The organism is Roseovarius pacificus (genome assembly GCF_900142665.1).
In the GTDB taxonomy this organism is placed as follows: domain Bacteria; phylum Pseudomonadota; class Alphaproteobacteria; order Rhodobacterales; family Rhodobacteraceae; genus Roseovarius; species Roseovarius pacificus.
This window is the reverse complement of record NZ_FRBR01000007.1, coordinates 110973-167373: the sequence shown is the minus strand read 5'-3', so window position 1 is coordinate 167373 and position 56401 is coordinate 110973. Positions and strand designations below refer to the sequence as shown.

General features: G+C 62.7%; 54 protein-coding genes (2 of these 54 only partly in view). 27 read left to right on the top strand and 27 right to left on the bottom strand.

Annotated elements, in window-relative coordinates; translation table 11 throughout:
• On the top strand, nt 1–557 hold the 3' portion of the coding sequence (locus BUB53_RS13370) for an endonuclease/exonuclease/phosphatase family protein (protein WP_084729130.1). It extends 163 nt beyond the left edge of the window; 557 of the gene's 720 nt are visible here — the last part of the coding sequence; the start codon falls outside the window, past its left edge; the stop codon is at nt 555–557.
• A 25-nt stretch (nt 558–582) separates the two neighbouring features.
• Here the strand turns inward: BUB53_RS13370 and BUB53_RS13365 are convergent, their stop codons facing one another.
• The gene (locus BUB53_RS13365) at nt 583–1851 is read right to left on the bottom strand and encodes a DEAD/DEAH box helicase (RefSeq protein ID WP_073035312.1); all 1269 of its coding nucleotides are present in this window, start codon (nt 1849–1851) and stop codon (nt 583–585) included.
• A 323-nt stretch (nt 1852–2174) separates the two neighbouring features.
• Between BUB53_RS13365 and BUB53_RS13360 the strand changes: the two genes are divergently transcribed.
• The 4 genes from BUB53_RS13360 (at nt 2175) to BUB53_RS22780 (ending at nt 5189) form a co-directional block, all read left to right on the top strand.
• Nucleotides 2175–2585 carry a Fur family transcriptional regulator gene (locus tag BUB53_RS13360; RefSeq protein WP_073035311.1) on the top strand — a complete coding sequence of 137 codons (411 nt, stop codon included), beginning with the start codon at nt 2175–2177 and terminating at the stop codon, nt 2583–2585.
• A 95-nt stretch (nt 2586–2680) separates the two neighbouring features.
• Nucleotides 2681–3556, top strand: a complete 876-nt coding sequence (locus tag BUB53_RS13355; protein ID WP_073035267.1) for a DMT family transporter — start codon at nt 2681–2683, stop codon at nt 3554–3556.
• 87 nt (nt 3557–3643) lie between these two features.
• Nucleotides 3644–4918 (top strand): phosphopyruvate hydratase, encoded by a 1275-nt coding sequence (eno, locus tag BUB53_RS13350; RefSeq protein ID WP_073035266.1) that lies wholly within the window; start codon nt 3644–3646, stop codon nt 4916–4918.
• 106 nt (nt 4919–5024) lie between these two features.
• The gene (locus tag BUB53_RS22780) at nt 5025–5189 is read left to right on the top strand and encodes a hypothetical protein (protein WP_159437831.1); all 165 of its coding nucleotides are present in this window, start codon (nt 5025–5027) and stop codon (nt 5187–5189) included.
• Nucleotides 5190–5211: 22 nt separating this feature from the next.
• On the opposite strand, the gene pgi is transcribed toward BUB53_RS22780, so the two are convergent.
• Genes pgi through zwf form a run of 3 tightly spaced genes read right to left on the bottom strand, consistent with a single transcriptional unit; the run spans nt 5212 to nt 8951 of the window.
• Complete coding sequence (gene pgi, locus BUB53_RS13345; protein WP_073035265.1) at nt 5212–6819, bottom strand: glucose-6-phosphate isomerase; 1608 nt, start codon at nt 6817–6819, stop codon at nt 5212–5214.
• Nucleotides 6820–6828: 9 nt separating this feature from the next.
• The gene (gene pgl, locus BUB53_RS13340) at nt 6829–7500 is read right to left on the bottom strand and encodes a 6-phosphogluconolactonase (protein ID WP_073035264.1); all 672 of its coding nucleotides are present in this window, start codon (nt 7498–7500) and stop codon (nt 6829–6831) included.
• A complete protein-coding gene (gene zwf, locus BUB53_RS13335; RefSeq protein WP_073035263.1) occupies nt 7497–8951 on the bottom strand; it encodes a glucose-6-phosphate dehydrogenase in 1455 nt (484 codons plus the stop codon). The genes pgl and zwf overlap by 4 nt, the downstream gene beginning before the upstream one ends.
• Before the next feature lie 193 nt (nt 8952–9144).
• Here zwf and BUB53_RS13330 point away from each other — a divergent pair, with 193 nt between their 5' ends.
• The gene (locus tag BUB53_RS13330) at nt 9145–10098 is read left to right on the top strand and encodes a radical SAM protein (RefSeq protein WP_073035262.1); all 954 of its coding nucleotides are present in this window, start codon (nt 9145–9147) and stop codon (nt 10096–10098) included.
• Between the two features lie 43 nt (nt 10099–10141).
• Entirely contained in the window at nt 10142–10831 is a 690-nt protein-coding gene (locus BUB53_RS13325) for a M48 family metallopeptidase (protein WP_073035261.1), read from the top strand.
• A 101-nt stretch (nt 10832–10932) separates the two neighbouring features.
• Here BUB53_RS13325 and BUB53_RS13320 read toward each other — a convergent pair whose 3' ends face one another.
• The 5 genes from BUB53_RS13320 to BUB53_RS13300 all read right to left on the bottom strand — a co-directional run bounded on the left by BUB53_RS13320 (nt 10933) and on the right by BUB53_RS13300 (nt 16548).
• Entirely contained in the window at nt 10933–11478 is a 546-nt protein-coding gene (locus BUB53_RS13320) for an RSP_2648 family PIN domain-containing protein (RefSeq protein ID WP_073035260.1), read from the bottom strand.
• Nucleotides 11478–12674, bottom strand: coding sequence for an RSP_2647 family RNA methyltransferase (locus tag BUB53_RS13315; RefSeq protein WP_073035259.1), 1197 nt, complete (start codon nt 12672–12674; stop codon nt 11478–11480). The genes BUB53_RS13320 and BUB53_RS13315 overlap by 1 nt, the downstream gene beginning before the upstream one ends.
• Before the next feature lie 37 nt (nt 12675–12711).
• On the bottom strand, nt 12712–13347 hold the full coding sequence (locus BUB53_RS13310; RefSeq protein ID WP_073035258.1) for a DUF6778 family protein: 636 nt from the start codon (nt 13345–13347) through the stop codon (nt 12712–12714).
• Nucleotides 13348–13487: 140 nt separating this feature from the next.
• Nucleotides 13488–13757: a hypothetical protein gene (locus BUB53_RS13305; RefSeq protein ID WP_073035257.1), complete on the bottom strand. Its 270-nt coding sequence runs from the start codon at nt 13755–13757 to the stop codon at nt 13488–13490.
• Nucleotide 13758: 1 nt separating this feature from the next.
• The gene (locus tag BUB53_RS13300; protein ID WP_073035310.1) at nt 13759–16548 is read right to left on the bottom strand and encodes a [protein-PII] uridylyltransferase family protein; all 2790 of its coding nucleotides are present in this window, start codon (nt 16546–16548) and stop codon (nt 13759–13761) included.
• Between the two features lie 84 nt (nt 16549–16632).
• On the opposite strand from BUB53_RS13300, the gene BUB53_RS13295 reads away from it, so the two are divergent.
• The 4 genes from BUB53_RS13295 to BUB53_RS13280 all read left to right on the top strand — a co-directional run bounded on the left by BUB53_RS13295 (nt 16633) and on the right by BUB53_RS13280 (nt 19233).
• Nucleotides 16633–17100: a YbaK/EbsC family protein gene (locus tag BUB53_RS13295; protein ID WP_073035256.1), complete on the top strand. Its 468-nt coding sequence runs from the start codon at nt 16633–16635 to the stop codon at nt 17098–17100.
• A 251-nt stretch (nt 17101–17351) separates the two neighbouring features.
• Nucleotides 17352–17795, top strand: a complete 444-nt coding sequence (locus BUB53_RS13290) for a DUF2852 domain-containing protein (RefSeq protein WP_073035309.1) — start codon at nt 17352–17354, stop codon at nt 17793–17795.
• 55 nt (nt 17796–17850) lie between these two features.
• Entirely contained in the window at nt 17851–18300 is a 450-nt protein-coding gene (locus BUB53_RS13285; RefSeq protein WP_073035255.1) for an RDD family protein, read from the top strand.
• A gap of 87 nt (nt 18301–18387) precedes the next feature.
• Nucleotides 18388–19233, top strand: a complete 846-nt coding sequence (locus BUB53_RS13280) for an arginyltransferase (protein WP_073035254.1) — start codon at nt 18388–18390, stop codon at nt 19231–19233.
• 316 nt (nt 19234–19549) lie between these two features.
• Here BUB53_RS13280 and BUB53_RS13275 read toward each other — a convergent pair whose 3' ends face one another.
• Nucleotides 19550–20329: an SDR family oxidoreductase gene (locus tag BUB53_RS13275; protein WP_073035253.1), complete on the bottom strand. Its 780-nt coding sequence runs from the start codon at nt 20327–20329 to the stop codon at nt 19550–19552.
• 151 nt (nt 20330–20480) lie between these two features.
• On the opposite strand from BUB53_RS13275, the gene BUB53_RS13270 reads away from it, so the two are divergent.
• Both BUB53_RS13270 and BUB53_RS13265 read left to right on the top strand, forming a co-directional pair.
• On the top strand, nt 20481–21494 hold the full coding sequence (locus BUB53_RS13270) for a Hint domain-containing protein (RefSeq protein ID WP_073035252.1): 1014 nt from the start codon (nt 20481–20483) through the stop codon (nt 21492–21494).
• 63 nt (nt 21495–21557) lie between these two features.
• Nucleotides 21558–23165, top strand: a complete 1608-nt coding sequence (locus BUB53_RS13265; protein WP_073035251.1) for a peptide chain release factor 3 — start codon at nt 21558–21560, stop codon at nt 23163–23165.
• A gap of 6 nt (nt 23166–23171) precedes the next feature.
• Here the strand turns inward: BUB53_RS13265 and BUB53_RS13260 are convergent, their stop codons facing one another.
• The 3 genes from BUB53_RS13260 to cysS form a co-directional block, all read right to left on the bottom strand.
• Complete coding sequence (locus tag BUB53_RS13260) at nt 23172–23948, bottom strand: squalene/phytoene synthase family protein (RefSeq protein WP_073035308.1); 777 nt, start codon at nt 23946–23948, stop codon at nt 23172–23174.
• Between the two features lie 9 nt (nt 23949–23957).
• On the bottom strand, nt 23958–25589 hold the full coding sequence (cimA, locus tag BUB53_RS13255; RefSeq protein ID WP_073035250.1) for a citramalate synthase: 1632 nt from the start codon (nt 25587–25589) through the stop codon (nt 23958–23960).
• Nucleotides 25590–25688: 99 nt separating this feature from the next.
• Nucleotides 25689–27077 (bottom strand): cysteine--tRNA ligase, encoded by a 1389-nt coding sequence (gene cysS, locus BUB53_RS13250; protein WP_073035249.1) that lies wholly within the window; start codon nt 27075–27077, stop codon nt 25689–25691.
• Between the two features lie 423 nt (nt 27078–27500).
• Here cysS and BUB53_RS13245 point away from each other — a divergent pair, with 423 nt between their 5' ends.
• Nucleotides 27501–29039 (top strand): trimethylamine methyltransferase family protein, encoded by a 1539-nt coding sequence (locus BUB53_RS13245; protein ID WP_073035248.1) that lies wholly within the window; start codon nt 27501–27503, stop codon nt 29037–29039.
• A 563-nt stretch (nt 29040–29602) separates the two neighbouring features.
• Nucleotides 29603–29884 (top strand): terminase gpA endonuclease subunit, encoded by a 282-nt coding sequence (locus BUB53_RS22495; RefSeq protein ID WP_073035247.1) that lies wholly within the window; start codon nt 29603–29605, stop codon nt 29882–29884.
• 2 nt (nt 29885–29886) lie between these two features.
• Here the strand turns inward: BUB53_RS22495 and BUB53_RS22490 are convergent, their stop codons facing one another.
• A complete protein-coding gene (locus BUB53_RS22490) occupies nt 29887–30567 on the bottom strand; it encodes a hypothetical protein (RefSeq protein WP_143163217.1) in 681 nt (226 codons plus the stop codon).
• Between the two features lie 343 nt (nt 30568–30910).
• Nucleotides 30911–32536 carry an acyl-CoA dehydrogenase family protein gene (locus BUB53_RS13235; RefSeq protein ID WP_073035246.1) on the bottom strand — a complete coding sequence of 542 codons (1626 nt, stop codon included), beginning with the start codon at nt 32534–32536 and terminating at the stop codon, nt 30911–30913.
• Between the two features lie 139 nt (nt 32537–32675).
• Here BUB53_RS13235 and BUB53_RS13230 point away from each other — a divergent pair, with 139 nt between their 5' ends.
• From BUB53_RS13230 to BUB53_RS13215, 4 genes are all read left to right on the top strand, one after another.
• A complete protein-coding gene (locus BUB53_RS13230) occupies nt 32676–32975 on the top strand; it encodes an FtsB family cell division protein (RefSeq protein ID WP_073035245.1) in 300 nt (99 codons plus the stop codon).
• A 142-nt stretch (nt 32976–33117) separates the two neighbouring features.
• Nucleotides 33118–34128: a pyruvate dehydrogenase (acetyl-transferring) E1 component subunit alpha gene (gene pdhA, locus BUB53_RS13225; protein WP_073035244.1), complete on the top strand. Its 1011-nt coding sequence runs from the start codon at nt 33118–33120 to the stop codon at nt 34126–34128.
• A gap of 15 nt (nt 34129–34143) precedes the next feature.
• Entirely contained in the window at nt 34144–35526 is a 1383-nt protein-coding gene (locus tag BUB53_RS13220; protein ID WP_073035243.1) for a pyruvate dehydrogenase complex E1 component subunit beta, read from the top strand.
• Between the two features lie 13 nt (nt 35527–35539).
• Nucleotides 35540–36853, top strand: coding sequence for a pyruvate dehydrogenase complex dihydrolipoamide acetyltransferase (locus tag BUB53_RS13215; RefSeq protein WP_073035242.1), 1314 nt, complete (start codon nt 35540–35542; stop codon nt 36851–36853).
• Nucleotides 36854–36946: 93 nt separating this feature from the next.
• On the opposite strand, the gene cysE is transcribed toward BUB53_RS13215, so the two are convergent.
• On the bottom strand, nt 36947–37762 hold the full coding sequence (gene cysE / locus BUB53_RS13210) for a serine O-acetyltransferase (protein WP_073035241.1): 816 nt from the start codon (nt 37760–37762) through the stop codon (nt 36947–36949).
• An 85-nt stretch (nt 37763–37847) separates the two neighbouring features.
• On the opposite strand from cysE, the gene BUB53_RS13205 reads away from it, so the two are divergent.
• Both BUB53_RS13205 and BUB53_RS13200 read left to right on the top strand, forming a co-directional pair.
• Nucleotides 37848–38186: a TraR/DksA family transcriptional regulator gene (locus tag BUB53_RS13205; RefSeq protein WP_073035240.1), complete on the top strand. Its 339-nt coding sequence runs from the start codon at nt 37848–37850 to the stop codon at nt 38184–38186.
• 119 nt (nt 38187–38305) lie between these two features.
• Nucleotides 38306–38854: a cytochrome b gene (locus BUB53_RS13200; protein WP_073035239.1), complete on the top strand. Its 549-nt coding sequence runs from the start codon at nt 38306–38308 to the stop codon at nt 38852–38854.
• 19 nt (nt 38855–38873) lie between these two features.
• On the opposite strand, the gene BUB53_RS13195 is transcribed toward BUB53_RS13200, so the two are convergent.
• Both BUB53_RS13195 and BUB53_RS13190 read right to left on the bottom strand, forming a co-directional pair.
• The gene (locus tag BUB53_RS13195) at nt 38874–41150 is read right to left on the bottom strand and encodes a phage tail protein (RefSeq protein ID WP_073035307.1); all 2277 of its coding nucleotides are present in this window, start codon (nt 41148–41150) and stop codon (nt 38874–38876) included.
• Between the two features lie 100 nt (nt 41151–41250).
• Nucleotides 41251–41592 carry a hypothetical protein gene (locus tag BUB53_RS13190; protein WP_073035238.1) on the bottom strand — a complete coding sequence of 114 codons (342 nt, stop codon included), beginning with the start codon at nt 41590–41592 and terminating at the stop codon, nt 41251–41253.
• Between the two features lie 597 nt (nt 41593–42189).
• Between BUB53_RS13190 and BUB53_RS13185 the strand changes: the two genes are divergently transcribed.
• Nucleotides 42190–42873, top strand: coding sequence for a nucleoside/nucleotide kinase family protein (locus BUB53_RS13185; protein ID WP_073035237.1), 684 nt, complete (start codon nt 42190–42192; stop codon nt 42871–42873).
• 266 nt (nt 42874–43139) lie between these two features.
• Here BUB53_RS13185 and BUB53_RS13180 read toward each other — a convergent pair whose 3' ends face one another.
• Complete coding sequence (locus BUB53_RS13180; protein WP_073035306.1) at nt 43140–44042, bottom strand: AEC family transporter; 903 nt, start codon at nt 44040–44042, stop codon at nt 43140–43142.
• A gap of 152 nt (nt 44043–44194) precedes the next feature.
• Nucleotides 44195–44680: a flavodoxin family protein gene (locus tag BUB53_RS13175; RefSeq protein ID WP_073035305.1), complete on the bottom strand. Its 486-nt coding sequence runs from the start codon at nt 44678–44680 to the stop codon at nt 44195–44197.
• Between the two features lie 93 nt (nt 44681–44773).
• On the opposite strand from BUB53_RS13175, the gene BUB53_RS13170 reads away from it, so the two are divergent.
• Both BUB53_RS13170 and BUB53_RS13165 read left to right on the top strand, forming a co-directional pair.
• Nucleotides 44774–46036 (top strand): SulP family inorganic anion transporter, encoded by a 1263-nt coding sequence (locus tag BUB53_RS13170; protein WP_073035236.1) that lies wholly within the window; start codon nt 44774–44776, stop codon nt 46034–46036.
• Between the two features lie 187 nt (nt 46037–46223).
• Complete coding sequence (locus BUB53_RS13165; RefSeq protein WP_073035235.1) at nt 46224–46616, top strand: VOC family protein; 393 nt, start codon at nt 46224–46226, stop codon at nt 46614–46616.
• A 396-nt stretch (nt 46617–47012) separates the two neighbouring features.
• On the opposite strand, the gene BUB53_RS22485 is transcribed toward BUB53_RS13165, so the two are convergent.
• Nucleotides 47013–47945, bottom strand: coding sequence for a hypothetical protein (locus tag BUB53_RS22485; RefSeq protein ID WP_159437828.1), 933 nt, complete (start codon nt 47943–47945; stop codon nt 47013–47015).
• A 397-nt stretch (nt 47946–48342) separates the two neighbouring features.
• Between BUB53_RS22485 and BUB53_RS22480 the strand changes: the two genes are divergently transcribed.
• On the top strand, nt 48343–48564 hold the full coding sequence (locus BUB53_RS22480; protein WP_159437826.1) for a hypothetical protein: 222 nt from the start codon (nt 48343–48345) through the stop codon (nt 48562–48564).
• A 56-nt stretch (nt 48565–48620) separates the two neighbouring features.
• The gene (locus BUB53_RS13160) at nt 48621–49118 is read left to right on the top strand and encodes an SMI1/KNR4 family protein (RefSeq protein WP_143163214.1); all 498 of its coding nucleotides are present in this window, start codon (nt 48621–48623) and stop codon (nt 49116–49118) included.
• Between the two features lie 337 nt (nt 49119–49455).
• On the opposite strand, the gene mltG is transcribed toward BUB53_RS13160, so the two are convergent.
• The 6 genes from mltG to fabD form a co-directional block, all read right to left on the bottom strand.
• Nucleotides 49456–50610, bottom strand: a complete 1155-nt coding sequence (mltG, locus tag BUB53_RS13155; protein ID WP_073035233.1) for an endolytic transglycosylase MltG — start codon at nt 50608–50610, stop codon at nt 49456–49458.
• Nucleotides 50610–51869 (bottom strand): beta-ketoacyl-ACP synthase II, encoded by a 1260-nt coding sequence (fabF, locus tag BUB53_RS13150; protein WP_073035232.1) that lies wholly within the window; start codon nt 51867–51869, stop codon nt 50610–50612. Before fabF ends, mltG begins: the two co-directional genes overlap by 1 nt.
• Before the next feature lie 129 nt (nt 51870–51998).
• Nucleotides 51999–52742 carry a 1-(5-phosphoribosyl)-5-[(5-phosphoribosylamino)methylideneamino] imidazole-4-carboxamide isomerase gene (locus tag BUB53_RS13145; protein WP_073035231.1) on the bottom strand — a complete coding sequence of 248 codons (744 nt, stop codon included), beginning with the start codon at nt 52740–52742 and terminating at the stop codon, nt 51999–52001.
• A gap of 207 nt (nt 52743–52949) precedes the next feature.
• Entirely contained in the window at nt 52950–53183 is a 234-nt protein-coding gene (locus BUB53_RS13140; RefSeq protein WP_036558652.1) for an acyl carrier protein, read from the bottom strand.
• 454 nt (nt 53184–53637) lie between these two features.
• Nucleotides 53638–54375, bottom strand: a complete 738-nt coding sequence (gene fabG / locus BUB53_RS13135; protein WP_073035230.1) for a 3-oxoacyl-[acyl-carrier-protein] reductase — start codon at nt 54373–54375, stop codon at nt 53638–53640.
• Between the two features lie 72 nt (nt 54376–54447).
• On the bottom strand, nt 54448–55389 hold the full coding sequence (gene fabD / locus BUB53_RS13130) for an ACP S-malonyltransferase (RefSeq protein ID WP_073035229.1): 942 nt from the start codon (nt 55387–55389) through the stop codon (nt 54448–54450).
• Between the two features lie 173 nt (nt 55390–55562).
• Here fabD and BUB53_RS13125 point away from each other — a divergent pair, with 173 nt between their 5' ends.
• A protein-coding gene (locus BUB53_RS13125; protein WP_073035228.1) for a cytochrome b/b6 domain-containing protein crosses the window boundary here: on the top strand, nt 55563–56401 show its 5' portion. The gene runs 394 nt beyond the window's last position; the window shows 839 of its 1233 coding nt (coding positions 1–839); its start codon is at nt 55563–55565; its stop codon lies off the right edge, out of view.

Sequence of the window (56401 nt, the reverse complement as noted above, 5' to 3'; positions counted from 1 at the left end):
CCCTCCCGCACGACATGATAGAAGAAGATGGCTGGAGCATTCTGCCCTTTGGTGCGCCGGGCGGATCGCTCGGCTGGCATGGTAACGCGATGCTGGTGCGCGGAGAGGCGCAGGTGCTTGAAACCGCTCACATGGAGCTGCCGGGGCTGGAGCCGCGCGGCGCAATCCGCGCTGATCTGAACACCTCCATCGGCCCATTGCGTGTCATCGGCGTGCATCTGGGGCTTGTTCGCCGATACCGGTTGCTGCAACTGGGTACGATCTGTCGCGCGTTACGGCAACTACCCGAAATGCCTACGGTTTTTGCCGGAGATTTCAACGAATGGGGCAAGGGCATGGCATTGGACGCCGCCATCAAGCGGGTCAGCTTCCTGCCCATGCACGCCTCGTTTCCCGCGCCGCGCCCTGTTGCTTCGCTGGATCGTATCGCGCTCAGCCCCGAACTGACGGCCACGGCAATGGGCGTGCATAGCCACCAGCCGGCGCATATCGCCTCGGACCACCTGCCCGTCTGGGCCGATCTTACGCGGTCCAGCGAAAAAGACCCGCGCCCCTGAAGGCGCGGGCCATGTATCTGACCAATCAGGCGGCTTTCTTGCGCGGCCCACTACGGTGGCGCCTGCGTGGCCCGCCTTGCGATTTGCCTGGCTGAGCGCCACCGCCTTTGCCCCGGCGCGGGCCGCCACGGCCCTTGGGTTTGGCATTGGGGTCTGGCAAATCGGCCCACGGACGCCCCGACGCCACGGGAATGGAAATCCCCATAACCTTCTGGATGTCTTTCAATTCGCCCATCTCGTCGGGCGCACAAAAGGCCACGGCGGCCCCGTCACGGCCCGCGCGCGCAGTCCGCCCGATCCGGTGGACATAGTTTTCGGCCACGTTCGGAAGGTCGAAATTGTAGACGTGTTTCACATCGGGGATATCCAGCCCCCGCGCGGCCACATCGGTGGCCACCAACACCCGGACCTCACCCGCGCGAAAGGCCTTGAGCGCGCGATCACGCTGGCCCTGGCTTTTGTTGCCATGAATGGCCGCCACGGCAAATCCCGCCGCCTCCAGCCGCTTGGCCAGCTTGTCCGAACCATGTTTGGTGCGCCCGAACACCAGCGCCAGTTCGTCGCGATGCCCGTCCAGAAGTTCGATCAGCAGGTTGGGCTTTTCCGACTTGGCGATGAAATGCACCGCCTGTGTGATCTTGTCGGCGGCCTTGCCCGGCGGGCTGACCTGCACGCGTTTGGGATGGGTCAGATAGCTGGCGGCGATTTCTTCCATCTGCTTGGGCATGGTGGCCGAAAACAGCATCGTCTGACGTTCGTCCGGCAACAGCCCCGCGATCTTGCGCAGCGCATGAATAAAGCCCAGGTCAAGCATCTGGTCGGCCTCGTCCAGCACCAGAAACTGCGTGGCGTCGAGGTTCAGCGCACGACGGTCCAGCAAATCCAGCAAACGCCCCGGCGTGGCCACCAGCACATCGGTACCGCGCTCAAGCCGTTTGATCTGGGCATTGATCGACGCGCCGCCGACAACCAGCCCCACTTTGATCGGCGTATCCTTGACCAGCGGCACCAGCGTGTCGCGAATCTGCCCCGCCAGTTCGCGCGTGGGGGCAAGGATCAGGCTGCGCACGGATTTCGGCGCGGGTTTGCCACGCACCTCCATCAGTTGCGCCAGCAAAGGCAGGCCAAAGGCCGCCGTCTTGCCCGTCCCCGTCTGCGCCAATCCCATGACGTCATCACCGTCCAACGCAAAGGGAATCGCGCGCTCCTGAATGGGGGTCGGTTCGGTAATGCCCATCTGCGCCAGCTTTTTCACCAGCGGGCCGGGCAGGCCCATTTCCTGAAACAGGTTCATATATATCCTTTCGGGCATGGCGTTGTGCACATGCCACAACCGCCCTTTCGAGGCGGACAAATCGTGGTGTCACCAAGGCCCATGCCCGGCCTCGTGCCGGACATCGCCCTGATGGTTCGGACCCACGCGTGATTTTGGGAACACTCCGCGATGTTTCATGGTGGGCATGCCCTGAGGCGGCCCGACTGCTCACGCGGCAGGAAACATCGGTTGACATGCACATGCGCCCGCTACAGCCCAAAGTCAAGCGCGGCGCGGAAAACGGCTGGATTCATTTTCGCGATGCAGCTATCCAACACCCCGATGACGACAAGGGGGCAGTCATGTCCGAAACCATTACCGAGCGTTGCGAGGCCAAGGGCCTGCGCATGACCGGCCAGCGCCGCATCATCGCCTCGGTTCTGGAAACCTCCGAGGACCACCCCGATGTCGAAGAGCTTTATGCCCGCGCCTCGGCCCGCGATCCGCGCATCTCGATCGCCACGGTCTATCGCACCGTCAAGCTGTTCGAAGAGGCCGGAATCCTTGAAAAGCTGGAATTCGGCGACGGACGGGCCCGCTATGAGGACGCTGAACGCGACCACCACGATCACCTGATCGATATGCACTCGGGCGAGGTGATCGAATTCGTCGACCCCGAGATCGAGGCGCTTCAGGAAAAGATCGCGGAAAAACTTGGCTATCGCCTCAAGGGGCATCGGCTGGAACTCTACGGCGTCCCGATCAAGAAATAACCTGACGTCCCTGATCACCTGCCTTCCCCGGCTTGCCAAGACGCAGCGGCAGGCATAGGCAGGCAATAACGCGAACGATCCCCCGAGGACAGACAATGGAAAACCTGCGCGGCAGTGCGCTGATGGTGCTGGCCATGGCTGGCTTTGCACTGGAAGACATGTTCGTCAAACGCCTGTCACAAGATCTGCCTGTGGGGCAGATCCTCGTTCTGTTGGGATTGGGCGGCGCGCTGATCTTTGGCGCCGCTGCCCTGGCGCGCGGTCATCGCCTGTTTTCCCGCGATCTGTTCTGCGCCCCGGTTATGCTGCGCAATCTGGGCGAGTTGATCGGCACCATTGGCTTTGTCACGGCCATCGCCCTGACACCTCTTTCCTCGGCCTCGGCCATCCTTCAGGCCACACCGCTTGCTGTCACGCTTGGGGCAGCGCTGTTTCTGGGCGAGGATGTCGGCTGGCGCAGGTGGAGCGCGATTCTGGTGGGCTTTGCCGGGGTTCTGATGGTGCTCCGCCCCGGTCTGGCCGGGTTCCAGCCCGCTTCGCTGTTCGCTGTGCAGGCGGTGATCGGGCTGGCCATGCGCGATCTGGCCACGCGTGCCGTGCCACGCCACGTCACCTCGATGCAGATTTCCAGCTATGGGTTCGCCACGGTTGTTCCCGCCGGCCTGCTGATGATGTGGCTGACGGGCGATGCCGCAACCCCAAGCGCCACCAACTGGCGCGACATGGCGTTTGCGCTGGTTCTGGGTGTTGCGGCCTATTATGCAATCGTCGCGGCGATGCGTATCGGCGAAGTGTCCTTTGTGACTCCGTTTCGCTATTCGCGGCTTGTGTTTGCCCTGATCATTGCCGTTACCCTGTTCGACGAACAGCCCGACGCTCTGACGCTGATCGGTGCAACGGTGATCATCGCCTCCGGCCTTTACACGCTCTTTCGCGAACGCCGGCTGCGCCGCCGCGCCCGACGTGCCTGACCCCGATCTGCGCCACGCAAGCACAGTTGTATTCCGCGCCAGAATTGGTATGGCAAGCGCAACCGTTTTCATCCTGAGGGACAGCTTATGAGCATCATCATCGACATTCACGCACGCGAAATCCTGGACAGCCGCGGCAACCCCACGGTCGAGGTCGACGTGATCCTCGAAGACGGCACCATGGGCCGGGCCGCCGTGCCCTCGGGCGCATCCACCGGCGCGCATGAGGCTGTCGAGAAACGTGACGGCGACAAGGGCCGCTACATGGGCAAGGGCGTCCTCGAGGCCGTGGCAGCCGTGAATGGCGAGATCGCCGAGGAACTGGTCGGCATGGACGCCACCGGGCAGGTCGAAATCGACATGGCGATGATCGAACTGGACGGCACCCCCAACAAGGGTCGCCTTGGCGCCAACGCCATCCTTGGCGTATCGCTGGCCGTGGCCAGGGCGGCTGCGGATTTCACCACACAGCCCCTGTTCCGCTATGTCGGCGGCACCTCGGCCCGCGTTCTGCCGGTGCCGATGATGAACATCATCAATGGCGGCGAACACGCCGACAACCCGATCGACATTCAGGAATTCATGATCATGCCCGTCAGCGCCGGCAATATCCGCGACGCGGTGCGCATGGGCTCGGAAGTGTTCCACACTCTGAAAAAGGAACTGACCGCCAAGGGGCTGTCCACCGGCCTTGGCGACGAAGGCGGTTTCGCTCCTGATCTCGCCTCGACGCGCGACGCGCTGGACCTCATCCTGGCCTCCATCGAAAAGGCCGGGTACAAGCCGGGCGAAGACATTTACCTGGCCCTCGACTGCGCGGCGACGGAATACTACAAAAATGGAAAGTATGAGCTTTCCGGCGAAGGAAAGAGCCTGACAAGCGCCGAGAATGTCGAATACCTGAAATCTCTCTGCGACGATTACCCGATCATCTCGATCGAGGACGGCATGTCGGAAGACGACTGGGACGGCTGGGTGGCCCTCACCGAAGCGCTTGGCGACAAGGTGCAACTGGTGGGCGATGACCTGTTCGTGACGAACCCCGCCCGTCTGGCCGATGGGATCGCGCGCGGCGCGGCGAACTCGATGCTGGTCAAGGTCAACCAGATCGGCAGCCTGACCGAAACGCTCAAGGCCGTGGACATGGCACATCGCGCGCGCATGACCAACGTGATGTCGCACCGCTCGGGCGAGACCGAGGACGCCACCATCGCCGATCTGGCCGTGGCCACCAACTGCGGGCAGATCAAGACCGGCAGCCTGGCCCGTTCGGACCGTCTGGCGAAATACAATCAGCTGATCCGCATCGAGGAAACCCTTGGCGACACCGCCGAATACGCGGGCCGTTCGATCCTCAAGTAATCGACCTTCCGCCCGCATCTTGATCCCGATCAACGCAGGATGCGGGCAGATTTACTAACTTGACTACATTCAGTGCCAATTCCGGCCAAATTGATACGAGGCAAGCATGTCAAAATTTATGAAACTCCTCGCGATTCTGCTCGCACCCGCCTTGATCGCGTCCTGCGCCAACGACGACACCTATCCCATCAGCGGCGAGGAATGCGCGCCCGGCGATCCTGTACAGGATATGGATGCCGCAGAACTGGATTGTGTGCCCCCAGCAGGGTAAGGCGCGACAGCCGACTCAGCAATCACTCCATGTGCTGGCGCACAAAGGCGACAAGGGCGCGGGTCGAACCATCCTTTCCCGCGCCATCGGAGTCACCGCTCAGGACCGGCTCCAGTTGGGTGGCCAGAACCTTGCCCAGTTCGACACCCCATTGATCGAACGAGTTGATCCCCAGGATCGCCCCTTCGACAAAAACCCGGTGCTCGTAAAGCGCGATGATCTGGCCCAGACGGCGAGGCGTCAGCCGGTCATAGATCAGCGTGGTCGAAGGCCGGTTCCCCGGAAACACCCGATGCGCGGCCTGCCGCTCCAACTCGTCGCCCTCGAATCCGGCCTTTGCCATCAAGTCACGCGCCTGATCCATCGAACGCCCGCACATCAGCGCCTCGGATTGCGCCAGGCAATTGGCCACCAACAGGCGGTGATGATGCGCCAGATGCGGCTCATGCCCCTTGGCGGCCACCATGAATTCGCAAGGCACCACCTGCGTGCCCTGATGGATCAACTGATAGAATGCATGTTGCCCGTTGGTTCCCGGCTCCCCCCAGACCACCGGACCGGACACACCATCCAGCGGCAGGCCATCCATCGTCACCCGCTTGCCGTTCGATTCCATCTCCAGCTGTTGAAAATAGGCAGGCAAACGCGCCAGACGCTGATCATAGGGCAAGACCGCCCGCGTGGGATAGCCGCACACCTGATGATGCCACAGCCCCGCCAAGGCCAGCAGAACCGGCAGGTTCCGGGCCAACGGAGCCTCGCGAAAATGCGCATCCATCGCCGCCGCACCGCCCAGGAAGGCACGGAAATCCTCCGCTCCGATGGCGATCATCAGTGGCAGGCCGATCGGCCCCCACATGGAATAGCGCCCGCCGACCCAATCCCCGAACCCAAACACGCGCTCGGGCGGGATGCCGAAGGCCGCCGTCTTGTCTTCGGCAGTCGAAACGGCCACGAACTGCGCCGCCGGATCGGAAACCGCTTCGGCCATCCAGGCACGGGCGGTTTCGGCATTGGTCATGGTCTCCACGGTCGTGAAAGACTTCGACGCCACGACGATCAGCGTCGTGGCCGGGTCCAGCCCCGCCAGCGTGTCGGCAATATCGGCCCCGTCCACATTCGATACGAAATGACAGCGCGGGCCGTCATGATAAGGCCTCAGGGCCAGCGTACCCATCTCGGGCCCCAGATGAGATCCGCCGATCCCGATATTCACCACATCGGTGATCGCCCCGCCCTGCCCTTTGACACGCCCACCGCGCACATCCTCTGCAAAGGCTTCCATCCGCCCCAGCGTATCGCGGACCTCGGGCATCACGTCATGCCCTTCGATCAGAACCGGGGCACCGTCGAGGTTGCGCAACGCGATATGCAACACCGCGCGCCCCTCGGTTTCGTTGATCTCCTGCCCTGCGAACATCGCATCGCGACGTGCCGCCACGCCTCGCGTTTCCGCCAGGTCGATCAGCGCGGCACGCACCTCATCGGTGATCAGCGTTTTCGAATAATCCAGCAAAATCCCGTCAAACCGGGCGGAAAATCCCTCCGCCCGCGTATCGTCCTGCGCGAACAGATCGACAATATCCTGCCCGGCCAATTCGGCGGCTATATCCTTGAGCCTCTCAAACATCCCTGCCTCTTAAGCCGTCCAATGCACCACCATGTCGTTCAGTACGGCCCGCACCGGAGCCTCGGCCCGCGTCATGCTTTGCGCCCGCTCCAACGCCGCACGCTTGGCACGACCGGTGATCAACAGGTGCTTGGCCATTGCATCGTTCAGAACATGCGCCGACAGGGTGATCCGCGGTTCGGGCTGGTCGGGCGTGCGCATACTGACCAGCACAGGCGCGCGATCCGATAACGCCAGGTCCAGATTATCTCCCTTGGGAAAAAGCGAAGCCGTATGCATATCCGACCCCATTCCCAGCAACAGCACGGAAATGGGCAGACGCGGCGCGATGGTGGCCTCCAGCTCGGCCAGCACCGCATCCGGGTCCGCCGCCTTGACACAAAGCGGCAGGTAACACGCCGCGGCGGCACGTCCCACCAACAGGCGCTCGCGAATCATCCGCGTGTTCGAGCGCACATGAACCTCGGGCACCCATCGCTCATCGCTCAACATCACATCAACCCGGCTCCAGTCGAGGTTGGCGTCGCACAACGCATCGAAAACCGGACCCGGACTGGTACCCCCCGGCACCACGAACAACACGCGGTCCTGTTGATTGAGCGCCGATTTCAACTCTCCGGCCAGAACGTTGGCCAGGTCGATGGCCAGCATTTCCTCGTCGGCATATTCAAGCAGTTTCATGCCCTGATCTCCCTCCAGCGACGACCATCGCGGTGCATCAGCATCAGCGCATCATCCGGTCCTGCACTTCCCGACGCATAAGGGATCGGTGCCTCGCCGCGTTCTTCCCAGCCCTCAATGATCGGATCGGTCCAGCTCCAGGCCTCTTCCACCTCGTCGCCGCGCATGAACAGCGTCTGATTCCCCCGGATCACATCCATGATCAGGCGTTCATACGCATCGGGAAAATCCGCGCTGTCCGGGCCAAGCGCCTCGGCAAAGGTCATATCCAGCGGCACGTCGATCAACCGCATGCCGCCCGGCCCCGGCTCCTTGATGGTCACGCCCAGTTCGATCCCCTCATTGGGTTGCAGTCGAATGGTCAGGATATTGCGGTGCCGCCCGGCCTGCACCCCGAAAATCGAATGCGGCGCATCCTTGAACACCACCGCGATCTCGCTGGCGCGGGCCTTCAGGCGTTTGCCGGTCCGCAGGTAGAACGGCGTTCCAGCCCACCGCCAATTGCTGATATGCGCCCGGATCGCCACGAAACTTTCGGTCGTGCTGTCCGGCGCCTCGACCTCGTCGCGATAACCGGGGGCGCCATCATCGGCCTGATACTGGCCGCGCACCACGCAATCCGGTTCCACCGGATCGAGCGCTCGGATCACCTTGAGTTTTTCATCGCGCACCGCGTCGGGATCGAACTTGGCCGGTGGCTCCATCGCGATGAGGCACAGCAATTGCATCAGGTGGTTCTGCATCATATCCCGCATCGCACCCGCTCGGTCGTAGTATTCGCCGCGTCCGCCGACACCGACGCTTTCGGCCACGGTGATCTGAATGTGATCCACGTACTGACTGTTCCAAAGCGGCTCGAACAGCATATTGCCGAACCGTACCGCCATCAGGTTCTGAACGGTTTCCTTCCCCAGGTAATGGTCGATCCGGTAAATCTGTCGCTCTTCGAAATGCTGCGCCAGAACCCGGTTCAGATCGCGCGCACTGGCCAAATCGCGGCCAAAGGGCTTTTCCACCACGATCCGGCTATCCGCATCGGACATACCATAGGTATGCAATCTCTGCGCCAGATCGCCGAACAGGCCGGGCCCGACCGAGAAATAATAGGCCCGTACCCGGTCTTTCTGCACCAATGCGGCCAGTTTGTCCCACCCCGCATCGCCCCTTGCGTCCAGAATGACATAGCTCACCCGTTCCAGAAAGGCACTCAGGTGATCGCGGTTCTGCGTGGCGTCGGGGTCGAACTCGGCAATCGCATCCGAGACAAAGGCACGATAGCCCGCCTCGTCCAGGTCGCTGCGGGCCGCGCCGATCACCCGTGAACTGCCCCCCATCTGGCCCGCGCAATAACGGCGAAACAATGCCGGCAGAATCTTGCGCCGCGCCAGATCACCGGTGCCGCCGAACACGATCAGATCGAAAGGTTCGACCGGGATGACTCGCGAAACCATCAAAACCCTCCTGCCGCCTGTCTCAGGCGAAATGTTAGCGTTAACAAACCCTCAGACCAAGCCGTCTAAACGCAGTTTGAAACAGAGTCTACCATGCCCCCCCGCGTTCACAATGGTGTCAGTCACGATATAGCGTCTTTCTTTCGCAACACCCGGCCGTTACCCAATTCGGACAAAGATAACGGAAGAGACGATGAAAGACGCCAGCCCGCTCGACGCCAACAGCGGCAAGTTTCAAAATCCCTCGACAACCGCCGACGGCCAGACGCGCGCCACCGTAGCCCTGTCCCGGCCCGAAACCCTGTGGTTCAACACCGGTACGCTGTGCAACATCACCTGCGCGAATTGCTATATCGAAAGTTCGCCCACAAATGACCGGCTGGTCTATATCACGGCTGACGAAGTGCGCGATTATCTCGACCAGATCGCGACGCGCGGCTGGCCCATCCAGGAGATCGGCTTTACCGGCGGCGAACCTTTCATGAATCCGCAGATGGTCGACATGGCGCGCGCCGCACTGGAGCGCGGCTATCGCGTACTGATCCTGACCAACGCCATGCGTCCGATGATGCGCAACACCGTCCGGCAGGGTCTGCTGGACCTGGCCCGACACTGGCGCGATCAATTGACCCTGCGCATCTCGGTCGATCACTGGTCGCAAGAGCTGCACGACAAGGAACGCGGCGAAGGCGCATTTGCAAAAACGCTCGAGGGCATGACGTGGCTGCGCGACAATAACCTGCGCATGACCGTCGCCGGGCGCACCGTCTGGGGCGAAACCGAGGCCGCCGCGCGCGACGGCTACGCCCGCTTTTACACCACCCACGCATTCGACATAGATGCATACGATCCCGGCCACACCGTTCTCTTCCCCGAGATGGACGAAGCCGTCGAAGTTCCGGAGATCACTACCGCATGCTGGGGTATCCTTGGAAAATCGCCCGACGATGTGATGTGCGCCTCCTCCCGCATGGTGGTCAAACGCCGTGGTGCCGCCCGTCCCACGGTTCTGGCCTGCACGCTCCTGCCCTATGCGCCTGAATTCGAACTTGGCGAAACACTGGAGCAGGCCGAGCGCGACGTGGCCCTCAACCACCCCCATTGCGCCAAGTTCTGTGTTCTTGGCGGGGCGAGTTGTTCGGCCTGATCCACTGCTTGCCCCGGCACGGCCACTGCCCCATATATCGTGAATGATCCGCTTCACGCCTATCCTGCTGGCCATTCTCTATGCCGTCGTCATGTACCGGTTTTCGGTCTGGCGCACCCGGCGCGAACTTGACGCCCGCTCGACCGAACTGGCCGATCCCCGGCTCAAGGGCATGACCGAACGGCTGGCCCGTGCGCTGGACCTGCCGCGTATCCGTGTGAATATCTACGAAATCGACCCGGTGAACGGCCTTGCCGCACCCGACGGACGGATTTTCATCACCCGTGGATTCTATCGCAAGTTCCAGCAAGGCGAGGTGACAGCCGAGGAACTGGCCAGCGTCATCGCCCACGAACTGGGCCATGTCGCCCTTGGCCATTCGCGCCGCCGGATGATCGATTTTTCCGGTCAGAACGCCCTTCGCACCGCGCTCGCCATGATCCTGTCGCGCTTTCTGCCGGGGATCGGCGTCTGGATCGCCAATGGTCTGACCTCGCTTCTGGCCGCCCGTCTGTCGCGTGGCGACGAATACGAGGCAGATGAATATGCCGCCGCTCTGCTGACAAAGGCCGGCATTGGCACCGGGGCGCAGAAATCGCTTTTCCGCAAGCTCGAAGCCCTTACACAAGCACGCGCAGGTGCCGCACCCGCATGGCTGATGAGCCACCCCAAAACCGAAGAACGCATCGCCGCCATCGAAAAACTCGAAACCAAATGGCGCGTGGAAGGCTGAAAGACGGCCTTCCGTCGTTCCGCAGATACGCCGGGCAAGTCATCGCTCGCGGCGACGAGGGCAGCACCCCCAAACACCATAAGACGTTATTTGTACCGCCCTTAACTGCCGCTCACCGCCTTCGCCAATCTCGGCAAGCGCGCCTTTTTCAGTAGCGCGCGCATTTCCCATGTCTTGCTAGACAACCGGTTCGCCTCGGCCAGAACATCGTCGGCCACGGCCTGCACCAGATCGGGTTGCGCCTGCCAGATACCGTGCAGAAATGTATCGGGATCGGCCCGGCTGATACCTTCTTCGGCCAGAACGTTGCGCGGAAAATCCCTGGCGTTCAGCGTCACGATCATATCCGCCGACCCGGCCACCGCCGCCGCCAGCACATGAATATCCGCCGGATCGGGCAACCACAGCCGCGCCTCCAGAGAGGGCGGATACTCCACCTCGGCTTCGGGCCACCGCATCGCCAGCAGCGCAGCTTCCGACTGCGCCTGAGCCATGCCATCGGGCCCCAGTTTCTCCACAGCCCGCAGCCATTCCCCAACGATCCGCGCCGACCAGAGCGGCGTATAGACGCCGCGCGCAGCCACCCCCAGCAGAACCTGCCGCATCACGGTGGGATAAATCACGCAGGTATCCAGAAGAACCTTCATCACAGGCGGAAAAACAGTGCCTTGAGGTATCCGCTCTCGGCCAGTTGCGGATGAAGCGGATGATCCGGCCCGGCAAATCCGGTATGGATCATCTGCGCGTCCCGCCCCGCTCGGCCGATACCGCGCACCGATGCGCCCCGGAACCTGGCCAGATCGGCCGCATGCGAACAGGAACACAGGCCCAGATATCCGCCTTCGGCCACCAATGGCGCGGCCATGCGCGCCACGCGTTCATAGGCACGCAACCCCGCCTCCAACGCCTTTTTCGATGGGGCAAAGGCTGGCGGGTCGCAAATGACCACATCGAACTGCGCGCCCTCCTCGGCCAATTGCCCCAGAACCTCGAACGCATCTCCCTTGCGCGTGGCAAATCGCGCCTCCACACCGGCTTGTCGCGCGCCCTGTATCGCCAGATCCAGCGCCGCCGCGGACCCATCCACGGCAAGCGCGCTGTCCGCGCCGCCCGCAAGCGCCGCCAGCGAAAAGCCCCCGACATGGGAAAAGACATCCAGCACCCGCGCCCCCTTGCTCAACCGCGCGGCAAAGGCATGGTTGGGCCGCTGATCGAAGAACAGCCCGGTTTTCTGCCCGCCCATCAGATCGGCCATGTAGATCGCACCGTTCATCGGCACCGCCAGCGGCGCGCCGGGGGCCTGCCCGACCAGAACGGTATTATCCGCATCCAGCCCCTCCAGCCCCCGCGCCCGGCCAGCGGCGTTTTTCAAAACGGTATTCACCCCTGTCACTTGGACCAACGCCTCGGCCATCGGGTCAAGCAGCAGTTCGGCCCACGCCGCATTCGGTTGGATCACGGCCGTATCTCCGAAACGGTCGATCACGACGCCGGGCAGCCCGTCCGCTTCGGCATGGACAAGACGATAGAACGGCGCCTCATACAGCCGTTCGCGCAAGGCCAGGGCATGTGCCAGACGATCACGCAACCAATCGCCATCAATGACCTTGCCGCAATCGCGCTCCAGCACCCGGCACATGATCCGAGAATTGGGATTGACCGCAACCAGAGCCAGCGGATTGCGCTCGGCGTCCTCCAGCAGCGCGATACTGCCGGGGACAATCTTCTTCGTGCGGCGGTCGGTGACCAGTTCATTGTCGTAAACCCATGGCGCTCCGTGCCGGATGGCGCGGGCCTGTGCCTTGGGTTTCAAGCGTATAACGGGATAAGGGGACGGTGTCATGCCGTCCCCTTAAGCGGTTTCGTGCCTGTCGAAAAGATCAGAGTTGGTTGATCGCGCCCATCATTCCCAGAAACGCGGCCTTATACCCGTTGGGATCGGTCAGCTCGGTCTTGATGACCTGCGCCAGATGATTGGTAATACGATACTTCTGCGTGATCCCCTGACGTTCGGCCTTGATCGCCTCGGCCCCGCCAAGCGCACGGAAGTCGGCCTTGACGAAATGCGGTTTTCCGTAGACCTGCCCGGTTTCCGAGTTGCGCATCTGCATCTTGAACTGCAACGCATGCACGCCGCCGATGGTATAGCGCGCCTTTTCGGTCAGGGCATGGAAACGGGTCACTTCGACCTCGAGGATCACCGGCACCAGACCGGGCTCCATCTCGCTTACACCGCGCTCAAGCCCGGCCTGAAAGATGGCCTTGACCTGTGCATGACGATCGCCCGGCGGATCTTCGCGCCACACGATATCGCCGCCCGGATAGTACCGGTTGGCTTCGGAAACCCGCAGGCTGTCGGGCACCGAGACCCGTACGGCCGTCACGTCGAACGACAGCGGTGCCGCCTGAATTTGGGGGGCCTCCAGCGGTGCGTTTCGGGTTGCGGTCTCGACCGAGGCGCAGCCCGATACGGCCAGCCCCATCAGTATGACGGCGATCAAACGAAATAGACTCATGACATCCTCCTGGGCAATTTTCGCCCTTGATTGGTTGATGTCACTCTGACGGGGGATTGAGGCGCAAATTCGTCAAATCCAGTACTTTACAATGGATTAACCATGTCTGAATCCGCACCCCATACCCGTCCCCGGAAAAGTCACTCGCGCTGACGCGATTTCCAACCGCCGCGGCGACGCGGACGCCCGACCGTCAGCAACCCATCCTGCAACACGCCCGTCATCGGATGCTCTTCGTTGCCGGCGCGATACCGCTCCAGCAACGTCGTGATCGCCCCGGTCTGATCCTGATCGCCGGGCAGCGACAACGCCCAGTCCAGAAAGATCGAACGACATTCCGGTGCGGTGATCCCATCAATGCGATAGGCCTCGCGGATCAATCCCTTGTGGTCCAGCGGATCGCGTTCCATGTCAGTCCTCCTGCGGCAGGCGCGTCAGCGCCGCATCAATCACCTTCGCCGCATTGCGCGTCGCCTGCTCCAGATCGTCCAACAAGGCCGTCAGCGTTTCATGCCCGGTTTCGCGCAGTACGAATTCCGCCCCGCCCTCGCCCAGACTGGCCGGATCGAGCGGCCTGTCGCTCAGCAACTTCGCGGCCTGCAACACCTGCCAGCAAAGCGTATAGGCCCGCAACAACGCCTCTCTGTCCGCGTCACTCAGCCAGCCGATTGCGACACCGGCCTGCAAACCGGCCCCGATGTCGCGCCCGGTCTCCCCTGCCATCAGGCTCCCGGCCTGCGCCAGCAGCTCGACCTCCTGCATGCGCCCCGGTCCCAGCTTGGTGTCCCACGGGCCTGCGGGCGTCTTGGCGTCGGCGATGCGCTTGCGCATCGACGCCACCTCCTCCAGCACCTTGTCCGGCGTACCCTTTTCGGTCAGCAGCGCGGCACGAAACGCCTCGACATCTCTGGCCAGATCTTCGGGGCCCGCAATCACCCGCGCCCGCGTCATCGCCAGATGCTCCCAGACCCAGGCTTCGTTTTGCTGATACTCCTGAAACGATTGCCACCCCGTCGCCACGGGCCCCTGATTGCCCGACGGGCGCAGGCGCATATCCACCTCGTACAGCCGCCCTTCCGACATGGGGGCCGTCAGCGCCGTGATCATCGCCTGTGTCAGCCGCGCATAATAGGGCCGTGTCGCCAGCGGGCGTCGCCCGTCCGAGCCTTCAGCCCCGTCGGCGTCGTAGATCACGATCAGGTCCAGATCGGACCCGGCATTCAACCGCTCCGCCCCGAGCGAACCCATGCCCACCACCACCGCGCCGCGCCCCGGTGGAGGCCCGTGCTTTTCCGCGAACTGCGCCACCACATGCGGCCAGATCGCCCCGATCACTGAGCCCGCCAGATCGGCATATTGCACACCCGTGGTATCCGCCCCGGTCAGTCCGCGCAGATGATGCACACCGATCCGGAAATGCCATTCCTTCATCCAGCGGCGCGCGGTGTCCAGCTTGCGCTCGTAATCGCCTTCCTGCTCCAGTCGCCGCGACAGATCTTCCTGCAACGCATCGCGCCCCGGCCACAGGGCAAAGAAATCCCCCGCGATCACCGCATCGAACACGCTGGCATTGCGCGACAGATGCGCCGCGAGCTTCGGTGACGTGCCCGCGATGTCCACCAACAGATCGACAAGCTGCGGATTGGCCTCGAACAGCGAAAACACCTGCACACCGGCGGGCAGCCCCGCCAGAAACCCGTCAAAGGCCAACAGGGCCTCGGACGGGTGGGCCGTTCTGGCCAGCCGCGACAGGATATCGGGTTTCAGCCGGTTGAAGATATCCACCGCCCGCCCCGAGCGCAGCGCCGGATAACTCGGCCAGCGACTGATGATTTCTTCGTCAAACAGCTCTTCGGCCTCCTCCGACACGGGCTCTGGCCCTTCGGGGGCGAAAAAGCCCTCGATCAGATCGTGCACCTCGGTCAGACGGTCCTTCAGTTCCGCCTTCAACGCGTCCGTCTCACGCCCCATGAAAGCTGCCAGCCGCTCGAATTCGGCGTCAGAGGTCGGCAAATCGTGGGTCTGGGCGTCGCGCAACATCTGCAAGCGGTGCTCGACTTCGCGATGAAACCGGTAGTGGCGGGTCAGAACCTGCGCGGCGTCCTCGGGAATCCAGCCCTTTTCGGCCAGCCGCGCCAACCCCTCAACCGTTCCGCGCACCCGCAGGTCAGGGTCACGCCCGCCCGCAATGATCTGCCGGGTCTGAGTGAAGAACTCGATCTCGCGAATACCGCCCCGGCCCAGCTTCATGTTGTGGCCGGGCAGCGACAATTGCCCGCCAAGGCCCTTATGCTCGCGAATGCGCAGGCGCATGTTATGGGCGTCTTCGATCGCCGCGAAATCCAGATGCTTGCGCCAGACGAAGGGGCGCAACGTATCCAGAAATTTCTGCCCGGCGGCCAGGTCGCCCGCGCAAGGCCGCGCCTTGATATAGGCGGCGCGTTCCCAGGTGCGGCCAAGGCTTTCGTAATAGGTTTCCGCCGCCGCCATCGCCATGCAAACTGGCGTCACGCTCGGATCGGGGCGCAGGCGCAGGTCTGTGCGAAACACATACCCCTCCGAGGTGCGGTCGTTCAGCATCGCCGCCATCTTGCGCGTCGCCCGCACGAACGAGGCTCGCGCCTCATGATAATCGCCCTCGTCGAACCGGGTTTCGTCGAACAGGCAGATCAGGTCGATATCCGAACTGTAGTTCAACTCCCCCGCGCCCATCTTGCCCATGGCAAGCGCCACCATGCCGCCTGCCGTGGCCAGATCGTCCCCGGTCTTTCCGGGCAGTTTGCCACGGCGGATTTCGGCGCCGACGCAGGCTTTCATCGCCAGATCACATGACAGATCGGCGTATTCGGTCAGGCGGCCCGTCACCTCTTCCAGCGGCCAGACTCCGGCCAGATCGGCCAGCCCGGTCAACAGCGCCACGCGCCGCTTGCCCTGCCGCAAGGCCGAGGGCAAGGAATCGGCAGCGACCTCGGGCAGGTCCGCCACCAGCGTATCCAATGCCACCTCCGGGTCACTCAGTGCCTCGGGCAGCCAGTCGCGTTCCTTCTCCATCAGGGTTTTCAGATAGGGGCTGCACCCGGCGGCCCCGTCGATCAGGTCGGCCAGGTCGCCCCCCAGATCGGGAAACAGGGCGCGGGCCTCCTGCCCCTGTTCAGGCTCAAAGGGGCGCGGCAGGCGGGTGATGCGTGACGAAAAATCCATGACCATACTGATACCCGTGCATCGGGTCTGGTCAATGGCCCGCAGGATTGGAATAGTGCGGCAAAAGCGAACGGGAAACAGGTCATGAGTAAAAGCCTCAAGCGCGTTCTGCGCGCCCTTCAGGATGCGGGTTGCGACAGCCAGCCAGTCGAAGTCGGACACGCCACCACCGCCCGCATGGCCGCCGATCTTGTCGGGTGCAGCGTCGATCAGATCGCGAAATCCATCATCTTTCGCGGCGACATGTCCGGCGAGGCGGTCCTGTTCATCACAGCCGGGGGCAATCAGGTTAACGCCGACCGCGCCGCCACCCTGGCGGGGGAACCTCTGGGCAAGGCCGACGCGGCGCTGATCCGGGCACAGACCGGCTTTGCCATCGGAGGGGTTTCTCCCGTCGGCCACCTGACTCCGCCGCGCGCCTTTCTCGATCCACGGCTGATGGAATTCGAAACCGTCTGGGCCGCCGCCGGCACCCCGCGGCATGTCTTTTCCATCGCCCCCGTGGACCTGCAAAGGATTTCCGGCGCACAAACCGGCGCGTTTACCGACTGACCCAGCCGCACGTCCTGTTAACCACGGAAATACCGGTTCCCGCACCGACGCGATACCGACATTTTACCGACGCGATACCGAACCCGGTTTTTACATATTAACCAATATCTTACCCGATGATTCCCGCTCCTCGCCCGGAGCAAATGTAAAAAACATTCACATCACCTCTTGTGCGAACGGAAGCAAACCCCAATCTACGGAATGTGAAAGATATTCACATCAACCGCACCGCGACACGAAAGGACACCCTGATGAGCACCGCCACCTCCCCCTCGCCCGCTTCCTCCGTCGGGTCGGGGTCCGGCCCGATGGGCTGGCTTGCACGCGCCGAAGCCTGGCTTGACGACAAGGGCAAAGCCGCCTGGATCGCCGCCATGGTTCTGGCCTTCATTTTCGTCTGGCCGGTTGGCCTGGCCCTTCTCGCCTACATGATTTGGAGTGGAAAAATGGGTTGTAAAAGCAACAGCTTGAAACGTGGCCGCTGCGCCTATACGGCCAGCCGCAGCACCGGAAACTCGGCCTTCGACTCCTATCGCGCCGACACGCTGCGCCGACTGGAACAGGAACAGGCCGATTTCGAAGCATTCCTGCAACGCCTGCGCGACGCCCGCGACAAGGCCGAGTTCGATCAGTTCATGTCGGACCGCGCCCGCGCCGCCAGCGATGACGACAACAACGCACCTAAAGAGGCCTGAGTCAAAACGGTCCGGGGTTTCCCGGACCGTTTACCTCCCCTATATCAGGACCACCATGACCGAGTATTCCTGGCATCTTCCCGATCCCGTCACCCAACCCGAATTCTATTCGGATGTCCCCGCCAAACGCCTGCTGGCCTGGGTGGTCGATACCGTTCTGATCGTTCTGATCTGCCTGTTGATCGTTCCCTTTACGGCCTTTACAGGGCTGTTTTTCTTTCCTTTTCTCCTGCTGGTCGTTGGCTTTGCCTATCGCGTCGTCACCATCGCGCGGGGCTCGGCCACATGGGGCATGCGCCTGGTTTCGCTCGAATTTCGCAAGCTCGACGGCCAGCGCTTCGATCTGTCGATGGCGTTGCTGCATACGCTTGGCCTGACCATCTCGTTCGGGTTTCCGATACTTCAGGTGATTTCCATCGTCCTGATGCTGACCACGGAACGCGGTCAGGGCCTGAGCGATCATGTGCTTGGCACCGTGGCCCTGAACCGGCGCGCGACAGCCTGAAACACGATTACATCCCTGTTTATTGGCACTTGGCCTGCGCGCCCAAGGTTGTTACCGTAAATCACAGAACCGAAAAAGCCTTGCCCGATGCGCCATACCCTGCCAATCGCACCCCAGTTCTATGTGACGGCCCCACAGCCCTGCCCGTATCTGCCGGGCCGGATGGAGCGCAAGCTGTTCACGGCCCTTCAGGGCGAAGGAGCGCAGCGCCTCAACGACAGCCTGTCGAAACAGGGTTTTCGCCGCTCGCAAAACGTTCTCTATCGCCCGGCTTGTGCAGAGTGTTCGGCCTGCCTGTCGGCCCGGATCAATGTCCATGATTTCCACCCCTCGCGCAGTCAGCGCAAAACGCTGAACCGCAACAGCACGCTTGAACGCCGCTCGACCTCGCCCTGGGCCACCGAAGAACAATACGCTCTTTTCCGCCGCTATCTGGAACACCGCCATGCAGATGGCGGCATGGCCGACATGGACACGTTCGAATTCGCCGCGATGGTCGAGGAAACGCCGATCCGCACCCGTGTCGTGGAATATGTGGACACCGAAACCGGAGAACTGGCCGCAGTCTGCCTGACCGACGTTCTGGATGACGGTGTCAGCATGGTCTATTCGTTCTATGATCCTGATCGCACCAGTGCCTCTCTCGGCACTTACATCATCCTTGATCATATTGAAATTGCGCGGGAAAACGGGCTGCCCCATGTGTATCTGGGATACTGGGTGCCCGGCAGTCCCAAGATGGGCTACAAGGCCGCATTTTCGGGGCTCGAGGTATATGTGAACGGCGCGTGGGAAAAGATGCGCGATCCCGATGGGTATGATGCACAACTGCACCCGCTGTCCAACGATCCGATCTCCGAGCAGGTGGCCAATATCTCCCTGCCCGACGGGCGCCCGCTTCCCGCCCACCGCAGCCGGCAGGGCGGGCGGTAGCCCCGCACATCTCTCCAGCTGAAAGAGCACTCCGCCCAACCAGAAGAACAAGCGCACAAGGCTGCGACGGGAACCGATATATTTGCGATTCAAGCGGCAGAAATGAGAATCCGGGTCCTTGCGCATCTTGAGCGATCGGTCGCTTCGGGCAATACGACCACAACCGGGCGATCAAGCTGACTGCATATAGATCTGCACCTCTCAGACGAAAACCCCTGACACGGTGAAGAGTTTCCTGATGGTATATCCTCCATCGTCATCCTTCCAATGCCATCAGGAAACTCTTCACCCGTCATTGCTGATCCGGCATTATCGCTCAAAGCGTCGCGTTCACTCCGCCGCCATCCAACAGGATGTTCTGCCCCACGATGAACCCGGCGAATTGACTGCAAAGGAAGGCGCAGGTCGCGCCGAATTCCTCCTTGGTGCCGTAACGGCCCGCAGGGATCGTTGCACAGCGCCTCGTCTTGGCCTCATCCACGGAAATTCCCTCTTTCTCGGCGACCCCCTGATCCAGCGAGTCCGCGCGGTCGGTGGCATGAATCCCCGGCAAAAGATTGTTGATGGTTACGCCTTTCCCCGCCACCTGCCGCGACGTGCCTGCAACATAACCGGTCAGCCCCGCCCGGGCCGAGTTCGACAGGCCCAATACCGGGATCGGCGCCTTGACTGACTGCGAGGTGATATTGACCACCCGGCCCCAGCCCCGTTCCATCATCCCCGGTACCAACGCCTTGATCAGGGCTATCGGCGCCAGCATGTTGGCATCGAGCGCCTTTATGAAATCGTCGCGGTTCCAATCCGTCCACATGCCCGGCGGCGGCCCGCCCGCATTGTTGACCAGGATATCCACCTCACCGGCGGCTTTCAGCAATTCCGCCTGTCCGTCTTCGGTGGTCACATCGCATGCCACCGTCGTCACTTTGACGCCGAACTCGTCCCGGATTGCCTGCGCCGCCGACTCCAGCGCCTCGGCCCCGCGGGCATTCATCACCAGATCGACACCGGCCCCGGCCAATGCCCGCGCACACCCCAGCCCAAGCCCCTTGGACGATGCACAAACCAGCGCGCTTTTACCTTTTATTCCCAGATCCATGTGATAGCTCCCTTATATGGTTGCGCCACGATATCACCCGCCTTCAGGGGGATACCAGCAAAAGACCGATTGATTGACCCGCACCCGCCAGAAATATAGGTTACGGCATCGCATACGCCACCGTAGACGACGTGCACTCAGTGATACACCAATGACCCAGACAGTCCCCAAACCAACCCAGTCGATTCCCGTCTTTCGGGCCGCCGATTTTACCGTGGTGAGCGGTGCCAATCTGGGCGATCCGGTTTCCTTCGCCGCCGAGCTGGATCTCGACGACACCTATGAACTTCGCAAAGCCGCACATCAGCACCGCCTGTCGGTGTTGGCCGACGAAGCAGGCGGATTCTGCGTGGCGCCGGATACCTCGCTTGGGCGGCCTGGCGCGACATTGCATCTGGATGCCTGTCTGACCGTCATGTCGGGCACCGGCCAAACCTCCGAGGTGCTGACCCTCGTCGAGGTCGACGATCATGGGAATGTGTCCGAGGTCTATATCCTGCCCATGGCTGAACTGGTGCCTCGCATGGGCTATGCCCTTGTCGGGATCGACCGCGACAACGCCCATCAGAAATTCGCCGAGGTGGCCTGTGTCTCGTTCTCGCGCGGAACGCATATCACGATGGCCTCGGGTGCGCAGCGCCGGATCGAGGATCTGAACATTGGCGACATGGTGCTGACCCGCGACGATGGCCCTCAACAGGTCCGCTGGATCGGCCAGTCCACCGTTCGCGCCGTGGGCGAATTTGCCCCCATCCGGATCAAAGCGGGCGCGCTGCACAACGAAAACGACCTGCTGGTCAGCCCGGATCACCGGCTGTTCATCTACCAGCGTTCAGATGCGCTTGGCGCGGGTCGGCACGAACTTTTGGTGCGGGCGCGCTATCTGGTGAATGGCGACACGGTGGTGCAGCAGGATGGCGGCTTCATCGACTATTTCCAACTTTTGTTCGATCACCATCAGATCATCTATGCCGAAGGCATTGCTGCCGAGACCCTGCTGGTCGACACCCGCACCCGCGCGGCCCTGCCGCAAGACCTGAGCGATGCCCTATCCGACCTTCTGTCGGTCCACGGAGAGCGCGCTCACAAGGATCTTGAAGTCAGCAAGGCGCTGTTGAATCACCCCGACGCCGCCAGCATCCTCAAACGCGCCTCGACGCGGTAACCGGACCGTGCAAACCGTCAGCCCGTATTGCGCACCCGTCTTGCGCCGTCTATATGCGCCCTCATGCTGGACCTGACCCAAAACCGCCCCGATCTGCCGCCTGAAATCGCACGGCGCCGCACCTTCGCGATCATCTCGCATCCGGATGCGGGCAAGACCACCTTGACCGAAAAGTTCCTGCTTTACGGTGGCGCCATTCAGATGGCCGGTCAGGTGCGCGCCAAGGGCGAAGCACGACGCACGCGCTCGGACTTCATGCAGATGGAAAAGGACCGCGGGATTTCTGTCTCGGCCTCGGCCATGTCCTTCGATTTCGGCAAATTCCGGTTCAACCTCGTGGACACGCCTGGCCACTCGGATTTCTCCGAAGACACCTATCGCACGCTGACCGCCGTCGATGCCGCAATCATGGTGATAGATGGGGCCAAGGGCGTGGAAAGCCAGACGCAGAAACTGTTCGAGGTCTGCCGCCTGCGCGACCTGCCGATCCTGACCTTCTGCAACAAGATGGACCGCGAAAGCCGCGATACCTTTGATATCATAGACGAAATTCAGGAAAATCTGGCAATCGACGTTACACCCGCCAGCTGGCCCATCGGCGTGGGCCGTGATTTCATCGGCTGCTACGACATGCTGAACGACCGGCTGGAACTGATGGACCGCGCCGACCGCAACAAGGTTGCCGAGTCAATCCAGATCGACGGTCTGGACGACCCGAAACTGGCCGAGCACGTTCCTGAACACCTTGTCGAACAGTTGCGCGAAGAGGTCGAAATGGCCCGCGAATTGCTGCCCAAGCTCGACCCTCAAGCGGTGCTCGAAGGCCACATGACCCCGATCTGGTTCGGGTCCGCAATCAACTCGTTCGGCGTCAAGGAACTGATGGACGGGATCGGCACCTATGGCCCCGAACCGCAGCCGCAATCCGCCGAACCGCGCCAGATCGCACCCGAAGAAACCAAGGTTTCCGGCTTTGTGTTCAAGGTGCAGGCCAATATGGACCCCAAGCACCGCGACCGCGTGGCGTTCGTGCGCATGGCCTCGGGGCATTTCAAGCGCGGTATGAAACTGACCCATGTGCGCACCAAGAAACCGATGGCAGTCTCGAACCCGGTTCTGTTTCTGGCGTCGGATCGCGAACTGGCAGAAGAGGCGTGGGCCGGCGATATCATCGGCATCCCCAACCATGGACAATTGCGCATCGGCGACACCCTGACCGAGGGCGAGGCCCTGCGCGTCAGCGGCATCCCCTCCTTCGCCCCGGAACTGCTGCAAAACTGCCGGGCGGGCGACCCGATGAAGGCCAAGCACCTGGAAAAGGCCCTGATGCAATTCGCCGAAGAAGGCGCCGCCAAGGTGTTCAAACCCGCCTTCGGCTCGGGCTTTATCGTCGGCGTCGTGGGCGCACTGCAGTTCGAGGTTCTGGGCAGCCGGATCGAACTGGAATACGGCCTGCCCGTCCGGTTCGAGCCCTCGCAATTTACTTCAGCTCGATGGGTCAACGGGCCGAGAGATGCGGTCGAGGCGTTCACCGCGGCCAATAAACAGCATATCGCCCATGACCATGACGGTGATGTGGTGTACCTGACACGGCTGCAATGGGATATCGACCGTGTCGAACGGGATTACCCGGACATCACCCTGACTGCCACCAAGGAAATGATGGCCTGACCGCCTCTACCAGCGACCGGTGATAGCGGTCCTCATCAAGCCCAGGCGGCAGCGAAACGGGGACAGTTCCAACGTGCCGTCCGCCACCCGTGCCGGATCACGCACAGCCATGCGCAGGATCGGCCCGACCTGCCACATCGGCAGGAATGCCGGGCGCGCGGCAGCAGGGATGTTCTTGCGACCCGCACGGGCCTGCGCAAGGCTGTTCAACCCTTCCTGCGCCAGATCGCGCACCGCATCCGCCGTCCCCTCAATCAGCGGCACCCGCCCTGCCTGCTCCAACACGGGCACCGCACGCAGCCAGTTGGCCACCCCAAGCGCATACCCCGCGTCTCGCACCACCGCATCCGGCACAGGCCCCAGGGCCCGCGCAGCCGCGAGCAACAGATTGCCCGAGGTTTTGGCAAGGTAATCCCGGAAATGCGCCATATCCCCAAAGGGATCGCGGTAGATGTCCCACCGCCGCACCTCGGTCAGCGCATCCAGCAATTCCGCTCCTTGCCCGTCCAGAACCCGCGCCAAAGGCGTGACCACCTCATGACGGCGCACCGGCCCGCCACTGCGGATTTCCTCCAACGCATCGCGCCACCATTGCAGGCGCATTTCGGCGATCATCGTTTCCTGCGTGACCCACGGCGCGCGCGACACCTCGATGTTGAAAGCATAGATCGGAAACAGAACCGCTCGGGCACACGGCGGCGCGGCCATGATCGCGGCGAACCTGTCGGGATCGCCACGTTCCACCAGTTGCGCACAGGCGATCAGATCAGCGTCGAACTCCACGCGCGCCACCTAGGCCACGGCCCCTTTCCGCCCGCAATCCCGCAGAAGTTTCCAGACGATCGCATCCAGCAGCGCCTCGAAACTGGCATCGACTATGTTGGCGCTAACCCCCACCGTGGACCAGCGCCGCCCCTGCCCGTCTTCGCTGTCGATGATGACACGGGTCACGGCCTCGGTTCCGCCCTGGGTGATGCGCACCTTGAAATCCACCAGCCGCATGTCGTCAATCGCCTGCTGATACGGCCCCAGATCCTTGGCCAATGCCTTGGCCAGCGCATTCACCGGGCCACGATCGTTGCCGTCCTCATCCATCGACTCGCTGACCGACAGCTTCTTTTCGCCATCGACCTTGACCACGACCACGGCCTCGGACAGCGAAACCATCCTGTCGTACTTGTTCTTGCGCCGCTCGACCGTCACCTTATAGCGCTTGACCTCGAAGAAATCCGGCAACTGCCCCAGTTCACGCCGGGCCAGCAATTCGAAACTGGCCTGCGCGCTGTCATAGGTATACCCGCGATCCTCACGTTGCTTGATCTCGTCCAGAATACGGGCCAGCGCCGGATTGCCCGATGGCACATCGATCCCCGCTTCGGCCAGTCGCCGCCGCAGGTTCGATTGCCCCGCCTGGTTGGACATCGGGATGATGCGCATATTCCCCACAAGCCCCGGATCTATATGCTCATAGGTCGACGGGTCCTTGAGGATCGCACTGGCATGCAGCCCGGCTTTGTGGGCGAAGGCCGACGCGCCCACGTATGAGGCCTGCTTGGTCGGCACGCGGTTCAGGATTTCGTCCAGCAACCGGCTGGCCTGCGTCAGACCCTGCAAGGCGTCCTGTGTGACCCCGGTCTCGAACCGGCTGGCATAGGGCTCCTTCAGTAACAAGGTCGGGATCAGTGCCGTCAGGTTGGCATTGCCACAACGCTCGCCCAAGCCGTTCAGAGTGCCCTGAATCTGGCGCGCCCCGGCCCGCACCGCCGCCAACGATCCGGCCACCGCGGTTTCCGTATCATTGTGACAGTGAATACCCAGCCTCTCGCCCGGAATACCCGCAGCGATCACCTCGGCGGTGATACGCCCGATCTCGTCGGGCAAGGTGCCGCCATTGGTATCGCACAACACGATCCAGCGCGCCCCGGCCTCATGCGCCGCCAGCAAGGCCTCCAGCGCATACTCGCGATTGGCCTTCCAGCCGTCAAAGAAATGCTCGGCGTCAAACAGCGCCTCGCGCCCCTGCCCGACCAGATGCGCGACGGATCGCGCGATGTTCTCGATGTTTTGGGCCAGAGTAATCCCAAGCGCGGTTTCGACATGGAAATCATGGGTCTTGCCCACAAGACATACCGCGCCCGTTCCGGCATTCATCACCGCCGCCAGCACATCGTCGTTTTCGGCCGAGCGGCCTGCGCGCTTGGTCATGCCAAAGGCGGTCATTGTCGCACGGGTCTGCGGAGCATCGGCGAAAAACGCGCTGTCGGTGGGGTTCGCACCGGGCCAGCCGCCCTCGATATAATCCACACCAAGGGCATCGAGCGTCCTGGCGATCTGCTGTTTTTCATGGGCTGAGAACGACACGCCCTGCGTCTGCTGCCCGTCGCGCAAGGTTGTGTCGTAGAGATAAAGACGCTCCTTACCCATCTTGCCCCCCTGCTTTCTTCTGTTCGCGAATATCCCGGCGAGTGTGAGGGGTTGGTCCCTCCTTCCAACGGCGCAACCTGGCTGAACGGGTTCTCAACATCACTCCAGCCCTTCCAGTTTGGCCGGATCAAACCCCGCACCGGGGATCAGTTCCACCCCGTCCTTGCTCATGCGCACCTCGACGCCAGCGTCGATCAGCAAAGTTTTGAGGCGGTCCACCTCCGTGAAATCCTTGGTTTGCATGGCGGTTTCACGCGCCTCGGAAAGCAGTGTTTCCAGCCCCGAGAGATCAACCTCGGGTGCGGCGGCCCAAGCACCCTGAGCCTCGCTTAGAAGCCCCATGATTTCCGCAGACGCCTTGAGTGTTGCGGCATCCCCGGAAGCCGCCAACTTGTGCAGTTCCGTCACTGCCCCGGCGGTATTCAGATCATCACTCAAAGCCTGCAATACGGGCGCCGCGACCTTTCCGGCCTCCACCCCATCGGTCATGGTTCGCCACTTGCGCAAAGTCGCCTCAGCCTCCCGCGCCTTCTCCGCCGTCCAGTCCATCGGCTTGCGGTAATGCGTGGACAGGAACACAAAGCGGATCACCTCCCCCGGATAGCCCTGTTCCAGAAGGTCATGCACGGTAAAGAAATTGCCAAGGCTCTTGGACATCTTCCTGCCCTCGACCTGAAGCATCTCGTTATGCATCCAGATCTGCGCGAAACCGCCTTCGGGATGGGCGCAGCAGCTTTGGGCGATCTCGTTTTCGTGGTGCGGGAACATCAGATCGTTGCCGCCGCCGTGGATATCGAAACTTTCGCCCAGCAATTCATAGGACATGGCCGAGCATTCGATATGCCAGCCGGGCCGCCCCCGACCCCATGGGCTGTCCCAGCCCGGCAGGTCGTCGCTCGATGGTTTCCACAGCACGAAATCCATCGGGTTGCGTTTATAGGGCGCCACCTCGACCCGCGCGCCGGCAATCATGTCATCGACCGACCGGCCCGATAAACGCCCGTAATCCTTGTAACTTTCGACCGCAAACAGAACATGCCCCTCGGCCTCGTAGGCATGGCCTTTGGCAATCAGGCCTTCGATCATCGCGATCATCTGGCCGATATATTGCGTGGCACGGGGCATGGCGTCGGGTTCCAACGCGCCAAGCGCGCCCATGTCATCCAGAAACCACTGCGTCGTCATGCCCGTGATGCGAGCGATCTCGGCATTCACGTCACCGCCCTTGCCGACGTTTTCAATGGCGCGCGCGTTGATCTTGTCATCCACATCGGTGAAGTTGCGCACATAGGTCACGTGATCGGGGCCGTAGACATGGCGCAGCAGGCGATAGAGCACGTCGAACACGATCACGGGCCGCGCATTGCCCAGATGGGCCCGGTCATACACCGTGGGGCCACAGACATACATCCGCACGTTTTGAGGGTCCAAAGGTTCCAGCACCTGCTTGGCGCGGGCCTTGGTGTTATAGAGTTTGATCGTCGTCATGATTGTCCTCGCAGGCGCGGTTGTCCCGCGGCGGGCTTATCAAGTCACGTCTGGATATGGAATAGATGACGGCCCGCCCGAGATATCTCAGGTGGTAATGCAGCAGATGATGATGCAGCGGATCGTCATGGCCTGACGCTACGCGCGGGGCGGGCGAATGGCAAGGGGCAAACGCAAGGGCCTCCCTGCGCCGCCTCATGATCCGTTTGCGACATCGGTCGCGATCAGGACAGACAGCACAGACAGAATCGGCTTTTCTGAACCGGTCAGGGAGGAGGACCCGACCATGAAACCGTGCTGCAAGATCGCACTGGTCACGCGCACAATCGGTGCGGCGCGAGGACGTGCAGCCCGAGGCAGGCCAGACCGGATGCAATATTGCTGAAAGCCTGACTTTTCCTGCCTTTTCAATAGGTTTCAAATATGAACGACATGACCTCGCGCCGCACCGGCGGGCGCGCGGCCCGGCGTGCCAGCCGGGCTGCCCCGTTGAACGACGATCTGCGCCCTGTGCGCCCCGGCCTGACGGGCGGCACCTATACCCCGCTGACCGAAGACGGCATGACCCGCATCGACCGCGCCGCACTCGATGCGTTAGAGCAAATCGGCCTGTCCGGTGCACCGGACAGCGGTATCTCCCAAATGACCCGCGCCGGGGCCACGCTTGGCGATGACGGTCGCCTGCGCTTTCCCCGCGCGCTGGTGGAGGAAACAATTGCCAATGCAAACAAAGAGATAACCCTGTTCGCCCGCGACCCCCGGCATGACCTGCACCTTGCAGGCCCTCGGGTGCATTTCGGCACGGCCGGAGCGGCGGTGCATATGGTGGATGTGGATGGGCAAAATTACCGCGACAGCACTTTGCAGGACCTGCACGATGCGGCGCGGATCACCGACCGGCTGGACAATATCCACTTTCTGCAACGGCCCATGGTCGCGCGGGATATCCCGGATGCGTTCGAGATGGAGCTGAACACGGTTTACGCCTGCTGTGCGGGAACCACGAAACACGTTGGAACCAGCTTTTCCGAGCCCTCACATGTGGCCCCGGCGCTGGAGCTTCTGCACCTGATCGCGGGGGGCGAAGACAAATGGCGTGAACGTCCTTTTGTCAGCAATTCCAATTGCTTCGTGGTGCCTCCGATGCGGTTTGCAAGCGAATCCTGCGACGTGATGGAGGCCTGTATCGAAGGCGGCATGCCGGTTCTGCTGTTGTCGGCGGGGATGGCGGGGGCGACGGCGCCGTCTACGATTGCGGGGGCGATCGTGCAGGCGGTGGCGGAATGTCTGGCGGGGCTGGTTTATGTCAATGCGGTCAAACCCGGCCACCCGGCGATTTTCGGCACGTGGCCCTTCGGGCTGGACCTGCGCAGCGGGGCGATGACGGGCGGGTCGGGCGAACAGGCATTGCTGAGCGCGGGCTGCGCGCAGATGCATCGGTATTACGGGTTGCCCGGCGGGGCGGCGGCGGGGATCGCGGATGCCAAACTGCCCGACATGCAGGCCGGATGGGAGCAGATGTGCTCCAACGTGATGGCCGGTCTGGCGGGGCTCAACATGGTCTATGAAGCGGCGGGGATGCATGCCTCGCTGCTGGGATTTTGTCATGAATCCCTGATACTTGGCGACGATCTGATCGGGCAGGCGCTGCGCTGTGTGCGTGGGATCGAGGTGGATGACGAGACCCTTGCGCTGGACCAGATGCGCGAGGTGTGCCTGAACGGGCCGGGGCATTATCTGGGCACGGATCAGACGCTGGCGCGGATGCAGCGCGATCACGTCTACCCCACGCTCGGCGACCGCACGAGCCCCAGGGAATGGGCCGAAAACGGCAAGCCCGACCTGATCGAACGCGCCACCGAGCGCAAGGAGGCGATTCTGGCAGAGCGGTCGGAGGCCCGGTTCGACCCCCGGCTGGATGCCGAAATCCGGCGACGCTTCACCATCCACCTGCCAGCCTGACCGGCGCATCGGCAAGGGGGTTGAATCGTACAAAACGTACGAAGTGTACGCGCGTTTTGTACGAAAATCGGGGCTCTGCCGGATATCTGCATCCATCATGGACGCAAATGCACCCACGCGCCGCAGGTTTACGGTTTGGCAACGCTTCCCTGTTAGCAATGAGGGCATGAGATGAGGAGACCGTTATGAAACGCCCGATGCCTGCGCTGCGCCTGTGTGACGATCATGTTCGCCGGCGGACTTGCCCGCCACCCGAACCGCCGCGTCAGGGGCGATGTCGATAGGCCCGGTCGCCTGAGGTTGGGTATTCCGGTTGGCAGGACGAGGACGATCATGGCCAGAGCATTCGGCAATGGCGGATGGCAGGCCCGGAGTGGACATTGGATTGCGATGAAATCCGACGCGAATGCCCGGAAGGTGGGGCGGAGAGCCGACTTTCGCTGCGCCTTGTACGAACGGCAGAGAAGCGCAGAGAGTTGCCTTTGCAAAAACTGTAACAGGGTGGACGATCCGGCTGGCCCTGATCGGGGTGGACGGCGTGAAGCTGGCCTTGCACCAGCGTCTTGCCCACAGCGCAACGATCCTGTTTTCGGAAGACCTGTCCGGCGACTATTTCGACCAGATACACGGAACGGCTGGTCACGAAGTTCAGCCGGGGCCACCCCGCGCGCGTTTGGGAAGTCATCTCTAGCCGCCGCAATGAGGTGTTGGACACCTTGGCCTATTCCTACGCGGCACGGCAGTTGGTTGGGCTGGACATGGAACGCCGGGAAAGCGATCTTCAGCGGAAAGACGGGCCGAAAAAGGCCCCGACCGTTGTTAAGTCCGCGTGGCTGGAAAGGTAGAGTTATTGCAAGGGCGGCAATGTATTGGGGTCTTGGATCAGTTCAGGGCGCATTGCGAAATCTGGCGAAAAAGAACTGTCATCGCCTTGCGACAAATAACAGTTTCGATTTCCGTCGCTCTTTAAGAGAGTCCACGCATAACCTCCCTGAACGCGGTCATTTGCAATCAATGCCGTATAAGATGAACCTAGAAAAGGTGAGCTAAAGTGTTGAACTAGACTTGGGCCAAGCTCTTTGTTTGCCCAAGCTCGGACAGCCACGCTACCCATTGCGCCATCTGACTCGTCATTGCAGCGCCGTCTTGAGGTGCCGGGAAGCCCGAACTCCTCCCCGAAACCCGGAATGTCATGTAGACTCTGCAAGATTTCCAATCCATCCCCAGCCCCGATAAGACAATATGTGAGAGTTTCATTCTGGCGTTCAAGAATGCGCCATTTCGCTGGATTTGATTGGTCCGCTGCGTTCCCCAAGGCGACGAAGATCATGAGTCTTGTTTCGCCGCCGTTCTTCAATGAAATACCCATGACGCCGGTATCTGGCATTCCCTGAAGGGCAAAATTCATTGCAGTCACAACTTCAAAGCAGTTCTCCGTTACAGGACGCTCTTGTGCTTTTAATGGTGAAACAACTGAAATTATGAGTAAGACGCCAGCCCACAGGCTCAGGCTGTTCCAAATTTTCATTGCCGTGAGTCCCTTCAAAAATATCCCGCATAACTGACCACAGAATCGCCCCTAGTTCCACGCTTGATTAGACCGGAAGCGCCCCGCGACCATCCCACAGCGCCAGCACTTTGTTCAGCATGGCGGTAAAGCCCGTGTCGCGGGCCATATCGACTTAAATCGCGATCGAACGTCGTATTTGGGCTGACTCCGGCTATCTGCTGCGCTTGGCATGAATGACCGGTATGGGCCGATCTTGTCTGGAAAGCGGTCCATGGTTTGCGGCTTACCAAACTCCCCTCCCGACCTATTGCAGACATTGGCGCGCCCTCGGCATTGCTGAACGGGCTCCCCCTCCCTCTCCCTACCCCTCACCCAACCGGCCAAGGATCGCCGCGCTGTCCACGCCTTCGATGGCGCCGCTGATCCGGCCACGGCCTCCGGCGAGGCGGGCGGCGATGAAGCCTTCGGCGACGGCGGGCGGGGCGTGGCGGATCAGGACCGAGGCGGTCAGGAGCGTGGCGAGGCTTTCGGCGTACCAGCGGGCCTGTGCCTCGTCGGGCAAACGCGGAAAGCGGCCCATATGGTCGCGCAGGGCGGCGTCGTAACGGCGGTAGCTGCCCGCCGCCGCGCCCAGTTCGGCGCTCAGCACCTCGCCCGCCAGCGGCTCGCGCCGCAGGGTGCGCAGGATGTCGAGGCAGATCACGTTGCCCGAGCCCTCCCAGATGGAGTTGAGCGGCGCCTCGCGATAGAGCAGCGGCAGGGGCGTGTCTTCGACATAGCCCATGCCGCCCATCGCCTCCATCGCCTCGTACACCACATTGGGGCAGAGCTTGTTGCCCATGAACTTGGCCAGCGCCACGGAGAGGCGGGCAAAGGCGCGGGCCTCGTCGCCCGGCTTGTCGAAAAACGCCGCCACATGCAGGCCAAGGGCCAGCGCCCCCTCCCAGTCGAGCGCCAGATCGGCCAGGACCGAGCGCATCAGGGGCTGGTCGATCAGCTGTTTCTGAAACGCGGTGCGGTGGCGGGCCCAATAGTGGGCATGATCGAGCGCGGCGCGCATCAGCCCCGCCGGGGCCATCGCGGTGTCGAGCCGGGTGTGATGCACCATTTCGATGATGGTCTGGACGCCCTGCCCCTCGTCGCCAAGGCGATGCGCGAACGTGTTCACGTATTCGATCTCGGCCGAGGCATTGGCGCGGTTGCCCAGCTTGTCCTTGAGCCGCTGGATCTGGATGGCGTTGCGCCCATCCTCCAGCCAGCGGGGCACGAGGAAACAGGTCAGCCCGCCGGGGGCCTGCGCCAGGGTCAGGAACCCGTCCGACATCGGCGCCGAGCAGAACCATTTATGCCCGTTCAGGCGGTACATCCCGCCCTCGGGCGTGGCGGTGGTGGCGTTGGCGCGCACGTCCGAGCCGCCCTGTTTTTCGGTCATCGCCATGCCGAGCGTTGCGCCGGGTTTGCGCGCCAGCGGCAGCGGCGCGCCGTCATAGGTGCGCGCCGTCAGCTTGGGCACCCAGTACGTCAGCAGCGCCTTGTCGGCCCTGAGCGCCGGGACGGCGGCGTAAGTCATCGTCATCGGGCAGCACACGCCCGGTTCGATCTGGCTGGTCAGGTAGACCATCGCGGCATGGGTGGCGTGGCCACCCGGCGCGCCCTCCCACGGCAGGGCGGCATAGCCCGCGCCGATGCCGGTTTGCATGAGCTGGTGATAGGCCGGGTGAAAGCGCACCTCGTCCAGACGCCGCCCGCCCGCGTCGAACAGCAGCAGCTCGGGCGGGTGGCGGTTGGCGTCGCGCCCGGCGGCCTGCATGTCGGCGGTGCCGATCCGCGCGCCGTAGCTGGCCAGGTGATCGGCCTGCGCGCCGCCGGCCTGCGCGTGGTCGCGCAGCGCGGGGTCGTTCGCCCAGAGGTCCAAATCGCCGCGCGGCGCGGGCTGGTTGGTGACCTCGTGCGTGGCAAGATCGCTGCGGGGTGACAGGTGTGGCATGGCGGACTCTCCTCTGACGGGAAAGGTATCGCGCAATGCGGCAATCGTGAAAAGGGGATTCACAAAGCGAATCACCTGTGGCAAAGTGGCATGAGACCGCCCGCAAGAGGCGGCACCAAGAGGCAGAGCAGTAATCACCATGACACGCCGCACACGGCCCGCTTTGGGTGTTTTGATCTTTTTCGCCGTGGCCTTCGGCCTTGGGGCGTATTTCACCTTTGCCGCGGTGCAGGGGGATTATGGGCTGTTCCGCCGTGCCGAGATCGAGGCCGAGAGCCGCGCCTTGCAGGGGCAACTGGACGCGCTGGAGGGTCAGGTCGCGCGGATGGAAAACCTGACGCGGCGGCTGTCGGACGAGTACCTCGACCTCGACCTGCTGGACCAGCAGGCGCGCGACGTTCTGGGCCTGCTGCGCGCCGACGAGATCGTCATCCGCTGAACCTTCGGTATTCATGCGTATTGTCCGCAAACGCGCGCCGCGACCGGCCGCGCCGCCCAAATTGACTCTCGCATGAAAAGCGGTTTTGCTGTATGAATTAGTTTAACGCTAAACTATTTTGCAGCAGAGGAGCGGGCGACCCATGAGCACCCGGAAAAGCGCAAAGAAACCAAATGTTTCGGCGGAGGAGCTGAAAGCCTACTATCGGGACATGTTGTTGATCCGTCGATTCGAGGAAAAGGCCGGTCAGCTTTACGGGATGGGCCTGATCGGCGGGTTCTGCCATCTTTACATCGGTCAGGAGGCCGTCGTCGTGGGGCTGGAGGCCGCCGCCGAGGAGGGCGACAAGCGGATCACCACCTATCGCGACCACGGGCACATGCTGGCCTGCGGAATGGACCCCAAGGGCGTCATGGCCGAACTGACGGGCCGCGAGGGCGGGCTGTCGCGCGGCAAGGGCGGCTCGATGCACATGTTCTCGACCGAGAAGGATTTCTATGGCGGGCACGGGATCGTGGGGGCGAACGTGCCGCTTGGCGCGGGGCTGGCCTTTGCCGACAAATACCTTGAGAACGACCGCGTGACCTTTACTTATTTCGGCGATGGCGCGGCCAACCAGGGGCAGGTCTACGAGACCTTCAACATGGCCGCCCTGTGGAGCCTGCCGGTGGTGTTCGTGATCGAGAACAACCAGTACGCCATGGGCACGGCGCAGAAACGCTCGACCTCGACACCCGATATCTACACCCGTGGCGAGGCCTTCGGCATCCCCGGCGAGGCGGTGGACGGCATGGACGTTCTGGCCGTCAAGGACGCGGGCGACAAGGCCGTGGCGCACTGCCGCGCGGGCAAGGGGCCGTATATCCTCGAAATCAAGACCTATCGCTATCGCGGGCATTCGATGTCGGACCCGGCCAAGTACCGCACCCGCGAGGAAGTGCAGAAGATGCGCGAGGAAAAGGACGCCATCGAGCATGTGCGCGAATTGCTGCTGTCGGGCAAGCATGCCACCGAGGACGACCTCAAGGCGATCGACAAGGAGATCAAGGCCATCGTGAACGACGCGGCCGAGTTCTCGAAAGACAGCCCCGAGCCGGATGCGGCCGAGCTGTGGACCGACATTTATGCCGATGTGGCGCCCCAGAACGCCTGAGGAGGAGAGACGACAATGGCAACCGAAATCCTGATGCCCGCCCTCTCGCCCACCATGGAAGCAGGCACGCTGGCCAAATGGCTGGTCAAGGAAGGCGACGAAGTGTCGAGCGGCGACATCATCGCCGAGATCGAAACCGACAAGGCCACGATGGAGTTCGAGGCCGTGGACGAAGGCACCATCGGCAAGATCCTGATCGCGGAAGGCACCGAGGGCGTGAAGGTGAACACCCCCATCGCCGTGCTGCTGGAGGAAGGCGAAAGCGCCGACGATATAGACACATCCGCCGCCGCCCCTGCCCCGCAGGCCAGCGATGATAGCGGTGCAAGCGAGGACTCCGCCCCGGCCCCCGCGCAGGCCAAGGCGCCCGAAGCGCCCAGGCCGGACCTCAGCCCCGACTGGCCCGAGGGAACGGAAACCAAAAAGCAGACCGTGCGCGAGGCGATCAATGCCGCCATCGCCGAAGAGATGCGCGCCGACGCCACGGTGTTCATCATGGGCGAGGAGGTGGCCGAATACGAAGGCGCCTACAAGATCACCCAGGGGCTGCTGGACGAATTCGGATCGAAACGCGTGATCGACACGCCGATCACCGAACACGGCTTTGCCGGGATCGGCGTGGGCGCGTCATGGGGCGGGCTGCGCCCGATTGTCGAGTTCATGACATGGAACTTCGCCATGCAGGCGATCGACCAGATCATCAACTCGGCGGCCAAGACGCTGTATATGTCGGGCGGGCAGATGGGCAGCCCCATCGTGTTCCGTGGCCCGAACGGCGCTGCCGCCCGCGTCGGCGCGCAGCACAGTCAGGATTACGCCGCGTGGTATGCGCAGGTGCCGGGGCTGAAAGTGGTTCAGCCCTATTCCGCCGCCGATGCCAAGGGCCTGCTGAAAAGCGCGATCCGCGATCCCAACCCGGTGGTCTTCCTTGAAAACGAGATCCTCTACGGCAAGTCCTTCGACGTGCCGGTGATGGACGATTTCACCATTCCCTTCGGCAAGGCGCGCATCGCGCGCGAAGGCAGCGACGTGACCATCGTCAGCTTCGGGATCGGCATGACCTATGCCCTGGAGGCCGCCGAAAAGCTGGCCGAAGACGGGATCGACGCCGAAGTGATCGACCTGCGCACGCTGCGCCCGATGGATCATGACACGGTGATCGCATCGGTGATGAAAACCAACCGCTGCGTCACCGTCGAAGAGGGCTGGCCGGTGGCCTCGATCGGGAACCATATCTCGGCGGTGCTGATGGAGCGCGCGTTCGATTATCTGGATGCGCCGGTGATCAACTGCACGGGCAAGGACGTGCCGATGCCCTATGCCGCCAACCTTGAAAAACTGGCGCTGACCTCGACCGCCGAAGTGCTGGACGCGGTGCGTCAGGTAACCTATCGCTAAGGAGACATGGACGATGCCAACTGAAATTCTCATGCCCGCCCTGTCCCCCACGATGGAAGAGGGCACGCTGGCCAAATGGCTGGTCAAGGAAGGCGATACCGTCAGTTCCGGCGACCTGCTGGCCGAGATCGAAACCGACAAGGCGACGATGGAGTTCGAAGCGGTGGACGAAGGCACCATCGGCAAGATCCTGATTGCCGAGGGCACCGAGGGCGTGAAGGTGAACACGCCGATTGCCGTTCTGCTGGAAGAGGGCGAAAGCGCGGAGGATATCGGCGATGTGGGCGATGCCCCCGCCCCTGCGGCCAAACCCGACAGTGACGACAGCGCCCCTGCCCCGGCTGAACAGGCCGGTGGCGAAGCATCGGGCAGCGCCGCGCCCGCTGCGCCCACGGATGCGGGGGGCGAGCGCATCTTCGCCTCGCCGCTGGCCCGCCGGATCGCCGCCGACAAGGGGCTGGACCTGAGCGGGATCAAGGGCTCGGGGCCGCATGGCCGGATCGTCAAGGCCGATGTGGAAGGCGCAAGCGCCGCCCCGGCCAAATCCGAATCCGCGGCACCTGCCGCCGCGCCGCAGGCCGCTGCGGCGCCCTCCGGGCCGTCGGGCGATGCCGTCGCCGCGATGTATCAGGGCCGCGAATACGAGGAAATCAAGCTGGACGGGATGCGCAAGACCATCGCCGCGCGCCTGACCGAAGCCAAGCAGACCGTGCCGCATTTCTACCTGCGCCGGGATATCAGGCTGGACGCGCTGCTGAAGTTCCGCAGCCAGCTGAACAAGCAACTTGAAGGGCGCGGCGTGAAATTGTCGGTCAACGATTTCATCATCAAGGCCTGCGCGCTGGCCTTGCAGGCGGTGCCCGCGGCCAATGCCGTCTGGGCGGGCGACAAGGTGTTGCAACTCAAACCCTCGGACGTGGCGGTGGCCGTGGCAATCGAGGGCGGGCTGTTCACGCCGGTGCTGAAAGACGCCGACATGAAATCGCTTTCGGCCCTGTCGGCGGAGATGAAGGACCTTGCGGCGCGCGCCCGTGATCGCAAGCTTGCCCCCGAGGAATACCAGGGCGGCAGTTTCGCCATTTCCAACCTCGGCATGTTCGGGATCGACAATTTCGACGCGGTCATCAACCCGCCGCACGGGGCCATTCTGGCCGTGGGCGCGGGCGTCAAGAAGCCGGTTGTCGGGGAGGATGGCGAACTGGCGGTGGCGACGGTCATGTCGGTCACGCTGAGCGTGGATCACCGGGTGATCGACGGCGCACTTGGCGCCGAATTGCTGCAACAGATCGTCGGGAACCTCGAAAATCCGATGGTGATGTTGGCCTGAACGGTTTTGCGCTGAAACAAATAAACCCCCGGCAATCAAATGGTTGCCGGGGGTTTTTAATGTATCACGCGAGGCGAATTTGCGCCTGTGGCGTCAATCCGAACCCTTGGTGCCCAGAAGCTGATCCATGCTGACCGAAGGCTGATCGCAGCCCGCTTCGCCCACGATCTTGGCCGGGACGCCCGCCACCGTTTTGCAGGGCGGCACCTCTTGCAGAACTACCGAGCCTGCGGCAATGCGCGAGCAGTTGCCCACGCGGATATTGCCCAGCACCTTGGCCCCCGCCCCGATCAGCACGCCATTGCCGATCTTGGGGTGGCGATCCTCTTCTTCCTTGCCGGTGCCGCCGAGCGTGACCGAGTGCAGCATCGACACGTTGTCGCCGACCACCGCCGTTTCGCCGATGACGATAGAATGGGCGTGGTCGATCATGATGCCCTTGCCGATCCGCGCCGCCGGGTGAATGTCGATCCCGAACACCTCGGAGGCGCGCATCTGGAAGAACCGCGCCATGTCGCGCCGCCCCTCGCGCCAGAGCCAGTGCGACACGCGGTAGGCCTGCACGGCCTGGAAACCCTTGAAGAACAGCATCGGCTGAATGAAACGGTCACAGGCCGGGTCGCGATCATGCACGGCGACGATATCGGCGCGCGCCGCCACGGCCAGCGACGGGTCGGCCTTGTAGGCGGCATCGCAAATCTCGCGCAGGATCTGCTCGGGCATCTCGGTCGAGGCGAGCTTGAGGGAAATCCGGTAGGCCAATGCTGATTCCAGCGTCTTGTGGTGCAGGATCGACGAGTGGATCACCCCGCCAAGCAGCGGTTCGTATTCAATCGCCTCGCCGGCCTCGGTGCGGATGCGGCCCCAGACCGGATCCAGTTCGGCCAGTTTTGCGCGGGTTTCAGCCATTTGCATGCTCCCAAATTCGGTGGTTGAGTATAGCAGATAGGACGCCGAGGCAAAACGCAAAGCTGTGATCGGAAGGATCAGGCAAATGAATGGGGATGAGCACGCCCGATTCCGGGTGCTGATCGGGAACAGGCTGGCCGAACTGGAGGCCGAAGACCGGCTGGGCGAGGCCGGACAGGCCACCGTCGAGCTGGACCAGCAGGCCGTCGGGCGGCTGAGCCGTCAGGGCGCCCTGCAAAATCAGGCGATGGCCAGGGCCACGCAGGCCCGCCGCCAAAGCGAGCGCAAACGGCTGGAGGCCGCATTGAGGCGCATGGACGAGGGCGAATTCGGCTATTGCGAGGCGTGCGGCGATCAGATCGCACCGGGCCGGTTGGCTCTGGACCCTGCGGCAACCCGTTGCGTGGATTGTGCAAACGGCTGAATTATTGTGCAAGGGACCGGATTATCGCAAAAACGTCACCTGTCCGCGACGGAACCGCCAGCCCCGCCCGTATCATGCAGGCGGACGTTTTTTATGATATGGAAACGAGGTAGAGACAGATGAATATGCAAGTGATGGATCACGCCCGCGGCTATGGTGTGATCAGCCGGTTTTTCCACTGGTCCATGGCGGCCCTGATCCTGTGGCAGGCCATATCCGCAGCGTTGCATTTCCTTGTGGACGAGACGCCGCTGGCCGATTTCTTTTTCGCGTGGCACCAGCCATTCGGGCTGTTGCTGCTGGTGCTGGTCGCGTTGCGCGCGGTCTGGGGGCTGATCAACATTCCGCGCCGTCCGCAGCATGTCGGCGGCCTCGACAAGGCCGCCGCTCTGGGGCATGTGGCGATGTATGGCCTGCTCTTCGCGGTGCCGGTCATCGCGCTGATCCGGTCTTATGGATCGGGACGCGGGTTCAGCGCCTTCGGCATCCAGATCTTCGACAAATTCGAACCCAGGATCGAATGGATGACCAACCTCGGCAGCAATTGGCATGGCGAACTGGGCTGGGTTCTGCTGGCGCTGACCGCCGGGCATATCGCAATGGCCGTGGTGCATGACCGCGCGTGGAACGAAAACCGCATCGCACGGATGACCCGAGGCAGCGAATAACAGCCCGGCCTTGCCACGCTCAGCCGATGCCGAGCGTGGCGACCGCCCCCGCCCCGTAGAGCGCCGACACCTGCGCGACCTGTACCGTGAACGGCCCCGTGATGCCGTCCTGCGCCTGCGCGGCGGCGGTGTAGGTCCATTCCGGCGCCCCTACGGTGACCTCGCGCAGAACCTGCGGGCCCTGCATCACCCGCAGGACATAGGCTTCGCGCTCCTCGCCAAGGGGCACCTCGGGCGTGTCCCACCTGTCGCCGCCGATCCGGGTACGGCGAATCCAGCCAAAGTGCCGGTCCCCGCCCGCATCCATGCCGTGGCGCAGATGCACCGGCGCATAGGGGCGCAGGCCGATCCCGTCGAACGCCGCCACCGCGCCCTGATAGGAGGGATCGTCCACCGGGCGATCCGCCGGGCCGATACGGTAATGGCGCGCCAGCCCGCGCCTGGCCTCGGGCATGTCGATCTGCACAGGGCTGCCATCCAGGCGCACGATGATCGACCCGGCGGGCCAGACCTTGCGCATCGCGCCTTCGGTGCCCAACTGCCCGCGCAGGCGATGGTTTAGCAGATAGGTCTCCTCTCCCACCAGATCGGCGTCGCGGAACTGGAACAATTCCCACCCGTCCGGCGTGCCATCGCCGATCGCGCAGAGGTTCGCGCCACTCAGAAAGGCCGCATCGCCCACGCTTTGCAATTCCCCGCCGACCATCCGCACCAGCAGGCCCTCGCCCTTGTCGATACGCGCCGGGCAGGCCGCGATCAGCGGCGTTTCGGTTAGCCCGACCGGGGTCGGCTGGTTCAGCAGGCGGTTCAGGGCGTAATCCGCATCCACATCCGACGCATAGAGCGCCGCCGCACCGGGCCACGGATCGGCCGTGACCGCGATATGCGGTGCGTGCGGCACTTCCTCTCCGGTCATGAGCGGCAGGTCCAGAAACAGCGGCGTGACCGGCCCCGGCGCAGTGAAGGCGCGAACCTGCGCGGGTTCGTCCCCGAAATCGACCGGGCGATAGGTTTCCGGCTCGATCCGCACGGCCTCGGCCCTCTGGGTCTGGGCCATCTGTTCGACCCGGTCGATCCGGTAGAGCCCCTGCCCGCCCTCTTCGGGCAGCGCAATCACGTCACCGGCCCCGGTGCCGAGCCGCGACAGCGGCAGGGCAAGGCGCACGGTGTCGGTGGACACCCGCGCCTCGGACAGCCAGCGTTCGACGGTCTCGCGCCCTTCGGCGCGCGTCATCGCCAGCGGCATTTCCGAGGTCGCCACCGCATGGGTGCTGTCATCGGGCAGGATCGCCTCTTCGGCGATCACCGCGAAATCGGCATCGGCCTCAATGAACCGCAGCCGCACCCGGCCCGCCTGTTCCACCTCGCTGCCGCGGGTCTGCTCGATCACGCCGTCCAGTTCGGCATCGCGCACCAGCCAGTCGGGATCGAGCACGGCATCCGCCCGCCCGTCGCGCATGCGAAACTGCAACAGGCCATCGCGTTCGATGGCGTCGAATCCGTAGCGCAGCATCAATGGTTGCAGCGCGCCGCGCGCCTCTTCGACCTGATCCACCAGATAGCCGCGCAGATACCCGTGCAGCCCGCCGGTATCGGTATGCACCAGACCGGCCCGCGCCGTCACCTCATCGACCACCGAGGCCAGCGTGCGCCCCGACACCCGCCCGTTCAGCCAGTGCCCCCTGGCATAGTTCTCACCATCCCCCCACAGCGCGCGGTTGTTGGGGAAAAACGGATAGGGCCGCGCATCCCACGCCCAGGCACAGCTATGATCCCAGTCCAGCATCGGGCCGTCGTATTCTTCGGACACCGGGTTGTTCGCCGGATCGGTCCAGTAGCCTGCCATCGCGCGCAGGTATTGAAGCTGGATCAACTCGTCCCGCCGCCCCGTGGAATGCCGTGGCAGGCTGGATTCCGAGGATTTGGCATCGAGGAACTTATTGGGCTGGTTGGTTCCCTTGTCCACCGCCGCGCAGCCGTATTCGTCCGCCCAAGCCCCATCGAACTGCGGCCCGCGCAGCCCCTCGGGATCATGCGCCGAAAACACCTGCGCCGTCGCGCCGTTGGGCCAGACCAGACGCTTGCGGCTGGCCTGCCAGTCGAGCCGCCGGTCGGGGGGCGAACAGGCCATGATGCCGCTTTCGCCGAAAATCATCACCTCGCGCACCTGGTCGACGGTTTCCCCCACCAGCGCCATGCGGCGGCACCGCCCGGCCTGCATCGGCCTGTCGCCCTCGATCTGCGCGCGCACCCATTCCGCGCCCGCGCGGGTCTTGCCCGCGCCGCGCCCGCCCATCACGATCCAGTTGGTCCAGTCCCCCTCGGGCGGCACCTGATGCTCCAGCGCCCAGAACTCGAACAGATAGGGCAGCGCCATCAGCTCGCCCTGATCGAGACTATCCAGAAAATCGTCCTGGACATCTGGCCCTTCTGAGACGATCCAGCCGGCAGCAGACCGAAGCCCGTGCCTCTCCAAGGTCGAGGGCATACTCCCGTGCGATGCCTTTTTCCTGTTTCCTGCGTTTTTCAAGTTGCGCCTCCGCTTCTATCGCGATCTTCAGCCATTGCCGGATTTCCGCCGTCGCCCTGGCCGCGTTCTTCAGTTCGCCGAGTTCCCCTGCCCGGATCTTCCGGTAGATGACCTCGATATCCTCGCGCATGTCCGACAACTGCCGCTCCAGCGCGTCGATCGAGGTGGTCAGGCCCGTGGGCCCCTCGTCGGGGGTGATCAAAACCATTCGTGCTCATGCCTCGTGTTTCTCTTGCCCGGTCCCTTCCGATTGAGGAGAACGGCCCACCGGCCGCCCCGTCCATCTGACAGGAAACAAGGCTGACCCAAGGCGCGTTAAGACCGGTTAAAGGGAGCGTGCGGTGCGGGATGGGGGGACGACAGGGCACGCGACCGGGGTCACCATTCACGCAAGCCGCGCATCGCCGGGCCGCAGTGCGGCGATCCCCCCTTTTGGTCAATGGCGCTTTATGGCCGCCAAGTCATGAAAACAAAGGCACCCTTGCGCAAGCCGCGCATCGCCAGACCGCGGGATGGCGATCAAACGGTCCTTCAGCGCAGTTTATACCCGCCAAATCCGAAAGAGCTTGGAACGGGGCGCGGACCTCACCCAATCGCCAGCCCGTATGGGCGGTCTGGCGATGCGCGGCGCCTTCGGCGCTGTTTCGCGCGTGCGGGAAGACCTCTGCGGGTACGATCCGGATAGCAGCCGGATATGGTGCCTATGGCCGGTATGTGGACTAAGCGGACCTTCAAAATCCGGCATGAATGCTTTAATTTCAGTGCGATGGAATTGGTGTGTTCACCAAACTCGGAGGGTGATTGATTGAATCGCGAAGAAGCTCTTGCGGCCATCGCAGATGCGATTGCTACGTTGCCAAACGGGCGTCCGCAGCGTGTCGCGGTGAATGGGCGCATTGCATCTGGCAAGACAACACTGGCGACAGAGTTGGCGGAGGCGTTACGCGTGCAGGGGCGTCCGGTTCTGCACGTCGGTGTGGATGGGTTTCACAATCCAATTGCCATCCGTTACCGGCAAGGTCGCGCCTCGGCTCGTGGCTATTATGAAGATGCATACGATCTGGAGGCCGTTGCTCGCCTATTGCTGCAACCGCTTAGCGTAGGACCTAATTCCGGTGATGGTTCCTGGTCGATCCACACGCGTTCTTATGATCTGCACGCGGATGAACCGATCAATGAGCCGCCCGAGTCTATTAGCGCGGACACCATACTCATCGTCGATGGCAGCTTTCTTTTGGTACCTAAACTGCGACGGCTGTGGGACTATGTTGTCTTTGTCGACGTAGATCGGACAATTGCGACACAGAGGGGGGCGCTTCGCGATGCCGACCGGTTAGGTGGGATAGACGTGGCGAGCAAGCTTCACGACGAGCGCTATCAGGCGGCTTGCGATTTCTACATTGACGAGAACACCCCCCAATCTCACGCCAATGTAACTTGGAATAACGCGGATTTCAGAGGGCCGATCTTAAGTTTCGCGTTCGGTTGAGTTGGGCTCAATCCAGACACCCACCCCACCTCCATCACAGCCCGGAATCAAGGCACGTCTTGCGCAAGCCGCGCATCGCCGGGCCGCGGGATGGCGATCAAACGGTCCTTCAGCGCAGTTTACGCCCGCCAAATCCGAAACAGATCAAAGCGGCGCACCAGCCTCCGCCAATCGCCAGCCCGGTCCCGCCAGAGGCGTACCACCCATAATCCGCGCCCCTCCGGTGCGACCGGCGGCCCGGCGATGCGCGGCTTGTCCGGGCCCGCTCACCCCAGAAGCTCAAACACCATGGGCAGGGTCAGGACCGAGGCCAGCGTCTGGCTGGTGATGATCCCGGCCATGAAGGGGCCGTCGCCGCCCAGTTGCCGGGTCAGCACATAGGAGGTCGGGGCGGTGGGCACTGCCGAAAAGACGACGAGCACCAGCGCCGCCGCCCCGTCGAGCCCGAGGGCGAGCGCGACGGCGGTGGCGAGCACGGGCATGCCCAGAAGGCGCAGGCCCGCGATGGTGCCGAGTGCGGCCACGTCGCGCCGCATCTGTGCCGGTTGCAGGGCGGCCCCGACGCAGAGCAGGCCCAGCGGCAGGCTGCCCTGTGCGAGCAGGGACAGGAACGCCCCGGTACCAAAGGGCAGGCCGATTCCGCCAAGCGCCACCGCCAGCCCGGCGAGGCAGGCCAGGATCAGCGGATTGCGCAGGATGGTTTTCAGCAGGACCAGCGCGTGCCTGCCCGCGCTTTTCTCGGTCAGGGCGACGATGGCCAGTATGTTGACCACGGGAACGGCCACCGCGACATAGACCGCCGCAAGCGCCATGCCGCCCGACCCGGCGATGCTGCCGATCACGGCGAAGGCCAGGTAAGTGTTGAAACGGATCATGCCCTGCACCGCCGGGCCGAACCGCGCGGCAGGGGTGGGCCTGAGCCGGCGCGCCAGCATCAGGGCAAGGCTGGCGATCAGCAGGATCGCCACCGCCGCGCCGCCAAGGCGCAGAACCTCGGGGTCATGGACCGGCGCATTGGCGAGGCTGGAAAACAGCAGGGCGGGAAACAGGACGAAATAATTCAGCCGTTCGGCGGCGGGCCAGAAGCCGGACGACGGAAAGCCCGCGCGCGCCATGACGAAGCCAAGGCAGATCAGCGCGAAAAGGGGCCAGATGGTGAAGATCAGCACGGTGTCGCTTGGCCTCGATGCGGTCGGTGGGCGTTTGCCGGTGGCGGGGGCTTCGGGGTTTGGCGCACAGATGCGCATATGGCTGCGCCACAGTCAAACGCCGGGTGGCGATGACGGCCAGTCGGGGGGCTATGCCGCCCGTGATGCCCCGCTCAGAACATCCCCATGGCGAGACCGGCGGCGAGGGCCTGGCCGATCTCGCGGCATTTGGCGAGCTCAGGGTCGGGGATGGTTTTTTCGGCAAGGATCTGTTCGGGGGTCTGGGCGTGGGTGCAAACGATCAGCGCCTCCTGCACCGGGCGCAGCCGCCAGCCCTGCGCGATGCGGGCGATCTGGCGCACGGCGTTTTCGCCGTCCGATCCGGCGCAGACCATCTGGGCATAGGGGCGGCCCTCGATCCGCCCGAGGACGGGGTAATAGCAGCGGTCGAAGAAATCCTTCATCACGCCCGAAATCGCGGCAAGGTTTTCCGGCGCGCAGAAGATGTAGCCCGCCGCCGCCAGCAGGTCGTCCGGCCCGGCCCGGTCGGCGGGGATCAGGCGTGTGTCGGTTTCTTTCCGGGCCGCGCCAAAGGCGGCCTCTGCCATCTGCCGGCTGCCGCCGGTGCGCGAGTGATAGACGATCAGAAGCTGTGCCATGGGCGCAAGATAGCGGGTGCCGGGCGGCGAGGCCAGACGCTCCGGTTCACATCCTGCTTGCACCCCGCCCGGCGGAGGCGCAATGATACGCGCATGAAACCCAAGATACTCACGACGCTGAAAACCTATGATCGTCAGACGCTTGTCGCGGATGTGCTGGCGGGGATCACCGTGGCGATGGTGGCCCTGCCGCTGAGCCTTGCCATCGCCATCGCCTCGGGGGCGCCGCCGGAAAAGGGGCTGGTGACGGCGATTGTCGCGGGCGGGCTGATCTCGGCGCTGGGCGGAAGCCGGGTGCAGATCGGCGGGCCGACCGGGGCGTTCATCGTCGTGGTGTTCGGGGTGATCGCCGAACACGGTTATGACGGGCTGGTGCTGGCGACGCTGATGGCGGGGGCCATCCTGCTGATCGCCGGTTTCTTCCGCGCCGGACGGTTGATTCAGCTGGTGCCCGAGCCGGTGATCAACGGGTTCACCATCGGCATCGCGGTGGTGATCGCCACCAGCCAGATCAAGGATATTTTCGGGCTGTCCATGCACGAGGTTCCGGCGGAGTTTTTCGAAAAGCTGTCGGCGCTGTGGGCGGCGCGCGAGACGCTGAACATTCCGGCCCTGGGGATCGGGCTGGTGACGATGGGGCTGATCGTGGCGCTGCGCCGGGCCTTTCCGCGCTTTCCCGGCCTGATCGTGGCGGTGGCGCTGACCTCGGGGGCGGTGGCGCTGATTGGCTGGCCGGTGGACACGATCCAGTCGCGGTTCGGCGATCTGCCGCGGGGGCTGCCCGCTCCGGCATGGCCCGACATGAGCCTTGCGCGGCTCGGGGAGCTGTTGCCCTCGGCGGTGGTGATCGCCTTTCTGGCCGGGGTCGAGTCGCTGTTGTCGGCGATGGTGGCCGACCGGATGATCGGCGGACGGCACCGGCCCAATGCCGAGTTGCTGGCGCAGGGTGCGGCCAATCTGGGATCGGCGCTGTTCGGGGGGCTGCCCGCGACGGGGGCGATTGCCCGGACCGCCACCAATGTGCGCGCCGGGGGCAAGACGCCGGTGGCGGGGCTGGTGCATGCGGCGGTGATCCTGCTGGTGATGCTGGTGGCCGCGCCGCTGGCGGGGTTCATGGCGATGCCCGCGCTGGCCGCGCTGCTGATCCTGACGGCATGGAACATGAGCGAGCCGCACCGCTGGCCGGGATATTTCAGGGAGCGGCGGTCGGACCAGTTCCTGCTGGTGCTGACGCTGGTCCTGACGGTGGTGGCCGACCTGACGGTGGCGATCGGCGTGGGCGTGGCCCTGGGGCTGGCGCTGCGCCTGCGGCGGCGCGACGTGCCCGCCTCGGAATGGGAAACGCCGGACAGGTGAGGGGGGTGGCCATCGTCGCCGAGGCCCGTGCCAGAGAGGTCTTTCTTTGTGGCACAGGTGGTTCCTTTGAGGGCGAACCGGGTATTTATGGATCGCGAGGGGAATGTCTGGAATGAGGCCGAAGCGGATATGAAATTGCGCAAGTTTCGGGTCGTGATGCTTTGTCGCTTGTACCTACAATGGACCGATGAAACCAACCACACTCGTCCAACTGGATTACATCATATTACCATGCCGAAGCATCTCGACTGCCAGGGCATTCTATCTCAATGTCGTCGGGCTTCGCCTTGTCGAAGATCATCCTGAGTGGGTGCGGTTCGATTGCGGCGCAACTTTTCTTGCGCTGAGACCGCGCGGCAAATGGCTGATGTGGAACGACAAAGACGTTCCCAAGCAGTCCGTCAGTGTGCAATTGGCATTTCAGGTTCAGTACGATGCTGTTGACCGATGGCACTCATATCTTCTTCGCGAAGAGGTCATCATCGTCGAAGGGCCCGTTGATCAGGACTTCGGACATAGAACTCTGTTTTTCCGCGATCCAGACTACAACGTAATTGAGATTTTCGCCGTGATAGACTGACCTATCATGTTTGTCCCCAAAGTTTCCCTTGTTCCACATGCCGACCATCGGCACTGTGTCCGGCTGTTGTCTGGATTGTACCCGCAGAGGTCTTCCCACTCGCGCGAAACAGCGGCCGAAGGCGCCGCGCACGGGAAGACCTCTGCGGTTTCACAGCCGGACACGGTGCCGATGACTGCTATAAGGGACGGAACTGCCGTTTGCCGCAATCGCACCAATGACGGGTCACAGCCCGGAGCGGACCCACAGCCCTTAGCTCAATTCTGTGATAGCTGACCTTCACCGCATGGGTCGCGAACTGGTAAAATGCGGGACAAATCGACTGTAGAAATTTTGCCGCCCAACGTCCGCTTTGCAGCCATCGAAGCGAAGGCCGAACGTTTGCTCTGGCTTCGATCACTGGTCAATTATTGATAGAGCAACTTTTCGTGCTTGGCGTATCATCTCTCGGGCCTGCTCAATCGGCATACCGTCAAATGTTCGGTCAAGGTTGTTTGTGCTAATTGTTAAACGCGACCCTTCGCCAAACGGCTGCCAAGCCCAGCATTGAGTTAGGGAGTCTGCATCCGACAATAGACAAACTGAGCCGAAATTTAGGTCTCCTTGTCGGTCCTTCTTAAGGGAGCCACCTTCCTTCCAATACGGTAAATGGAAGCCAGGTTCGGCCTCTGGTGCAATAAGAATATTCCCTATGAATCGATATGGCTCAGGGGAGTAAATGCTACACCAATTCGGCGGCTCGTCGCCACTACAGGTAGCAGTCATGGCGCTATGGCTTGATGCAGGAGTTAGCCCTACTGTGTCCATGTCGATAGGGCGGGTTCCATTCTCGCTAATCCTGCAAAACCATGCAAAATCTGACTTTCTATCTACGCTCCCGAAGTGGCCAATATCATCACCGTTCTTTAAGCGAGGTCTCATCTCAGGTGGAATACGCAGGTTTTTCCCTGCGATCCGGACGTGAATAGGTGATCCCGAGCAGCTTTCTGGAACGTGTTGCCGATACAACTGGAGCCCTGCAGCGGAGGCCGCAACAAAGAAAATCACCGCGAAAGTAAACATCGTTCCAATGGTCGCGATACGCAGGGCGCGACCAAAGATTACTCCGACAACTAGTGCAATCGCTGCCCCGCCAAGAACGATTAAATATGCTAATCCTGCATATTGGCCTGTTGGCGCTTCGGACCAAAGAAACGCGGCAGGAAGCGCTACCATTATAAAAACAAGTGTGATGCGCCATCGCCAGCCGCATTGCACCGCAAGAGCTGCGGACAAGGCAACCCCAATCAAGACTAATTGGAAAACTGTCGAGGGATTTAGTGGAAACAATTTGGAACCCTTTCCCCCAAAGCACTGCAAGTCTGCCTTACGTCTTCAACTAAACCAGACATAAGCCACGCCGCAGAAATATGGAAGAATGGCCTCCAACCCGCCCTTCGCTGCACCCTACACGAAAGGCCGTTGTCGGGAAACGGGCCAAGCTTTGCAAACTCCGCTTCCCGCGCATTACGGGCATTCGCGCGTCACGCAGCATCCGGTACTTTGGCCTCAATCCAGACACCCACCCCACCTCCATCACAGCCCGGAATCAAGGCACGCCTTGCGCAAGCCGCACAGCGCCAGACCGCGGGATGGCGATCAAACGATCCTTCGGCGCAGTTTATGCCCGCCAAACCCGAAAGAGATCAAAGCCGCGCACCTGCGACACCTGATGCCGGTGACTGCCATGAGAGACAAAACTGCCGTTACCCAAGCCGCGCATCGCCGGGCCGCGGTGCGGCGATCCAACAGTTATTTGGCAATGCTTTATGTCAGCCAAATCATGAAAACATCAGAGCGTGGTCCTTGCATCAGCCAAATCGCCGCGCCGGGGGGCGGCCCGGCGATGCGCGGCGCCTTCGGCGCTGTTTCGCGCACGGGAAGACCTCTGCGATTTAAATCCGAATAACAGCCGGACAAAGCTGCCGTTCGCCGATTGCTTCTTTCTTTCCGATATGGCCTCATATGAAATCAGTAACACTAGGAAGCATTTATTCCCTTTCGCCAATGTCAAAGGATGCGATGCACCTTACGTCAATCAAAAATTCGTATTCCAAGCGCTACGCCTCAGAATTTGGCGAACCCAGAGGATGTTCCGAGCGCGATGTAACGATTCTGGAACAGAGTTTAGGGCGGCGTCTTCCAGCAGCGTACCGCGAATACTTGCTTTGGATGGGTAATGATAAGCATGGCCGATTGAAAGGAAGTGATTGGTTTCTGAGCGATGTCCTAGAAAACACGGCAGCGCTTCCTGAACTGCTTTCTGAGAATGAGATATCTATTGACCAACTTGACGACCTGTTTTGCTTCTTCATGCATCAAGGATATATGGCGGCGTGGTTTGATTTGTCTCAGACCTCTGACGACCCTGAATGTTTCTTTTTCTCCGAAGGAAATGATGCGGAGGAAGTTGAAGGGCCAAAGATGTTTTCTGATTTTTTAAAGAAAGAGTTAGGGCTGTAAGTTCCAGCATTTCGTTGCAGGTATTGAGGTGGCCGCCTTGGCCTCAAACCCAACCATCCGGCTTTCATGACCCGCCACACCCGCACCGCAGGTGCAGCCAACCTGCCTGCCCTCAGACAACACGCAAACCGATCCCAGGCACAGCAGCCCCAAAGGCCACCCTCCCGGCTCTCGACATCCCGCCATGCGTTGCCAGAAATCCCGCGCCCTATACCGGCCGATTTGCGTCCCTCATGGACGCAAATTCCCGAACACCCCCGGAGTTTCGTACAAAACCCGCGTACACATCGTACAAAACGTACGAAACGCGCAGGACCGGGCGAAACGGCCGACCGGATCACTCCGCGGTGCGCCCGGCCTCGATTTCGCGCCAGCGCGCGACATTGCGGTTATGCTCGTCCAGCGTCTCGGCAAAGGCATGCCCCCCCGATCCGTCCGCCACGAAGAAGATATAGTCGGTCTCCTCGGGGTTGACCGCCGCTTCGATGCTGGCGCGGCCCGGATTGGCGATCGGCGTCGGCGGAAGACCCGGAATTACATAAGTATTCCAAGGGGTTTCGGACCGAAGCTCACTCTGACGCAACCCCCGCCCCAGAATACCCTCGCCCTTGGTGATCCCGTAGATCACCGTCGGGTCGGTCTGCAGCCGCATCCCCTCCCGCAGGCGGTTGACGAACACGCTGGCCACCTGCCCGCGCTCTTCCGCGATGCCGGTTTCCTTCTCGATGATCGACGCCAGGATCAAGGCCTCATACGGCCCCTCCAGCGGCAACCCCTCCTGCCGCGATTCCCAGGCCCCCGCCAAAATCACATCCTGCGCCTCCCGCATCCGCGCAATCACGCTTTCGCGGGTGTCGCCCTCGCGCACCTCGTAACTGTCGGGCGCAAGACTGCCTTCGGCGGGAATCTCCTCGATTTCGCCGTCCAGAATATCCATTAAATTCAATGCGTTGACGACCTGCCAGCTGGTCACGCCCTCGGCCATTGCAATGCGATAGCGCGTATCGGCCTTTTCGCGCACCGACTGAAACAGGGCGGGGGCGTCCTCTTCTCCGGGGATAAACGCGGCCATCTCCACATAGCGGCTGGTCGCCGGGTCCAGCTCGCGCACTTCCACACCCGCGCGGTTGACCCCGATCCGGTACACCACTTCGGTGCCACAGGTGCTGGCCCCGCCCTTGGTGATCAGATCGGCGATCTCGGACATGCTGGCCCCCTCGGGGATCAGCCAGCTCCCGGCTTTCAGAAGGGCGGTCTTGTCGGTGTATTCGGTTGCGACCCGAAAGATCGTCCCGTTGCTGATCGCCCCTTCATCGGCCAGCCGCCGCGAAATCGCGCGCATGTTGCTGCCGCGCTCGACACGCAGGCAGATCGGATCGTCCAGCGGACCGGTGGCGTTATATTCCGACTGCCCCCACAGGATCACGCCCCCGATCAGGAACACGATCACCACCAGAAAGGTCAGGAAATTCGAGGCGATATGCCGCCACATCAGCGCGGTTTCCCAATGCACAGGCAGGCATTCGTGCCGCCAAAGCCGAAGCTGTTCGAAATCGCCACGTCGATCTTGCGTTCCCGCTTGGCATTCGGCGCCAGATCGAGCGCGGTGTCGACCGCCGGGTTTTCAAGATTGATCGTCGGCGGCGCAACCTGATCGCGGATCGCGAGAATCGAGAAGATCGCCTCGATCGCGCCCGCCGCCCCCAGAAGGTGCCCGACCGACGACTTGGTCGAACTCATGGTCGCCTGCCCCGCGGCGTCGCCCAGCAGACGCTCGACCGCTTTCAGTTCGATCGTGTCCGCCATGGTGCTGGTGCCATGCGCGTTGATGTAATCCACCTCGGACGGATCGACACCGGCATGTTTCAACGCGGATGTCATCGCCCGGAACCCACCATCGCCATCCTCGGAGGGCGCGGTGATGTGATAGGCATCGCCCGACAGGCCATAGCCCAGAACCTCGGCATAGATCTTGGCGCCGCGCGCCTTGGCGTGTTCGTATTCCTCCAGCACGACCACGCCCGCGCCCTCGCCCATGACGAACCCGTCGCGATCTTCGTCATAGGGACGGCTGGCGCGCTGCGGGTCGTCGGCGCGCTTGGTGCTGAGCGCCTTGCAGGCGTTGAACCCGGCGATCCCGATCTCACAGATCGCCGCCTCGGCCCCGCCGGCCACCATCACATCGGCATCGCCATACTGGATCAGGCGCGACGCATCCCCGATGGCATGCGCCCCCGTGGAACAGGCCGTCACCACCGAATGGTTGGGCCCCTTGAACCCGTAACGAATGCTGACCTGCCCGCTGATCAGGTTGATCAGCGCACCGGGAATAAAGAACGGCGACACACGGCGCACGCCCTTGTCGCGAATAAGCAGCGTGGTCTCCTCGATCGAGCGCAACCCGCCGATCCCCGAGCCCAGCATCACGCCCGTGCGCTCACGGCTCTCTTCGTCTTCAGGGGTCCAGCCCGCATCCTTGACCGCCATATCGGCGGCGGCGACACCGTAAAGGATGAAGTCATCCACCTTGCGGCGCTCTTTGGGCGCCATGTGGTCATCGGCGTTGAACGTCCCGTCCGAGCCATCGCCAAGCAGCACCTCGCAGGCATATTTCGTCGCCACGTTCTGGGGATCGAAACGGGTAATGGTTCCCGCCCCCGATTGTCCGTCCAGAAGCCGTGCCCACGTTTTTTCAACGCCGGACGCCAAAGGCGTGACCAACCCCAGCCCCGTGACAACCACTCGACGCATGCTTCTGCCCTTTCCTTACCTCTTCAAGGGTTGCTCATAACCCGCCTTGCCACCGGGGGGCAAGAGCGGCGCTGCATGCGCCGGGCCATGTTGACGCCACTCCGCCGATGACCCGGTTTGAATTCCTGTTTACTGAAACTCGGCCTGCGGTTCGGTCTCGGCATGGCCCATGGCGATGGCCTCGGCCAGATCGACATCCTTGGACAGCAAAGCCCGGCCAATCAGTGTCCCGGCAATGTTGGGCACGTATTTCAACCGCGATACATCGTCGGCGCTGCTTACGGTCCCACGTGCAATGACCGGGTGGTGAGTCTGCGCGGCAAGGCCGGTGATCACGGCAAGGCTGCCATCGCTGTCCTCGATATCGGCGTCGATATCCGTAACGATAATTCCCGCCAGAGGCGCATCGTCGAAAGCCTTGACATAGGTCTCCGGTTCGAAGGCGCTGCGCGATTTCCAGCCTTCGGTCATGACAGAGCCCTCATAGATATCCACGGCCAGAACGATCTGGTCAGGATGCAGTTTGGCCAGTTCACGCAACAAATCCGGATCATGCGCCGCCATCGTGCCGATCACGACGCGGCCCGCGCCACGGTCGATCCAGCTTTCAACCCGCTCGCGCGAGCGGAACCCGCCACCAAGCTGGACAGGTGTACCGGCGGCACGGATGATGTCCCCGATCAGATCGTCATTGTTTCCCTCGCCCGTCAGGGCGTCGATGTCCGTCACGTGAATCCATTCGGCACCGGCGGCGGCAAAGCCGCGGGCGGTTTCAACCGGGTCCACATGCCAGATCACCGGTTCATTCAGCCGGCCACGCGTCAGCGACACGCATTTACCGTTCATCAGTTCGAGGGTGGGATAGATGATCATGGCCACAGACCTTCCGTTGCGAAAACTATACCCCGACCTATCGGGACAGCATGATCTTGCCAGCAGATGGCGGGGCGGGATGTCAACAAATCGGCATCATAGCATCGATTAACGCCCTCGCCAAATTTTCCTGCCCCCAATACAGACACGAAAAAGGCCCCTGCCGAACCGGCAGGGGCCTGTCACCCGATCGGGTGAGCGTCTTGCTTACGATGCTTCGCTGATGAATTTCACAGCATCGCCGAAGGTCTGGATGGTTTCGGCTGCATCGTCGGGAATCTCGATACCGAACTCTTCCTCGAAGGCCATGACCAGTTCGACCGTGTCAAGGCTGTCTGCGCCCAGATCGTCGATGAACGAGGCGTTCTCGACAACCTTGTCCTCTTCCACACCCAGATGCTCTACGACGATTTTCTTCACGCGGTCTGCGATATCGCTCATGTCATAATCCTCATTTACTTCGGGGTCTGCCGACCCGCTTTGCTGCCCCTGCCCCAGCCGGGAAGCGGCTTTGGTTATGCCCCACGGGGCGGATGTCTCATCCCGCCAAAGCGGGTGGCCCGGACGGGCGAATGCCACCTCCCAGCCGAACTGCGCCGCCTATAGCACATGGCGCGCCGTTGGCAAATCCTTTCGCCAATGGCCACCCGACCGGCCGCTGCCGCCCCGACGGAGCCGAACCGGAGCCATGGTCGCCCCAAACTCCGCAGCGTGATCGCTAAGCTGTTGGCGAAACATAACAAACCACAGCAAGCGGCCCTTACGCAAGGCCATCCGCCCCCTGATCCCGGCCTGATACGCAGCGGTCAGGGGCCCGGATGCAAACAATCTCCGGCCCCGGTCATCGCATCGCATCCACTGATTCCCGCAGGACGTGCAGACCGGAACCCGCGGCTCAGATCATGGCCATGCCGCCATTCACGTGCAACGTCGTGCCGGTGACATACCCGGCCTCGGGGCTGGCCAGATACAATACGGCGGCGGCGATTTCCTCGGGCGCGCCCATGCGTGCGGCAGGGATTTGCGCGTTGATCTTGTCTTTCTGATCGTCGGTCAGCTTGTCGGTCATCGCCGTCGCAATGAACCCCGGCGCCACGGCATTGGCGGTGATCCCGCGGCTGGCGACCTCATAGGCGATGGATTTGGTCATCCCGACAAGACCCGCCTTGGAGGCGGCATAGTTGGCCTGACCGGGATTGCCCGTGGCCCCGACGATGGAGCTGATATTGATGATACGCCCCCAACGGGCCTTCATCATCGTGCGCATTACACCCCGACACAGCCGCATCGACGATGTCAGGTTCACATCCAGCACCTGCGCCCATTCCTCGTCGGACATGCGCATGAAAATCTGGTCGCGGGTGATCCCGGCGTTGTTCACCAGAATATCCAGCCCGCCCATGGCCTCGATGGCCTGCTTGGGCAGGGCCTCGACCGCCTCGGCATCGCCAAGGTTGCACGGCAGGACATGGGCACGCTCACCCAGTTCCGAGGCCAGCGCCTCAAGCGGCTCGGTGCGCGTGCCGCTCAGGCCCACGGTCGCGCCTGCGCCATGCAGCGCCCGTGCAATCGCGCCGCCGATCCCACCCGACGCACCTGTGACGAGGGCGGTTTTTCCTGTCAGATCAAACATCTTGCATATCCTTTTGCTTCATCGCCGGATATCCACAGGACATCCGGCAAGACAATTCGTTTTGTCCCGGCCCTAGCCGTTCAGCGCCTCGACCGCCGCATTCACGTCCTCGGGCGTGCCGACCGCACGGGTCGCCAATGCCCGGTCGATCCGGCGGATCATCCCGCTTAGCGCCTTGCCCGCGCCGATCTCCCAGACCTCGGTCACGCCCTGAGCGGCCATATAAAGCACCGATTCACGCCAGCGAACCGATCCCGTCACCTGCTCGACCAGCAACTGGCGGATCTCATCCGGGTCCGTCACCGCAGCGGCGCGGACATTGGCCACCAGCGGCACCTTGGGCGCGGCGATGTCCACGGCGCTCAAGGCCTCGGCCATCACATCGGCGGCGGGCTGCATCAGGGCACAGTGGAACGGCGCGCTGACCGGCAGCAACATGGCCCGCTTCGCGCCCTTTTCCTTGGCAATCTCCACCGCACGCTCCACGGCGGCCTTGTGCCCCGAGACCACGACCTGCCCCGGATCGTTATCGTTGGCGGCCTGACAGACCTCACCCTGCGCGGCAGCCCCGGCCACGTCGCGCACGGCCTCCAGATCGAGGCCCAGAATTGCGGCCATCGCGCCCTCGCCCACCGGCACGGCCTTTTGCATGGCCTCGCCACGCGTGCGCAGCAGGCGGGCGCAGTCCGCCACACTCAGCGCCCCGGCAGCGGCCAATGCCGAATATTCTCCCAAAGAGTGCCCGGCCACCATCGACGCCGCATCAATCGCCACCCCTTCGGCCTCAAGCGCGCGCATCGCCGCCAGCGAGGTCGCCATCAGCGCGGGTTGCGCGTTTTGCGTCAGGGTCAGCGTGTCTTGCTCGCCCTCCCAGATGAGATCGCTCAGCTTTTCGCCCAGGGCCTCATCGACCTCGTCGAAAACCGCCTTTGCAGACGGGTACGCTTCGGCCAGTGCCCGGCCCATGCCAATCGTCTGCGCCCCCTGCCCCGGAAATACGAATGCTCGGCTCATCGTGACCTCTTGTCTTTCTTGTTCGGTAATTCCCCCGATAGCGCGCCTCGCCCGCCGAGGCAACGGGCAACCCCGGCTGCGGCACACATGCACGTGACCTGTGCGCAGCGTGGGATTGTCCGTTCCGCCCCCGGCGTTAATGTTGCGTCGAAGATTTCAATCAGGAGCATTCCATGCCCGCCAGCAACACCCCGACCACCTATGGCAGCGTCACCAAGACCTTTCACTGGCTGACCGCGCTATTGATCCTGGCGGCGATTCCGCTTGGGATCATCGCCAACGACCTTGCCCATCAGGTACGCAACCCCGACATCGCGGCATCCGAAGCCACCGTGCAATGGGCCGCAATCCTGTTTTCCATGCACAAAACCATCGGCGTCACCGTGTTCTTCGTCGCGCTCGCGCGCATCCTGTGGGCCTTGGCGCAAACCAAACCCGGCCTCCTGAACGGTGACCACACCGCCGAGGCATGGCTGGCCGAAACGGTCCACTGGCTGCTTTACGGCTCTCTTGTCGCGGTTCCGCTGACCGGCTGGGTGCACCACGCGGCCACGTCCGGTTTTGCCCCGATCTGGTGGCCCTTCGGACAAAACCTGCCCTTCGTGCCGAAAGACGCCTATGTGGCCGACCTGTCCGGCGTATTGCATTACATCCTGCAATGGGTTCTGATCGGCGCCATCGTCCTGCACATCGCCGGGGCGCTCAAGCACCATGTGATCGACCGCGATGCCACCCTGCGCCGCATGTTGCCCGGCCACGCCCCTGGCCAGCCGACCGAAAAACAACCCGGTCACGTTCTGCCTGCCGTGACGGCTCTGGCCCTGTGGGCCGTTGCGCTTGGCGGGGCTGGTGCGCTTGGCTGGCTTCCGCTGGGGCACGCGCCAGCATCTGAAACAGCCGAAACCAGCCAACCCCTGGAAACCGTACAAAGTGAATGGCAGGTCCAAGACGGCACGCTCGAAATCACGGTCTTGCAAATGGGCTCGGACGTGACCGGCAGCTTTGCGGATTG

What these genes read in the sequence shown, in the direction of transcription:
- BUB53_RS13195 (WP_073035307.1), bottom strand. Translation starts at nt 41,150, where the DNA reads ATGGGCGGGCGCGGCGCGGGCAAGACCCGCGCGGGCGCGGAATGGGTG.
- BUB53_RS22490 (WP_143163217.1), bottom strand. Translation starts at nt 30,567, where the DNA reads ATGAAAATTTGGAACAGCCTGAGCCTGTGGGCTGGCGTCTTACTCATA.
- zwf (WP_073035263.1), bottom strand. Translation starts at nt 8,951, where the DNA reads ATGGTTTCGCGAGTCATCCCGGTCGAACCTTTCGATCTGATCGTGTTC.
- BUB53_RS13165 (WP_073035235.1), top strand. Translation starts at nt 46,224, where the DNA reads ATGAAACCAACCACACTCGTCCAACTGGATTACATCATATTACCATGC.
- BUB53_RS13300 (WP_073035310.1), bottom strand. Translation starts at nt 16,548, where the DNA reads ATGGATTTTTCGTCACGCATCACCCGCCTGCCGCGCCCCTTTGAGCCT.
- BUB53_RS13365 (WP_073035312.1), bottom strand. Translation starts at nt 1,851, where the DNA reads ATGAACCTGTTTCAGGAAATGGGCCTGCCCGGCCCGCTGGTGAAAAAG.
- BUB53_RS13305 (WP_073035257.1), bottom strand. Translation starts at nt 13,757, where the DNA reads ATGGAACGCGATCCGCTGGACCACAAGGGATTGATCCGCGAGGCCTAT.
- BUB53_RS13205 (WP_073035240.1), top strand. Translation starts at nt 37,848, where the DNA reads ATGAATGGGGATGAGCACGCCCGATTCCGGGTGCTGATCGGGAACAGG.
- BUB53_RS13245 (WP_073035248.1), top strand. Translation starts at nt 27,501, where the DNA reads ATGAACGACATGACCTCGCGCCGCACCGGCGGGCGCGCGGCCCGGCGT.
- BUB53_RS13315 (WP_073035259.1), bottom strand. Translation starts at nt 12,674, where the DNA reads ATGACACCGTCCCCTTATCCCGTTATACGCTTGAAACCCAAGGCACAG.
- BUB53_RS13230 (WP_073035245.1), top strand. Translation starts at nt 32,676, where the DNA reads ATGACACGCCGCACACGGCCCGCTTTGGGTGTTTTGATCTTTTTCGCC.
- BUB53_RS13190 (WP_073035238.1), bottom strand. Translation starts at nt 41,592, where the DNA reads ATGGTTTTGATCACCCCCGACGAGGGGCCCACGGGCCTGACCACCTCG.
- fabG (WP_073035230.1), bottom strand. Translation starts at nt 54,375, where the DNA reads ATGTTTGATCTGACAGGAAAAACCGCCCTCGTCACAGGTGCGTCGGGT.
- pdhA (WP_073035244.1), top strand. Translation starts at nt 33,118, where the DNA reads ATGAGCACCCGGAAAAGCGCAAAGAAACCAAATGTTTCGGCGGAGGAG.
- BUB53_RS13295 (WP_073035256.1), top strand. Translation starts at nt 16,633, where the DNA reads ATGAGTAAAAGCCTCAAGCGCGTTCTGCGCGCCCTTCAGGATGCGGGT.
- BUB53_RS13265 (WP_073035251.1), top strand. Translation starts at nt 21,558, where the DNA reads ATGCTGGACCTGACCCAAAACCGCCCCGATCTGCCGCCTGAAATCGCA.
- cysS (WP_073035249.1), bottom strand. Translation starts at nt 27,077, where the DNA reads ATGACGACGATCAAACTCTATAACACCAAGGCCCGCGCCAAGCAGGTG.
- BUB53_RS13175 (WP_073035305.1), bottom strand. Translation starts at nt 44,680, where the DNA reads ATGGCACAGCTTCTGATCGTCTATCACTCGCGCACCGGCGGCAGCCGG.
- cysE (WP_073035241.1), bottom strand. Translation starts at nt 37,762, where the DNA reads ATGGCTGAAACCCGCGCAAAACTGGCCGAACTGGATCCGGTCTGGGGC.
- BUB53_RS13235 (WP_073035246.1), bottom strand. Translation starts at nt 32,536, where the DNA reads ATGCCACACCTGTCACCCCGCAGCGATCTTGCCACGCACGAGGTCACC.
- BUB53_RS13280 (WP_073035254.1), top strand. Translation starts at nt 18,388, where the DNA reads ATGCGCCATACCCTGCCAATCGCACCCCAGTTCTATGTGACGGCCCCA.
- BUB53_RS13270 (WP_073035252.1), top strand. Translation starts at nt 20,481, where the DNA reads ATGACCCAGACAGTCCCCAAACCAACCCAGTCGATTCCCGTCTTTCGG.
- BUB53_RS13360 (WP_073035311.1), top strand. Translation starts at nt 2,175, where the DNA reads ATGTCCGAAACCATTACCGAGCGTTGCGAGGCCAAGGGCCTGCGCATG.
- BUB53_RS13215 (WP_073035242.1), top strand. Translation starts at nt 35,540, where the DNA reads ATGCCAACTGAAATTCTCATGCCCGCCCTGTCCCCCACGATGGAAGAG.
- BUB53_RS13145 (WP_073035231.1), bottom strand. Translation starts at nt 52,742, where the DNA reads ATGATCATCTATCCCACCCTCGAACTGATGAACGGTAAATGCGTGTCG.
- pgl (WP_073035264.1), bottom strand. Translation starts at nt 7,500, where the DNA reads ATGAAACTGCTTGAATATGCCGACGAGGAAATGCTGGCCATCGACCTG.
- BUB53_RS22780 (WP_159437831.1), top strand. Translation starts at nt 5,025, where the DNA reads ATGTCAAAATTTATGAAACTCCTCGCGATTCTGCTCGCACCCGCCTTG.
- BUB53_RS13140 (WP_036558652.1), bottom strand. Translation starts at nt 53,183, where the DNA reads ATGAGCGATATCGCAGACCGCGTGAAGAAAATCGTCGTAGAGCATCTG.
- BUB53_RS22480 (WP_159437826.1), top strand. Translation starts at nt 48,343, where the DNA reads ATGAGAGACAAAACTGCCGTTACCCAAGCCGCGCATCGCCGGGCCGCG.
- BUB53_RS13160 (WP_143163214.1), top strand. Translation starts at nt 48,621, where the DNA reads ATGAAATCAGTAACACTAGGAAGCATTTATTCCCTTTCGCCAATGTCA.
- BUB53_RS13170 (WP_073035236.1), top strand. Translation starts at nt 44,774, where the DNA reads ATGAAACCCAAGATACTCACGACGCTGAAAACCTATGATCGTCAGACG.
- mltG (WP_073035233.1), bottom strand. Translation starts at nt 50,610, where the DNA reads ATGTGGCGGCATATCGCCTCGAATTTCCTGACCTTTCTGGTGGTGATC.
- BUB53_RS13285 (WP_073035255.1), top strand. Translation starts at nt 17,851, where the DNA reads ATGACCGAGTATTCCTGGCATCTTCCCGATCCCGTCACCCAACCCGAA.
- eno (WP_073035266.1), top strand. Translation starts at nt 3,644, where the DNA reads ATGAGCATCATCATCGACATTCACGCACGCGAAATCCTGGACAGCCGC.
- cimA (WP_073035250.1), bottom strand. Translation starts at nt 25,589, where the DNA reads ATGGGTAAGGAGCGTCTTTATCTCTACGACACAACCTTGCGCGACGGG.
- fabF (WP_073035232.1), bottom strand. Translation starts at nt 51,869, where the DNA reads ATGCGTCGAGTGGTTGTCACGGGGCTGGGGTTGGTCACGCCTTTGGCG.
- BUB53_RS13355 (WP_073035267.1), top strand. Translation starts at nt 2,681, where the DNA reads ATGGAAAACCTGCGCGGCAGTGCGCTGATGGTGCTGGCCATGGCTGGC.
- pgi (WP_073035265.1), bottom strand. Translation starts at nt 6,819, where the DNA reads ATGTTTGAGAGGCTCAAGGATATAGCCGCCGAATTGGCCGGGCAGGAT.
- BUB53_RS13220 (WP_073035243.1), top strand. Translation starts at nt 34,144, where the DNA reads ATGGCAACCGAAATCCTGATGCCCGCCCTCTCGCCCACCATGGAAGCA.
- BUB53_RS13320 (WP_073035260.1), bottom strand. Translation starts at nt 11,478, where the DNA reads ATGAAGGTTCTTCTGGATACCTGCGTGATTTATCCCACCGTGATGCGG.
- BUB53_RS13290 (WP_073035309.1), top strand. Translation starts at nt 17,352, where the DNA reads ATGAGCACCGCCACCTCCCCCTCGCCCGCTTCCTCCGTCGGGTCGGGG.
- BUB53_RS13310 (WP_073035258.1), bottom strand. Translation starts at nt 13,347, where the DNA reads ATGAGTCTATTTCGTTTGATCGCCGTCATACTGATGGGGCTGGCCGTA.
- BUB53_RS13275 (WP_073035253.1), bottom strand. Translation starts at nt 20,329, where the DNA reads ATGGATCTGGGAATAAAAGGTAAAAGCGCGCTGGTTTGTGCATCGTCC.
- BUB53_RS13330 (WP_073035262.1), top strand. Translation starts at nt 9,145, where the DNA reads ATGAAAGACGCCAGCCCGCTCGACGCCAACAGCGGCAAGTTTCAAAAT.
- BUB53_RS13325 (WP_073035261.1), top strand. Translation starts at nt 10,142, where the DNA reads ATGATCCGCTTCACGCCTATCCTGCTGGCCATTCTCTATGCCGTCGTC.
- fabD (WP_073035229.1), bottom strand. Translation starts at nt 55,389, where the DNA reads ATGAGCCGAGCATTCGTATTTCCGGGGCAGGGGGCGCAGACGATTGGC.
- BUB53_RS13200 (WP_073035239.1), top strand. Translation starts at nt 38,306, where the DNA reads ATGAATATGCAAGTGATGGATCACGCCCGCGGCTATGGTGTGATCAGC.